The sequence below is a fragment of the Nocardia colli genome (genome assembly GCF_008704205.1).
Classification (GTDB): domain Bacteria; phylum Actinomycetota; class Actinomycetes; order Mycobacteriales; family Mycobacteriaceae; genus Nocardia; species Nocardia colli.
Genome location: NZ_VXLC01000035.1, coordinates 1 through 57,671 on the forward strand (window position 1 = coordinate 1; position 57,671 = coordinate 57,671).

The 57,671-nt window shown below is 65.4% G+C and carries 51 protein-coding genes and 1 tRNA gene (1 of these 52 running past the window's edge); 13 read left to right on the top strand and 39 right to left on the bottom strand.

Annotated features, from left to right (window positions below):
* Positions 1-156 precede the first annotated feature (156 nt).
* Complete coding sequence (locus F3087_RS41575; RefSeq protein ID WP_150407688.1) at positions 157-885, top strand: hypothetical protein; 729 nt, start codon at positions 157-159, stop codon at positions 883-885.
* A gap of 91 nt (positions 886-976) precedes the next feature.
* Here the strand turns inward: F3087_RS41575 and F3087_RS41580 are convergent, their stop codons facing one another.
* Together F3087_RS41580 and F3087_RS41585 are read right to left on the bottom strand one after the other, a co-directional pair.
* A complete protein-coding gene (locus F3087_RS41580) occupies positions 977-1,198 on the bottom strand; it encodes a hypothetical protein (protein ID WP_150407689.1) in 222 nt (73 codons plus the stop codon).
* Positions 1,199-2,096: 898 nt separating this feature from the next.
* Positions 2,097-2,672, bottom strand: coding sequence for a hypothetical protein (locus tag F3087_RS41585; protein ID WP_223885757.1), 576 nt, complete (start codon positions 2,670-2,672; stop codon positions 2,097-2,099).
* Positions 2,673-2,785: 113 nt separating this feature from the next.
* On the opposite strand from F3087_RS41585, the gene F3087_RS46330 reads away from it, so the two are divergent.
* On the top strand, positions 2,786-3,022 hold the full coding sequence (locus F3087_RS46330) for a hypothetical protein (RefSeq protein ID WP_191094408.1): 237 nt from the start codon (positions 2,786-2,788) through the stop codon (positions 3,020-3,022).
* A gap of 85 nt (positions 3,023-3,107) precedes the next feature.
* On the opposite strand, the gene mobF is transcribed toward F3087_RS46330, so the two are convergent.
* The 15 genes from mobF to F3087_RS41660 form a co-directional block, all read right to left on the bottom strand.
* Entirely contained in the window at positions 3,108-6,977 is a 3,870-nt protein-coding gene (gene mobF, locus F3087_RS41590; RefSeq protein WP_191094409.1) for a MobF family relaxase, read from the bottom strand.
* A gap of 631 nt (positions 6,978-7,608) precedes the next feature.
* Complete coding sequence (locus tag F3087_RS41595; RefSeq protein ID WP_150407692.1) at positions 7,609-7,935, bottom strand: hypothetical protein; 327 nt, start codon at positions 7,933-7,935, stop codon at positions 7,609-7,611.
* Positions 7,936-8,017: 82 nt separating this feature from the next.
* The gene (locus F3087_RS41600) at positions 8,018-8,380 is read right to left on the bottom strand and encodes a hypothetical protein (protein WP_150407693.1); all 363 of its coding nucleotides are present in this window, start codon (positions 8,378-8,380) and stop codon (positions 8,018-8,020) included.
* A 113-nt stretch (positions 8,381-8,493) separates the two neighbouring features.
* On the bottom strand, positions 8,494-8,985 hold the full coding sequence (gene ssb / locus F3087_RS41605) for a single-stranded DNA-binding protein (protein WP_150407694.1): 492 nt from the start codon (positions 8,983-8,985) through the stop codon (positions 8,494-8,496).
* 288 nt (positions 8,986-9,273) lie between these two features.
* Positions 9,274-9,630, bottom strand: a complete 357-nt coding sequence (locus F3087_RS41610; RefSeq protein WP_150407695.1) for a YraN family protein — start codon at positions 9,628-9,630, stop codon at positions 9,274-9,276.
* 65 nt (positions 9,631-9,695) lie between these two features.
* Positions 9,696-10,580 (bottom strand): bifunctional DNA primase/polymerase, encoded by an 885-nt coding sequence (locus F3087_RS41615; protein ID WP_191094410.1) that lies wholly within the window; start codon positions 10,578-10,580, stop codon positions 9,696-9,698.
* Positions 10,581-10,667: 87 nt separating this feature from the next.
* A complete protein-coding gene (locus F3087_RS41620; RefSeq protein ID WP_150407697.1) occupies positions 10,668-12,398 on the bottom strand; it encodes a ParB/RepB/Spo0J family partition protein in 1,731 nt (576 codons plus the stop codon).
* Between the two features lie 74 nt (positions 12,399-12,472).
* A complete protein-coding gene (locus F3087_RS41625; protein ID WP_150407698.1) occupies positions 12,473-13,018 on the bottom strand; it encodes a DUF4254 domain-containing protein in 546 nt (181 codons plus the stop codon).
* Positions 13,015-13,230, bottom strand: coding sequence for a hypothetical protein (locus F3087_RS41630; protein ID WP_150407699.1), 216 nt, complete (start codon positions 13,228-13,230; stop codon positions 13,015-13,017). The genes F3087_RS41625 and F3087_RS41630 overlap by 4 nt, the downstream gene beginning before the upstream one ends.
* A gap of 55 nt (positions 13,231-13,285) precedes the next feature.
* Complete coding sequence (locus F3087_RS41635; RefSeq protein WP_150407700.1) at positions 13,286-14,521, bottom strand: hypothetical protein; 1,236 nt, start codon at positions 14,519-14,521, stop codon at positions 13,286-13,288.
* Between the two features lie 137 nt (positions 14,522-14,658).
* Positions 14,659-15,243 (bottom strand): hypothetical protein, encoded by a 585-nt coding sequence (locus tag F3087_RS41640; RefSeq protein WP_150407701.1) that lies wholly within the window; start codon positions 15,241-15,243, stop codon positions 14,659-14,661.
* Positions 15,244-15,629: 386 nt separating this feature from the next.
* The gene (locus tag F3087_RS41645; RefSeq protein ID WP_191094411.1) at positions 15,630-16,169 is read right to left on the bottom strand and encodes a magnesium chelatase domain-containing protein; all 540 of its coding nucleotides are present in this window, start codon (positions 16,167-16,169) and stop codon (positions 15,630-15,632) included.
* Positions 16,166-17,332: a DNA-processing protein DprA gene (gene dprA, locus F3087_RS41650; RefSeq protein ID WP_191094412.1), complete on the bottom strand. Its 1,167-nt coding sequence runs from the start codon at positions 17,330-17,332 to the stop codon at positions 16,166-16,168. The genes F3087_RS41645 and dprA overlap by 4 nt, the downstream gene beginning before the upstream one ends.
* A 342-nt stretch (positions 17,333-17,674) precedes the next feature.
* Entirely contained in the window at positions 17,675-17,983 is a 309-nt protein-coding gene (locus F3087_RS41655) for a hypothetical protein (RefSeq protein ID WP_150407704.1), read from the bottom strand.
* On the bottom strand, positions 17,980-19,074 hold the full coding sequence (locus F3087_RS41660; RefSeq protein WP_150407705.1) for a DUF4192 domain-containing protein: 1,095 nt from the start codon (positions 19,072-19,074) through the stop codon (positions 17,980-17,982). Before F3087_RS41660 ends, F3087_RS41655 begins: the two co-directional genes overlap by 4 nt.
* 332 nt (positions 19,075-19,406) lie before the next feature.
* On the opposite strand from F3087_RS41660, the gene F3087_RS41665 reads away from it, so the two are divergent.
* Positions 19,407-19,598, top strand: coding sequence for a YegP family protein (locus tag F3087_RS41665; RefSeq protein ID WP_150407706.1), 192 nt, complete (start codon positions 19,407-19,409; stop codon positions 19,596-19,598).
* Between the two features lie 622 nt (positions 19,599-20,220).
* On the opposite strand, the gene F3087_RS41670 is transcribed toward F3087_RS41665, so the two are convergent.
* Positions 20,221-21,303 carry a hypothetical protein gene (locus F3087_RS41670; protein WP_150407707.1) on the bottom strand — a complete coding sequence of 361 codons (1,083 nt, stop codon included), beginning with the start codon at positions 21,301-21,303 and terminating at the stop codon, positions 20,221-20,223.
* The gene (locus F3087_RS41675; RefSeq protein WP_150407708.1) at positions 21,300-26,513 is read right to left on the bottom strand and encodes an ATP-binding protein; all 5,214 of its coding nucleotides are present in this window, start codon (positions 26,511-26,513) and stop codon (positions 21,300-21,302) included. Before F3087_RS41675 ends, F3087_RS41670 begins: the two co-directional genes overlap by 4 nt.
* A 261-nt stretch (positions 26,514-26,774) precedes the next feature.
* Here F3087_RS41675 and F3087_RS41680 point away from each other — a divergent pair, with 261 nt between their 5' ends.
* Positions 26,775-27,017: a hypothetical protein gene (locus F3087_RS41680; RefSeq protein ID WP_150407709.1), complete on the top strand. Its 243-nt coding sequence runs from the start codon at positions 26,775-26,777 to the stop codon at positions 27,015-27,017.
* Between the two features lie 168 nt (positions 27,018-27,185).
* Positions 27,186-27,314: a hypothetical protein gene (locus F3087_RS47255; protein WP_263407281.1), complete on the top strand. Its 129-nt coding sequence runs from the start codon at positions 27,186-27,188 to the stop codon at positions 27,312-27,314.
* 353 nt (positions 27,315-27,667) lie between these two features.
* Here the strand turns inward: F3087_RS47255 and F3087_RS41685 are convergent, their stop codons facing one another.
* From F3087_RS41685 to F3087_RS41715, 6 genes are all read right to left on the bottom strand, one after another.
* Positions 27,668-28,993 (bottom strand): caspase, EACC1-associated type, encoded by a 1,326-nt coding sequence (locus F3087_RS41685; protein WP_150407710.1) that lies wholly within the window; start codon positions 28,991-28,993, stop codon positions 27,668-27,670.
* Positions 28,990-29,355, bottom strand: a complete 366-nt coding sequence (locus F3087_RS41690; RefSeq protein ID WP_150407711.1) for an effector-associated constant component EACC1 — start codon at positions 29,353-29,355, stop codon at positions 28,990-28,992. The genes F3087_RS41685 and F3087_RS41690 overlap by 4 nt, the downstream gene beginning before the upstream one ends.
* A gap of 22 nt (positions 29,356-29,377) precedes the next feature.
* A complete protein-coding gene (locus F3087_RS41695) occupies positions 29,378-30,775 on the bottom strand; it encodes a DUF4041 domain-containing protein (protein ID WP_150407712.1) in 1,398 nt (465 codons plus the stop codon).
* Between the two features lie 902 nt (positions 30,776-31,677).
* A complete protein-coding gene (locus F3087_RS41705; RefSeq protein ID WP_150407714.1) occupies positions 31,678-32,976 on the bottom strand; it encodes a tyrosine-type recombinase/integrase in 1,299 nt (432 codons plus the stop codon).
* 54 nt (positions 32,977-33,030) lie between these two features.
* On the bottom strand, positions 33,031-33,258 hold the full coding sequence (locus F3087_RS41710) for a helix-turn-helix transcriptional regulator (RefSeq protein WP_191094414.1): 228 nt from the start codon (positions 33,256-33,258) through the stop codon (positions 33,031-33,033).
* Between the two features lie 492 nt (positions 33,259-33,750).
* Positions 33,751-33,827: transfer RNA gene (locus tag F3087_RS41715), tRNA-Pro, on the bottom strand.
* 237 nt (positions 33,828-34,064) lie between these two features.
* On the opposite strand from F3087_RS41715, the gene F3087_RS41720 reads away from it, so the two are divergent.
* Positions 34,065-34,799, top strand: coding sequence for a GAF and ANTAR domain-containing protein (locus F3087_RS41720; protein WP_150407715.1), 735 nt, complete (start codon positions 34,065-34,067; stop codon positions 34,797-34,799).
* A gap of 2 nt (positions 34,800-34,801) precedes the next feature.
* Here F3087_RS41720 and F3087_RS41725 read toward each other — a convergent pair whose 3' ends face one another.
* The 5 genes from F3087_RS41725 to F3087_RS41745 all read right to left on the bottom strand — a co-directional run bounded on the left by F3087_RS41725 (position 34,802) and on the right by F3087_RS41745 (position 38,827).
* The gene (locus tag F3087_RS41725) at positions 34,802-35,533 is read right to left on the bottom strand and encodes a PAS and ANTAR domain-containing protein (protein WP_150407716.1); all 732 of its coding nucleotides are present in this window, start codon (positions 35,531-35,533) and stop codon (positions 34,802-34,804) included.
* 167 nt (positions 35,534-35,700) lie between these two features.
* The gene (locus F3087_RS41730) at positions 35,701-35,982 is read right to left on the bottom strand and encodes a hypothetical protein (RefSeq protein ID WP_150407717.1); all 282 of its coding nucleotides are present in this window, start codon (positions 35,980-35,982) and stop codon (positions 35,701-35,703) included.
* Between the two features lie 13 nt (positions 35,983-35,995).
* The gene (locus F3087_RS41735; RefSeq protein ID WP_223885758.1) at positions 35,996-36,646 is read right to left on the bottom strand and encodes a class I SAM-dependent methyltransferase; all 651 of its coding nucleotides are present in this window, start codon (positions 36,644-36,646) and stop codon (positions 35,996-35,998) included.
* Between the two features lie 51 nt (positions 36,647-36,697).
* The gene (locus F3087_RS41740) at positions 36,698-38,152 is read right to left on the bottom strand and encodes an MFS transporter (protein WP_223885759.1); all 1,455 of its coding nucleotides are present in this window, start codon (positions 38,150-38,152) and stop codon (positions 36,698-36,700) included.
* Between the two features lie 54 nt (positions 38,153-38,206).
* The gene (locus F3087_RS41745) at positions 38,207-38,827 is read right to left on the bottom strand and encodes a VOC family protein (RefSeq protein WP_150407719.1); all 621 of its coding nucleotides are present in this window, start codon (positions 38,825-38,827) and stop codon (positions 38,207-38,209) included.
* Between the two features lie 120 nt (positions 38,828-38,947).
* On the opposite strand from F3087_RS41745, the gene F3087_RS41750 reads away from it, so the two are divergent.
* On the top strand, positions 38,948-39,610 hold the full coding sequence (locus F3087_RS41750; protein WP_150407720.1) for an EthD domain-containing protein: 663 nt from the start codon (positions 38,948-38,950) through the stop codon (positions 39,608-39,610).
* Between the two features lie 134 nt (positions 39,611-39,744).
* Here F3087_RS41750 and F3087_RS41755 read toward each other — a convergent pair whose 3' ends face one another.
* Positions 39,745-40,641, bottom strand: coding sequence for a LysR family transcriptional regulator (locus F3087_RS41755; protein ID WP_150407721.1), 897 nt, complete (start codon positions 40,639-40,641; stop codon positions 39,745-39,747).
* A gap of 71 nt (positions 40,642-40,712) precedes the next feature.
* Here F3087_RS41755 and dapA point away from each other — a divergent pair, with 71 nt between their 5' ends.
* Together dapA and F3087_RS41765 are read left to right on the top strand one after the other, a co-directional pair.
* Positions 40,713-41,618 (top strand): 4-hydroxy-tetrahydrodipicolinate synthase, encoded by a 906-nt coding sequence (dapA, locus tag F3087_RS41760; protein ID WP_150407722.1) that lies wholly within the window; start codon positions 40,713-40,715, stop codon positions 41,616-41,618.
* Between the two features lie 27 nt (positions 41,619-41,645).
* Complete coding sequence (locus tag F3087_RS41765) at positions 41,646-43,181, top strand: DHA2 family efflux MFS transporter permease subunit (protein WP_150407723.1); 1,536 nt, start codon at positions 41,646-41,648, stop codon at positions 43,179-43,181.
* 51 nt (positions 43,182-43,232) lie between these two features.
* On the opposite strand, the gene rpoB is transcribed toward F3087_RS41765, so the two are convergent.
* From rpoB to F3087_RS41780, 3 genes are all read right to left on the bottom strand, one after another.
* The gene (rpoB, locus tag F3087_RS41770) at positions 43,233-46,709 is read right to left on the bottom strand and encodes a DNA-directed RNA polymerase subunit beta (protein ID WP_150407724.1); all 3,477 of its coding nucleotides are present in this window, start codon (positions 46,707-46,709) and stop codon (positions 43,233-43,235) included.
* A 300-nt stretch (positions 46,710-47,009) separates the two neighbouring features.
* The gene (locus F3087_RS41775; protein WP_150407725.1) at positions 47,010-47,795 is read right to left on the bottom strand and encodes an alpha/beta fold hydrolase; all 786 of its coding nucleotides are present in this window, start codon (positions 47,793-47,795) and stop codon (positions 47,010-47,012) included.
* A gap of 10 nt (positions 47,796-47,805) precedes the next feature.
* Complete coding sequence (locus F3087_RS41780) at positions 47,806-48,372, bottom strand: TetR/AcrR family transcriptional regulator (RefSeq protein ID WP_150407726.1); 567 nt, start codon at positions 48,370-48,372, stop codon at positions 47,806-47,808.
* Between the two features lie 89 nt (positions 48,373-48,461).
* Between F3087_RS41780 and F3087_RS41785 the strand changes: the two genes are divergently transcribed.
* On the top strand, positions 48,462-49,178 hold the full coding sequence (locus F3087_RS41785) for an SDR family NAD(P)-dependent oxidoreductase (RefSeq protein ID WP_150407727.1): 717 nt from the start codon (positions 48,462-48,464) through the stop codon (positions 49,176-49,178).
* Between the two features lie 12 nt (positions 49,179-49,190).
* Here F3087_RS41785 and F3087_RS41790 read toward each other — a convergent pair whose 3' ends face one another.
* Positions 49,191-49,673 carry a cation:proton antiporter regulatory subunit gene (locus F3087_RS41790; RefSeq protein WP_150407728.1) on the bottom strand — a complete coding sequence of 161 codons (483 nt, stop codon included), beginning with the start codon at positions 49,671-49,673 and terminating at the stop codon, positions 49,191-49,193.
* 149 nt (positions 49,674-49,822) lie between these two features.
* Between F3087_RS41790 and F3087_RS41795 the strand changes: the two genes are divergently transcribed.
* On the top strand, positions 49,823-51,070 hold the full coding sequence (locus F3087_RS41795) for a phthiocerol/phthiodiolone dimycocerosyl transferase family protein (RefSeq protein ID WP_150407729.1): 1,248 nt from the start codon (positions 49,823-49,825) through the stop codon (positions 51,068-51,070).
* On the opposite strand, the gene F3087_RS41800 is transcribed toward F3087_RS41795, so the two are convergent.
* Positions 51,046-52,539, bottom strand: coding sequence for a putative glycoside hydrolase (locus tag F3087_RS41800; RefSeq protein WP_223885760.1), 1,494 nt, complete (start codon positions 52,537-52,539; stop codon positions 51,046-51,048). The genes F3087_RS41795 and F3087_RS41800 overlap by 25 nt on opposite strands.
* A gap of 219 nt (positions 52,540-52,758) precedes the next feature.
* Between F3087_RS41800 and F3087_RS41805 the strand changes: the two genes are divergently transcribed.
* The gene (locus F3087_RS41805) at positions 52,759-53,763 is read left to right on the top strand and encodes a polysaccharide deacetylase family protein (RefSeq protein WP_223885761.1); all 1,005 of its coding nucleotides are present in this window, start codon (positions 52,759-52,761) and stop codon (positions 53,761-53,763) included.
* Between the two features lie 62 nt (positions 53,764-53,825).
* Here F3087_RS41805 and F3087_RS41810 read toward each other — a convergent pair whose 3' ends face one another.
* The 3 genes from F3087_RS41810 to F3087_RS41820 all read right to left on the bottom strand — a co-directional run bounded on the left by F3087_RS41810 (position 53,826) and on the right by F3087_RS41820 (position 57,512).
* Positions 53,826-55,763, bottom strand: a complete 1,938-nt coding sequence (locus tag F3087_RS41810; protein WP_150407730.1) for a family 2A encapsulin nanocompartment cargo protein cysteine desulfurase — start codon at positions 55,761-55,763, stop codon at positions 53,826-53,828.
* On the bottom strand, positions 55,735-56,667 hold the full coding sequence (locus F3087_RS41815; protein WP_150407731.1) for a family 2A encapsulin nanocompartment shell protein: 933 nt from the start codon (positions 56,665-56,667) through the stop codon (positions 55,735-55,737). The genes F3087_RS41810 and F3087_RS41815 overlap by 29 nt, the downstream gene beginning before the upstream one ends.
* A 125-nt stretch (positions 56,668-56,792) precedes the next feature.
* The gene (locus tag F3087_RS41820) at positions 56,793-57,512 is read right to left on the bottom strand and encodes an SDR family NAD(P)-dependent oxidoreductase (RefSeq protein WP_150407732.1); all 720 of its coding nucleotides are present in this window, start codon (positions 57,510-57,512) and stop codon (positions 56,793-56,795) included.
* 86 nt (positions 57,513-57,598) lie between these two features.
* Between F3087_RS41820 and F3087_RS41825 the strand changes: the two genes are divergently transcribed.
* On the top strand, positions 57,599-57,671 hold the start of the coding sequence (locus tag F3087_RS41825; protein ID WP_150407733.1) for a MarR family winged helix-turn-helix transcriptional regulator. 467 nt of this gene lie beyond the right edge of the window; only the first 73 of its 540 coding nucleotides appear in the window; the start codon lies at positions 57,599-57,601; its stop codon lies beyond the right edge, outside the window.

Below are 57,671 nucleotides of genomic sequence, written 5' to 3' on the forward strand. Positions count from 1 at the left end.
TGGCGTGGATTGTTCCGAACGGCAGCAGGTGCTGGCCCACCTGCCGGACCATGAGCTTCGGCAGAAGCATTCCGCGTGGGCGGCAGGGCGCTGCCCTGCGGATACTCCGGCAGGTACACCACAGTTCATTCTATTTCATTCCATGAGGGGGCATTTGTGATGAACACATTCCTTACACGGGTATCGATGGCGTCCATCGTGCTGATGGTCGCGGGATCTCTGTGCGGCGTGGGACAGGCGGGCGCCGATGTCCATGACCGCCAGGCCAGACCAACTGTGCAGTTGCGGAATGGCCCTTCTGACAAATCCTCGAATCGGATAAGGATATTCACACCTCAGCCGGGAGACCGGCCCGCGTATTCCGAGGACGGAGTCGACTGGTATCCCGCTCAATGTAGGGACCGATGGTATGGCGAGCACAAGTCCGGCTGGATCGATTGGTGTTATCAGTGGGGGGAAGCCAAATATCCTGGGCAAACTGCACACTATTTCGTTGTCAAACACTACGCAACCTGCGGTAACAGCGGCACCGATTGGGCCGTGTCTGAGTGTGGACTGTCCATCGGGAATGTCAGACCGACTGCCAAGTGGCAGGACTGGTCACCACGAGGCGACGTCGTCGCCTCCTCGTGTCCCATGTCTGTTTCGCTCTCTGTTTCTGTCGGCGCTTTCACCGCAGGTGGCTCGTTCAACGCCTGCGATGAACTCAAAATGGAGAAGGCCAATCCTGACGTGAACTATTCACTCACATGGCACGCCGGCTTCGCGAGTTTCATACAAAAAGGTGACCAACGTGAAGTCGCCTACATGGTCTCGTTCAGCCTGGATGCCGCAGGCGGCGGACTCGATTTGAATCAGTCGATGGAGGAAATCCTCAATTCTTGAAGGATTCATGACTTTCCACCTGCTGGCGTCCGGGCGTGGTCCACTCTGAGGAGGCGCTCGGCGCGGATCTGCTGGGCCGGCGGTTGTGGCACTACCTGAGCGCAGAAGTCCAGGCGGTGCAACACGCTGCTCGCGCTGCGAGGTAGGCGATCCAGCTGGCTTGGGCGTAGCGGGCCCACGCGTGGGCGGTGATTTGGGAGATTCCGAACAGGTCGGCGACCACGGTGGCGTTCACGTCGCTGATGGTGGTCATCATCGCGGTGTTGCGTGCGGAGAGGGTGGGCAGGCCGTGGTCGTTGAGCAGGCTGGACAAGGCGTTCAGGTTGCGAGGCCGGCTCGGGGGGACGGCCCGGGAACAGGTAGGCCGGATGGGCGGACTCGGCGAGGCGAAGCATGTTGGCTGGTGCGCCCTTGCGGATGAGCGTTTGCAGGAGTTCGGCCAGCGACGGCGGTAGAACCACGGGGTGTTTGTCGATGATCAGGTAGGCGTGTTCGTCGTCTTGCCGGAATCGGTCGACGGTCAGTGCGACGATGCGGACCAGGGGTAGGGCATACAGTCTGACCAGTGCGCCGGCGGCGCGGGCTTGCAGCGGTATCGATTCCTCGTGCAGGCAGCGGCGAAGCTGGTGCTCGTAGTCGTCGTGTTCGAGGAAGCGTTGTGGGAGGCCGTGTTTGGGGCGGCGGACCTCGATGTCGGTGATCACGTGGCGGCGAGTGAGCCATAGCAGGAACGTGATGGTCGGTTCGGTGTCGCGTCGGTCGGCGACGTCGATGCGGCAAACCAGCTAGCCCACGAGGAGTTGAGCGAGCACCCGTTCCGCTTCGCCTTGGCCGCAATGATGAACTTCCTGACCACCCGCGACTCCATCCCCAGGTTCTCGACGGCGCTCGACAACTTGATGCACGGATCGCTTGTCGAGGGTGGCGTGATCCTGGTCCTCGGCCGGGCGACGGTAACATCCAATTCATCTCATTGGTCCCCGAATTTCGCGCCGAACCGAAATACAGAGGCGGACGCGCTCGAACTAGCCGCTGATCGCACTGACCGAGTCGGCCGGCGCGGCACCTCGGAGGATCAACCGGCAGCATCCATCTGGCGGCGGCGAACGCACTGATCTGCTGTATGTCGTGCCACCGACAGTTTGCGATGCGGGCGTTCTGGTGGGCAGCCGAGTGGGAGCACCGACCGGGCGTATCCGGAATGATCTCGGCTAGTCCTCGGCAGTGACGCCGCCGTGAAGACCCCAACCGTCGAGGCCTGAATAGATCTGCGCGACACGTGCCCTGGGGAAATCGAAGCCCGCGGCCTCGCCGGTGTAGAGCGCCACCAGCGAGTCCGGACCGCGCCACCAGGTATCCGCGAGTCCCATCACCTCGCGCACCGGTTTGTAGTTGTCCCAGTCGATACCGCCGAGTTCATCGCCACTGAGCTTGGTGATCTGGCGCGCCCACATCGACGCGTGATGGGCCAGGGCGAGTGACTCCACCCAGCCCGCTACGGTCGAATGCAGTGGCACCCACCCAGCCTGATCGGCGTGGATTCCGAACTCGCCGGACGGGCCGACCATGAACGTGAAGGGCACCGCGGTCCGTTGCGTGCCGGCGTCGAACCACCATCCCGCAGTATCTGTTTCGGGCGAATCGGGATCGAAATAGCGTGGACCGCCGTCGTACTGCGGCGCGGGCGGCAAATGCAGGCCGCCCCACTTCTTCTGGTAGGCCGTCATGCGGTCGATCAGCCCCGCGGGAATGCCTCGATCGAGCCACCATTGGCGATGGTTTTCCACCGGTTGGACCTCAACCTTGACGCCGTGGGTGCTGACATACGATCGCGCTCGTGCGGTCAGACCACCAGGAACACCTTTGACGGGACCGACGATCACCGCGGCAAGTCTATTCGGTGGAGCAAACCAGTGCGTTCGTGCGCCACGAACGCACGCATCTGCCGCTGGGCGCGCGTTGGCTGGACCCGTCCCGCGGTGCTGTCAGCTTTCGTGAACAACGACTTTCAGTCGATGACGGTGCCGTCAGGATTCGTGAACAACTGCCGTCGCAGATGACGGACAGCGCCAACAGGTCGGAATCTCCGCTGGGTTCCTACGTGCGGCTCCACGAAGATCAGTTTCGGATCTCCTAGACCAGCGACGGGGCGGATGGTTTCGCGGCGATGGTCGGACGACTCTGCTGAGCGTTGATTCGTGGCACGGAGTAGGCCCCGAAAGCTAGAGAGTGCGCCGAGTTCGGTTCGGCGGCAGGGTTGGTCGGCGCCGGTGTCGCCGGCCTTTCCCCGGATTCGGCAGGCGGTCGGAATCGGCAGTGGCGAGAGATGCGCTAGTACTGTCGCCCGGCAACGTAGTCGACTCGGCAGTGAGGATGTGGCGACGTAGTTGTTCTGCGTAATTGGCGAGTTGGATGTCCATTCCTAGGTGAGGGGTGGGTACAGGATGCGGGCCGCTGCTGCGCGGGTCGTCGTGAACTGCGTGGAATGCGTTGTGTGGCAGTGCGAGTACGCAGTTGGTGTTGACAGCGGTGAGGAGCGACGCAGCTGTTTGCGAAGGTAGTCCGACGAGCGTGTCGATGCGTGCTGTGGTGATCGCTGGCGGTGTGACTGGGCGATGGTTGTAGATCCAGACCTCGGCGCGCGAGCGCAGAACCGCGGCGGTGTCGCGTGCGCTGGCGAGGGATTCGCCGAGGTCTTGATAGTTGTTGGTGGCGATCGCGGCGACGAGTTCGCAGGTGTCGAGGCCGTGGGCTTCGGCGTCGGCGATGGTGTCGAGGAGCTGCTGATATTTCGGTGATCGGGCCGCGTCACGGGACAGCGCTACCGGTAGCGCGTGATCGAGAAGATATGTGCCGCGTGCGTCGGCGAGTAGCTGGTAGGCGTGGTGGTAGGCGGTGCGGATTCGGTGGTCGGCGGCGGTTTGTTCGGCGCGGATGACGTCGATGGCGGAAAGGTTGTCGTCGTCGCGGGCTAGGACGCGCGCAAACATGGTGCGGGGTTCGGTGGGGTCGTCGGGTTGCTGGTTGCCGGTCGGGTCGATGAGGGTGTCGGTGGCGAGGTAGATGCGGTTGAGTTCGGATCCGCGGGTGAGCCCGACATAGGCGAGGGCTCGCCCGAGGGTGCCGTTCATGAGCACATAGCCGCGGCGGACGGTGATCCCCTGGGCGCGGTGCACGGTGGTGGCGTAGCCGAGCTCGACGTGGTGTCGGATGTAATGGGTGGGGAGGTGGACGCTGCCGCGATGGTTGGCGCCGACCGCGGTGATGCCGCCGTCGGGGTGGATGGTGTGTATCTGCCAGAGGTCGCCGTTGTCGATATGGGTGCCATGGCGGAGACCGCCGGCGATGCGCAGGAGCGTGGTATTGAAGCGGGTGACGATGGTGTCCCCGACGTAACCGGTGTGGTTGTCCGACAAGCGTATTCGGCCTTTGCCGGTATCGATACGGCCGGTGAGAGCGTATCGGGCCTGGGTAGCGGTGTTTAGCGCGGAGACGTCGTCGAGGGTGGCGGCGATCATGATCGAGGAGATTCCGGCGGCGGTGTCTTCGAGGTGTTCGGCCAGGATGGCGGAGCGGAGTTCGTCGCTCATCCCGGAGGTGACGCGGCCGTGGCTGTTGTAGAACTCCCACGCATCCTCGAGGTTTCCGTTGCGGACGGCGAGGGTGGCGTCGGCTTCGTCGGGGTCGCTAAAGCGGACGACTTGCCGGAGTTGTGGTGCTCGGGTGTCGCGGGCGAGGGTGCGGAAGATTCCGCCAGCCTCGACGGCGGGAAGTTGTTCGGGGTCACCGATTCCGCGCACGACCGCACCGTGGGTGCGGGCGAGTGCCCGAATGGCGTCGAAGTCCGCGGTGGCGGCCATCGATGCTTCGTCAATGAGGAGCATCGTGCCGCGGGAGATGTTGGTGGGTCGGTCGTAGGCGGCTCGAGTGAGGAGCCGGTCAATGGTGTGCGCCGGAATGGCGAGCGTGGTGGAGAGCTCGCGTGCCGCCGAGGCGGAGGGGGCGAGAGCGATAACGTTGCGCCCCGAGGCGTGCCAGGCGTCCGCGACGGCTTTCATCGCGGTGGTTTTGCCGGTGCCGGCGGGCCCGACCGCGACGGCGAGTTCAGTGGCACAGCAGCATAAGTAGCAGGCGATGTCGCGTTGTCCTTCGTTGAGGATGAGCTTGGTGTGTTTCTTGATTCGTGCGATCGCGGTGTCGACGAGTCTGGGAGAGATTGCCTCGGGGCTGGGGGTGTGTGCGGAGTGGAGGAGTCGGGTTTCGGCGTCGAGGACCGCGTGGGAGGGGTAGCGGGTGGCGCCGGTGAGGGTGAACACGCTGTCGCCGTCGCGGCGAGCGAGCACGGCAGGAGTGTGGTCCGGGTCGACGGTGAGCTGGATGCTGTGCTGGTTGCGGACCGTGCCGGTGATGTGTTCGACGGCGGCGCGGTGGTCGGTGTCGGTGGGGAATTCGATGCCGGCGAGGCGGTCTTCGACCGCGGAGCGGATGTTGGCTTCGGTCCAGGTCGCTCGGCGTCGTGCGACGGTATCGGCGACGTCTCGAGCGATACGATCCGGTGCCCAGATGGCGCGCAAGCGCGCGACGTGGGCGGCTGAAATGCGATCTAAGAGAACGAGATCCGGGCGCGGGGAGAGCAGCTTTCGAACATCGCGAATGGTTTGCGCCCGGACGGCCGGCGTGGCGAAAGCGGTCAGGTCGAGGTGGTGGTGGATGCATTCGTGCAGTTGCTGGGCGGTGCTGTTGATGAGCGCGCGGGGGCCGCCGAGGTGGACTCCGACCGCGATGGCGATCTGTTCTGGATCGGCGGAGGTGTGGGTTGCGGGATGGGTGTGGGCGTGCAGGAGGTCGTAGGTGAACCGTGCTGCGCTGCGGCCGTCGCCGAGGAAGCTGCGGGTTCGGGTATCCCATTCGGTGACCATGTCCCGCAGCGTTTTCGGCAGTGATTTGGCGTCGCGGGTTTGCAGAGTTGCTTGCTGGGCGAGACGGTACTGGGTTTTGGTGCTGGGGTTGCGGCTGTGGCGGGCGCGGTAGTCGGCGACTAGTTGTTCGGTGCGGGCGATGATGTCGGGAGTGCGGGAGAATTCGACGATCATCTCGTCGCTGATGCCGATGATTTCGAGCACGGGTTGTTTGCCGCGGCCGCGGCTGCGTTCCTCGCTGCGGTACCCGACCTGGCGGCGGACCTTGCCGATGATGGTGGCGTTGTAGCGCGAAGAGAACGACACCGCCGACGCGTACAGCGGCCGCGCATCCAGCGCTGACCATTTGCCGTCGGAACCGAGAACCTTGCCGGACACGACAGCATGCGTGTGCAGGTTCGGGTCACCAGAGCGATTGTCGAAGTGATCGAACGCGGCGATCACGAAACCTTCAGCGTCGATCTGTCGGATACCGTTGTGGCCGCGACGGGTCACCGCGCATTGGGATTCGGCCCACGCCAAGACTTCTCGCACGGCTTCGGTGTGACAGCGCCAGATCGCCTGGCGGAGCTCGTCGTCGCCCAGTCCCCACAGGATCGAGATCGACTTCGGCGGGGTGAAGACCAGATCGAACCCCGCCACCGCCTTACGGCTGCCGGCCTTCTCCTGGGCCAGAACGGCTTCGATCTCGGCGCGGGCGGGCGCGCGACCGAGAGCGGCAGTGAGGTGTTCGCGTGCCGCGTCGGTGCGTAGGGCGGTGCGTTCGTCCCAGGTCGGGCAACGCCGATTGGCTTGGGTGAAGGTGTCGAGGTTGCGGGCGAGGAGGTCGGTGATCGGGGAGGATTTGTTGGTGAATTCGTAGAAGCTGGCGCCGAGTCCAGCGGCGTGGACGGCCTGGGTTGCGGTCTTACCGGCAGCGATTCCAGCGGCGATGATTGCGTTCGCTTGCGGATGTAACCCTTCACCGAATAACGCTTGCATTTGTGCCTCGGTGACATTTCCCGAAACGCCCAATCGGGCGGCACCGGTACCGAGCCATATGCCGGGTGGGGTGCCGCTCTCGAGGTAGTAGTCGGTGAGGTCACGTGTGCGATCCCGCAGGCGATCGCCGCTGGCCACCTGACTCGTGAGGTACTGGTAGCCATCGCCTGCATGGAGTCGATGGATCGTCATCACAAAATCGAAGATAGGCGCGCAATCGCGCGTCTGATATGTCATTACCGGCCGGTAGCATCACGATGCAAGAGGTGTGTCAGTTAGAAGGAAGAGAACCCATATGGGAGATGAAAGGGAATGGTGGCGGGGATTGTGTTCATAACAATTGGGTGAGAATGTGGGAATGGTTCAAAGAGTGGTTGGTGGGAAATCCCGTGCGTCGCCGCGCGCAGCGCGGCGGACGTGCGGGGGACGGAGGTGCGGGATGGGTGCTCAGGAGGTGTCAGCGCGCAAGTGGGCGCGCCAGGCGATGGCCGCGATGTTGGAGGAGCAGATGCGGGCGGCGAGGGCTGCTGAGGCAGACCTGGTCGAGTTTCACAAACACACTGGCCGATTGCGACGGGCAGCGCAGCGCCGGGACGCGGTGATCGAGAGCGCGGTTACCCGGTACGAGACGGTCGCGGCCGAAGCGGTCGCTGCGCAGGCCGCGGTGGTGAACAGGCTAGAGCAGCGTGGCATGGACGAGTCGCAGCTACGAGAGATCACCGGACTCGAGACGACGGAACTGAAGCGGCTGCGCAGTGCCGGTGCATCCACTGTGACCCCGAGACGGAACCGTGGACCGATACCTCGGAGAGGGCGACGCGCGCTATCGCGTCCGGAGCGCGGGGTCGTCGATCAGCGCCGAGCGGGGAACGAGGTGCCGCAGGTCGGGGAGGCGGAACAACGCGCGAGCGAGTCGGGATCCCCAGGCGCCGTGCTTGACGGCCCACGCCCAGTTCCCGGCCAGCCACAGCAGGAACCCGCCGGCGAGCCAGGGAAGGCGAGCGGGCAAGGCGTAGTCGGGAAACAGCACGATTCCCAGTAGGGCGTCGAGGACGATGAGGAACCCGAGGATGCGGGCAAGCATGGGGAACAGCCACCAGATCACCAGCAGAACGAGAGCGATGAGTGCGGCGAGCCAGATCACGGACATTGCGGGACCTCCGATCATGCCGATCGTGGAGCAAGGGAGTCATTTCATTGCAGCGCGAAACCGGTCGGTACGGAAGTGCTGGTCAGGAGTTCCGCGAGCAATGGGACTGCCCGACAGTGCCGGGGCGGTGGGTGGACGAGAGGGGTGGACCGAGGCGTTCGTGCTGTGAGCACAGTGCGTGGGCGGATTCGCGATCGAGGGAATCGTCGAGCGCGACGGTGAGCTTGTGGACGTGATCGCGCAGTAGGCGGAGCTCGCAAGTCAGAGTGCGGATGCGTGATTCGAGTATGCCGATAAGCGTGAACTGGGCGATTGTCGCTGTTGCAGGCTCGCCGACCGGCGAGATATAGGTGGGCGACTCGTCGAGAGGCGCCGGTGGCACGAGGTCGTGGAATCCGTCGCGCTCACGCGGAAGTGGGAACGAGACGGTTTCTTGGGTGGACATAGTCGATCACCTCCAGCACGAGAGGCGTAGTACGAACCGGCGGTAGGGGTGCCGTCGGTCGTGACGAAGCGGTGGCAGGGCGGGGCACCGCGGTGCCCCGCCTGACCGTTAGATCAGAACGGCGGTTCCTCCTGGCCGCCGACGCCGACGAGTTCCCGGTCCTCGGCAGGCGCGTCATCGGTGCCGGACTGGGGAGACGAGGGCGGCACGGAGCCGCTGTCGCTGGGGTCGACTGCACGGCGGTCGAGTTTGGCCACCTTGGCGACGGCGTAGCGCAGGTCGGGGCCGATGCTGTCGACGAGCAGCTCGTTGACCCAGCGCTTCTCGCCTTCCGGGGTGTCGTAGGTGCGCTGCTTCAGCTTGCCGTAAGCGATCACCCGCATCCCGCGGTGAAGGGTCTCGACCGCGTTTTCGGCCATGGCCTCCCAGATCACGCAGCGCATGAAAACGACGTCACCGTCCTTCCATCCGCCGGTCTGGCGGTCGAAGATCCGGGTGTTCTGTGCGATCGAGATGGTGGTCACCGACTTGCCGCCGGGAGTAAAGCGCATTTCGGGGTCTTCGGTGACGTTGCCGATGACAGTGATGAAAAGGTCTCCAGCCATGACAGGTTCTCCTAACTGGTGGATTGCTTGGAAAAGGAATGGACCGACAACCCCTCAGATGTGGTCGGTGATCGGAGGGGCTGTCGATCTGCGGCCGTGGCCATCAGAGGTGGGGTCGGGCCCGCAGGGCCGGCGGAGGTTCTGCGCCGTGCGGGTGGAGGATCGCCGGAGGCGACCTGAGCGCAGCGAAGGCTTGTCCTTCACCGGTCGCGGCGCAGGTTCATCGCCGGTGCACCCGACCCGGCTCTGATCCCCTTGGGGCTGATCGACAGCACCTCCGGAAACCGATCAAAAGGCCGCTCGGAAATGCTGGACTTGGGGTTCGTGCCCAGGTGCGAAAATCACTGCGGCGACGTCGAATCGGATCTGAAACCAGGGACCGTCTTGTTCGGCCAACCAGAGCAGCGACAGACGGCGCAGGCGTTGCTGCTGGGCGAAGCTGACGGCCTCGGCCGCGACTAGGAACGGCTGTCCGGCTCGCGTGGACAAGTGAACGAACACGGTGGCGCCTGCGTCCTCGGCGATGAGACTGATCTGGCCGTAACTGCAGCGCCAGTGACGAGCGAGGATCTGCGTACCGGCGTCGGTGAGATATTGGGCGACTAGATCTTCGGGTGAAGACTGTGGTGCGGGATCGGGATTCATCGTGGCGGGTCCTTTCGGAAGGCGGAGATTGGCCTGGTTTGCTGACGGCGTGGCACGTCGATGACTCAGGGGTCAGCGATGAGATGGCGGGGCCGTTGTGCGCCGTAGGCGAGCCCGTTGGTGATTGCGCGGTCGAGTTCGGTGTGGGTGAAGCCGTCGACTCCGATGTGATCGAGGGCGGCGGCGGTGAGTTCGGTGCGGACCTGTTGTTCGGTCAGTTCGCCGCCGGCCACGAGCCGGCCCAGGGTGATTGCCGCGTGAAACACGGTGTTGTTGCGGGTATTCGGTGCTGGGTTTGCGACGCGGTGGGTTTCGCCAGCCACGATCGCCGCGAGATAGGGGTTCGTATACGCCGGTGACGGATTCGAATCGGGTTGATTGGAAGCAGGTTGGGGAGTTAGCGGAACCAGCAACTCGGCAAGCGCTGCAGGCAGTTCGGCCACTGGGCGCGCATCGATGACTCGATAGATTCCTGCTCGGGTGCGTGAACCGGCAGCGACGACATAGCCACCGCGGCCGCGTGAGTCGATCGAGGGCCCGATCCGTCCCACCGAGCATCCGAGTTCGGGGGTGGCCGGTGCGCGGTAATAGAAATGCGCCCCACCTGACGGAGTTCGTACAGCGAAGGTGCGTAAGCCGGCCGAATCGCCAGTGAAAGCCGCCAAACGAGCGCGCAGTATCTGTGCTGTCGGCGGGATAGCGGGTTGGGTGGGATCGCGATCTTCGATGTCGATATCGACGACCAGCAGGGCGCTGGGACCGGTGGCGATCGCGATGTTGCGACGAGGGTTGTCGTTCCACCAGTCCCGGATCCGGTCGGCGTCGGTGGTGGCATGGCCGGACCAGTCGCCTGCGAGGGCGGGCGTTTTGGCGTTGGCGCGCAGCGGAAAGACATACCAGCCGCGTGTGGCAGCGCGAAGCGCAGCGTCGCGCAGCGGATTGGCGGACACGAATCCTCCTAGGGGAGTCAGGTAGAGATGACAAGCGGCGCACACCGTGGTGGGTGTGCGCCGCTGCATCCGCGCGCGGGGTGAATGTCAGATGTCGATGGTGTCGGCGTCGCGTTCGCCGAGGGCGACTTGTTCGATCGGAGTGAGGGTGTGCCCGATCTCGCCGAGGAAACGCAAGTAGCGCTGGACTCTCGGGTCGTTGTAGCGCCAGGCCTTCTTGCCGGTTCGCTGCTCATGTGCGGCGAGGACGAGAGCGAGGAGCACGACGCGGCATCGCGGGGGTCGAGCGTTGTCGATGCTGGCCAGCAGTTCCGAGCGCCATCCGTTCACACCGAGGAGTTCCATGGCCAGTACGGTGGCGTCGTGGCTGTCGAGCTGGCCGGGCTCGATGATGAGGGACTTGACGACGAATGCCGACGCCTGTTGCGGAGGATCGTTGTTGCGCGAGAGCAGCTTCTGCAAGAACTCCCGGCGCGCTTCCATCGCCGCTTTGCCGAGCTTGTCGAGCTCAGTCGCACGCTGTTCGGCAAGCTCGCGTTGGCGGCGCTCTTCCTCGGCCCGAGCGCGTGCTTCGGCGCGCTCCCGCGCCGCCGCCGCTGCACGCTCGGCGGCATCGGGATCCAGCTCGGCGGGTGGGGTGTCACCGGCGTCGAACCCGGTCCGCTCATCCACGTCCGTGGGCGTGTCCTCGGGTTCGGCGGCATCGACGAGTACGTGCAGTCCGGCGGCATCGACCTGGTCGATAGGCAGGTAGTAGAGGGCGTCCCACAGGTCGTGTCGTTCGACCTCGTTGGCGTGACGCAAACCCTCGGCTGGTGTGGCGTCGGGGTAGCGTTCGGTAGCCCAATCGACTGTATCGGGATCGACCGGCTCGCCGGTTTCACGGTCGACGATTGCGACGTCGTCAAGGAGGTCGCAATAGACCGCCCACCGCTGGGGCGCGGCCTGAATCTGGGCTAATCCGACCGGCTGATCCTCCGCAGTCACCAGCTGTGCCGCCGGGATGAACGCCGCGTCCTCGCTATCGGTATCGGGGTCTTCGCTGAGGATGGCGAAACCGGCTGCGGCATAGGGGAGCGCCGCGCGAAGCAATGCGCGGCGTTCCTCGCGTTGGTTCGCGAGGCGCCGGGCTTCGTAGGCGAACATGCTGCGTGGAGTATTGAGCAGGTGCTGTACCGCTGCGGTGTCGCCGACGACGTCGTAGTCGGCGATGATGGCGGCCTCCTCGAAGCCGAGCTGGTGTTCGTCCACCGTTTGTCGCGCGGTTTCGGACTGACCGACTTTGCCGGCGAGTTTGACCTGCTCTCGGTCGATTTGCAGCTCGCGGGTCACGCGCGTAATCGACGCACCGAAGTCGAGCATTTCCGCGATGCCGGCGGCGCGGTCACCGTCGGTCAGCGGGATACGGCGGTCGTTGACGGTGATCTGTTCGCTGCGCCGAGTGATCTCGTACTCGGCGGTGCCAGGGTCGACCGCGGTGGTGATCCAGACCGGAACCCGGGTCAGCCCGACCTCCAGGGCGATCAGAGTACGCAGTTGGCCGTCGCGAACTTCGATGCTGCCATCGGGCATCCGTTCTGCCTTGATCGGAGTCAGGACGCCGTGTTCGCTGATGGACGCGGCGTAGTCGGGGTAGTCGGCGAGGTCGAAGGTGCGCCGCACGTTATCGGCGATCACGAGGTCGTTTGGTTTCAGAAAGGCTGCCTCGACTTCGCGCTGAGGCACTGTCGAATCTGCGGCGTCCGCCTGTGCAGGTGCAGGTTCTTGCGGACGGTCGCCGGGGCCGGTGCTCTTCGGTGTGTCGATGGTGGTGGTCATTGTCGGGTACTCCTATCGTGAGAGAGGTAGGCACCGGGCAGTTAGGAGCTGTCCGGTGCCTACCTGGGGGGTGTTCAGATGGCGCGACTGATCGCGAATCGTGGTTGGCGTCGCCGTCCGGTGGTGAGGTCGGCGACGAGTTGGTCGTAGGCCAAGGCCAGATCCGCGAGGGCGGTGTCGAGTTCGCGGACGCCACCACGGCGATCACCAGCGACCGCGAGGACGCTGTGAGTGATGGCGAGGGAGACGAGCCGGTCGACGACCATCGCCAAGGGTTCGGTGTGGACCTTCACCCTGCGCCGTCGGCGATGCGGAACCCGGTGGCGGATATGACGATCGAGGCCGACGAGCAACGTGTCGTGCGAGAGCTCCGATTCGGTCGCAACGACCTCCAGATCCGGGCCTGCACCTGGATAGTCGAAGTAGTGGCTGTGCCAGCCGATCGCCGCCAAATCTCGTACTAGACGCAATATTTCGGGATCACCAGAACGTGCGGTGATTTCGAGGGCGTGCGAGCTGACCGCGATCACCTGGGCCGCGCTAGGTAGCCGCGCCCCGCCGGAGGGATGCCGTGCACGTCGGCGACGTTCGCCGGCGAGTAGGCGCGAACCGCGGTTCATCGCCGAGCCTTGCGGGCGGCGACATTCACCGGGTGCACTCGCAGCACCTGTTCGTCGCCGTCGACGGGCGCGTAGGACCAGTATTTGCCCTTCCAGTCCGGATGCTGCTGGCGCCACCGGGTCAGGTCCGCATCGTCGAGGGCCGATGCGGGGCCGGCGTCACCGAAGTGGGCGCGACGATCGAATTCCTCTCTGCTGATGGTGTCGGACATGAGTACTACCTCCTGTGTTGGGTGATGGTGGAAAACTGAAGAGTGGCAGCGGGTTTCACGCCAGACTCATGGCGGTGAGGGCAAGGTCGTCCAGGGCGTCGGCCCGGTCGGGGTCAGCGACGGTCTGGCTGTAGCTGGTGACTGCGTTGGCGATCCCGGCCGCGGTGAGCTGGCCGCCGGCGATGAAATGGGACAAGACGCCGGTGCGTTCGAGCTCGGTGAACCCCAACTTCTTGCCCAAGACCTCGATCGTCTTGTCCGGCGCAGTAACCGGGGCGCCGGCTTGCTGTTCGAGTTCGTCGACGCGGGCGTTGAGGAAATCGATCGAGAGCCATTCGCTGACCTTGTCGCGGGTCTTGGCGGTGATGACAGCGAGTTCCTTGCGGTAGGTGTCCTGAGACCAGGAGATGGCGCCGGTGGCGAGCTTTTCGCCGATGTGGTGCTTGCGGTAGGTGAACAGTGGTAGCGACAGGCCGTTGCCGCAGATCTGGACAACCAGCTCCGGTTTCAAAGTGATGGCGTGGTGGCCGGTTTCGGAGTTGGAGAACCGGAAGCCCGCGGTGACGACCGGCTCATCGCCAGGTGCGTAACCCATACCTTCGCGGGCGGCGATCGGTCGCCACCGCTCCAACTCGCCTGCGACCCGGCGGCGGTCGGCTTCGAGTTCGGGATTGGCGAAGGGGTTGCGGTAGTTGGCCAGGAAGTGCGGCGCCAACGCGGAGACCTGCGGGGAGTAGACCTTGCACCGCATCGAGGAATCGCTCAGATCACACGAACGGATATCGACGTCGACATCGACCTGGCGGATACCGTCCATGACCGCGGTCAGGAGGTCGAGGTTGTCGACGATGCCGTACCGATTCGACAAACAGGCGCGCAGCACGCCGGGTCGATTCGGGTGTCCGGAAGTGAAGAGCCGCAACAGAAATAGCCGATCATCCGGATCGGGCGTGGCGTCTGGGCCGAGTCGACCGTGGAGCAGGCCGTTGACGTTGGTGTCGTAGAGGTCGAGCCTGTCTTCCTCTCGGAGCCAGCGCAGGTAGCCTGCGGGGATCTTGAGCTTGGTGCCGATCTGAGAATCGGCCGCGAGTGTGGGCAGGTAGAGGCCGGCGACGTCGGTGACGCCGTTGTCATCGATGACCGGTGGGACGTCGAGGAGTTCGAGCATGCCGTCGCGGGCGCGCATGGAAGCGGCCGGGGCAACGACGTCGACCTTGCTCGCCTGCTGCTGTTGCAGCAGGGCGACCATGTCACCGAAATCGGCATGGCGAACAAACTGTGGGCTCGACATGGGGGGTCCTTTCAGGGAATAAGTGCGAGAGCTGTTGCACTAAGCGCGGTTCGGGCGCGCTTCATCGAAAGCGGATTCTGGACAGGTGTATTGAGCCGTCCAGAACTGGACAGCGAGCGAGGTGATGAAAGCTGTTGCTATCGGGATGGTTTGGGTTGGCTGACTGCGTTGAGGAGGGCGAAGGCCGCGTCGCATATCGTGCGTGCCTCGAGGAAGGCCTGGTGAGTCAACTGCTCGTTTATCTGGGCCTGCTCGTGGGCGAGTGCGGCGTTGTTGCGGTACTGTTCGGCAGCGTCGTAGCGGTGTTTGGCGACTCGCAGATCGGTCAGGAAGTCGCGCGTGATCGCGATCATCAGGTCGCAGAGTTGCGCGGTGACCACAGGCGGAAAGACGTTGACCCGTGGGCCGAGCCGGACGTTGAGATGGCCCTGCTCGCCGAGGATGACCAAGCCCACGTGCGTGGTAGGGCCGGCCCAGTCGGGAATGAACTCCACCGTGCACGAAGGGTTGCCGACGTCATGATCGGCGACGGTGAGGCCGAAGAACCGGAACACGACCGCCGGGCGAGGTTCGAGGCGCGAGTCGACGTAGAGGAGATGATCAGTGACATCGACGAACACGTGACCATGGATCGGCGCTTCTTCTGTCGGTGAGATGTCATAGGCTGCACCATGATTGGTGGCATTCGCCTGAGGGCGTGGGACTAGCTTGAAGGTTGGCATCGGTGGTAATTCCTCTCTGGGGAGACGTCACGGCGGAGGATCTCATCGGCCGTCGAGGTGCTATTTAGATGAGGTCGCAGCTTTCGCGGTGAGCATGAAAAGCGTTCCTAAGCAGCAGGAACGGCTCCCTCGACGGCTGTGAGTCTGGTAGCTGATTGCTGCCGCCGCGGGCCGGTGGGGCGGTGGGCGCACTGCAGCGACACCGGCGGCGCTCCAGTGGTGTCGAGCGAAGCTCGACGCCACGGCCGCCGGTGTACAGTGCGCCCGTCCACCGACCCACCGGCTTGCGTCGGGGATACAGGCGTCGGCGATATCTGAGAATTGATTGGCCGCAACGAGTTTTGGCCATCGTCCGCAGGCGTCGTTGCCGTGCGTACGGTAGCGGCTCAGAGATCCCAGCGATGAGTTCCGGCACAGGGGAGTTCGTGGGTGCCGTGCAGCCAGTACAACACCTCAGTCAGTGTCGGTGCGCCGACAGCGGTGAGCGCGGTCGCCGGCCCGAACTCGGGCAACACCGATTGCGGTACGACAGCGTGGGTGAAACCCAGCAATGGGGCGGCATCGAAAGCGGCCCAGGTCCCTTCTACCTGCCGCAGCGAGCCGTCCAGGCCGAGCTCGGCGACGAACAGAACCTTGGGCAACAGGATCGACCGGCACTGGCCAGACGCCGCCAAGACCGCGACCGCCACCGCCAGATCAGCGATCGCGCTGGGCTGCGGTGCCCCATTCATCGATAGCTGCACCGCAGTGTGCGGCCACGGCCGGCCGCTGTTGAGCAGTGCCGCCCGCACCCGGTCTCGGCATTCCGGCGTTTCTTGCGCGTGGCCGGTATCGACAGGCGCTGCGGAGCCGAGTACCGCTGTCACCGAGAACGGCTCTGCGACCTGACCGCGCAATGCCACCGACCAGGCCACCGCGCGGGTCATCGCAGGACCCCCGGCGCGCTGTGAGGTCCGGCGCCAGCGGCATCCGGATTCACGATCGGTGGCGAGGCCGGCAACGCGCTGAGGACCTCCGCGGCGCAGGTCACCAACCGGGCATGCCCGTCCGCGATCATGCGATTGCATCCCGTCGACGCCACGGACGTGACAGGACCTGGGATGGCGAACGTCGGACGCTGCAGCCGATTTGCCCATCGGATCGAGTTTGTGGTGCCGCTACGCATACTCGCCTCTACCGCGACCACCGCGCCCGACAATCCGGCTGTGATCCGGTTCCGGGCGAGGAACTGCGACTTCGACACCGGCGTCCCCGGCGGCAGTTCGCTGACGATCAGACCCGACTCGGCGATTTCGGCCAGCAGAGACACATGCTGGGACGGGTAGGGCAGATCCGCTCCGCACGCCATGACCGCGACCGTGGCGCCACCGACGGCCAAGGTTGCCCGGTGCGCCATCGCATCGATACCGAAGGCGGCGCCGGAGACGATGGTCAAGCCTCGGACGGCAAGTGCGCCGGCGAGATCTGTGGCGACGCGGTTGCCATACTCGGTACTGCATCGTGCCCCGATGACTGCGATAGCGTTCTCGGTCGCTACCCGTAAAGACAGTGGGCCACGGACCCACAGTGCCAGCGGCGCAGCGAAGTCCGGACAGCTGTCGGTGTTGTCGAAGTCCGCCAGCGGTCCACACGGCCACTCGTCGTCATCGGGTGTCACCAATCGGCCACCGGCACGAGACATACGGTCCAGGTCGCCCTGTGCGGCATCGGGATTGGCGCGTTCAAGCACATGAGGATTGACGGCCACCGGCACGTCGCCCGCCGTGACCGCGCGGGCCGCATCTTCGACACCGACCTGCGCGATCAACGTATGCAACGCGGGGCACGGACCCGATGCAGCCCGCGACAGCAGCGCCCACGCGCGGCGGCGCGTATCGGTGCTCACCGCGCTACCTTCCCGAACACCGAGAGCGCCGCCCGGAAATGCTGCCCCACGCGGAACCTGATACCGAGACGGTCCCTGGCCCGCCGTGGTCGGCCGCCGTGGCGGGTAGCGGAATGTGTGAAACTGATCCTGGATGTCACCGAAAAATAAACAAACAAAAGGTTTTTCATGGCGGAACTCCTTCTCTGGGGTGGGAGGTGGCATTCGGAGTGGGTAGGTGGAGTGGGAGCTGAGCGTTGTCCAAACACTGCGGTAAGCGCGCGAACGGAAATGCTGCATATTGGGGTGAGCGTGCACTCCGGCACGCGAGCCCGGCAGCGCTGCGTGCGAAACCACCTGGTGCGGAAAAACATTGACCATTTCGCTGGCGTAACGAGATGATTCGTGAACGCTGTGCGGTCGGGTCGTGGGCGGTGGGCGCACTGCACAAGACACCGGCGGCCGTCACTGAGCAGGGCGAGCCGAGTTCGAGCGTGCGGCCGCCGGGGTAGAGTGCGCCCGCCCACCGCCCCACGGACCGGGAGTGGCGACGGGGAATGTCATCAATTAGGTTCCAGCCGAACCAGTTTCGGAACGACGGTGAGGACGGCGTGATGTTGTTTCGTCTCCGCCGGGAATGGTGGCGAGGTCGAGGTCGGCTTGCCAGTTGCGCCAGGCGCCCGCGATCGAGGGGCGGGAGGTGTCGGCGGCGACCAGGACCGCGTAGGCGCGTCCGAAGTCGATCGCATCTGCGGAGCCGATGCCGGCGGCGTCGCAGTAGCCGCGGGCGTAGCCGATGGCCTCGAAACACATCAGGTGCGCCAAGCGGTTCTCGATCGCCGCCAGCCACTGTTCGTTACTCGGTACCCGGCTCATGAGGATCCCTCCGGCGGATCAATCTGGATGCCGAGGTCCCGCACGATCTCGGTGCCGTGGCGGGCGAGTTGACGCATGTTGAACGGGTCCAGGCCGATTTCGAGCGCACCCGCGAGCATGATCGCGAAATCGTGGTACGGGTCAGCATCCAGTGCGGTCTGGAGCGCGATCCCGGCCAGGACGCCGTCGCCGCGGACGTAGGCGCTGTAGGCGAGCAAGACCGCGGCCTCTGCCCGCTGCGGGCCGGGCAGCGTCCGGGTCAGATGCGTCCACAACGATTCCGCCGACCGGCGGTAGTTGCTCAAACCCGTGGACAGCAACCCGTCGCGGACCCGGTGATCGGCGAGAACAGCCGCGATCTCGGCAGATTCACGATCAGTCGGGACGTGACCGGTTTCGCAGGCGGCAATGACCCCGAGCACGCGCCGATACCCCCAACGACTACCGCCGTCGGGATCTCCGTCGTGGCGCCTAACGGCATAACGACGCCGGACCGCAGCCCGTGCGGCAGGGAGCAAGCGGCCGATCCGCTCCACCGCCTCGTGATCGGGTTGGACTGCGGCAACACGGCCGGAACGCGAGGCATACAGCGGTTGACCCTTCGCGACCACCATCGCAGTGACCACCGAAGATTTGGGGTCGGGGATAACGCCCTGTGCGGGCCGCCCGAGCAGACTCCACCATCGCGAACCCGGCTCGATCGCTGCCGTCGCCCAGCTACCTAAGAGGCCGATCTCACGGTCGGCGAGGATGAGGGCAAGATCAGTGATCAGCGCTGTATGAGAATCGCTTTCGGAGACAGTCGCGCGATCGTCGATCACGACGGCCAGGACCTCGGTCGCACCATCGGAAATACACAACCTGGTGACCGCCGCGGCAACGAGTTCAGCCCGTTCGTTACCGATTTCGGCCGGCAGGTCGAGGTCGAAACGCATCACCGCGAATACGTGTGTCGAATCGAGCGGGGGATCACACGCGGAATCTTTCAACACCACCACGAGCAGAGAACGTTCAGGAACGAAGCCGAGCATGGCCGGAATCGCAGCGATGATCTCGCCGGGATCCTCGAGATAGGCGCGCGAGGAGGACACGGTAACTCCTTTGCTGAGAACAGGATTGGCGCGAACAAACCGAAATCAGCCGGTTTCCTCGCCGCTCGCCGACGGCAAGCGATTCAACCCACCCCGTCTCGCAACGAGTCGTTGGGCGGTGGGCGCACTCCAACTACGCCGATGGCGTCAGACGGGCGTCAAGGCGCACGCTCTTCGCGCCTTGACCCCGTCGCCACCGGCGTAGAGTGCGCCCGCCCGCCGACCAACGACTCCGCACGACACCGCCGTGTTCGTGCAGGTCGTACGGTCTATGTCCGCTTAAACTGGGCGACGTCAGATGCACGTTTCTCGAAATGTGGAACGAGGTAGTCATGGCAGCCAAGTTCGAATTGTTCGCCGACGCAGCGGGCAAGATCCGGTGGCGACTCAAGGCGGGCAACGGCGAGGTGATCGCCCAGAGCCAGGCCTACGGGAATCGAGACGCAGCCAAGAAGGGCATTGCGTCGGTGCAGAGCAATGCCGCCGGTGCCGAGGTTGTCGACCTCGTCGACGCGGCAAAGTAGCTCTTCTGACTCAGCCTTCGATCGGGGCGTTCGATCGGAGGCTCAGTCTTTCGGGTCGCACTCGCCGGCCGAGCCCGCGCGGCCGGTTCCGAACGCGTGGGTCGCGGCATCATCGCGCGTTTCACGCGCCTCTGTTCGGTGCTGCTGTCAAATTGGTGGGTGGGCATCGGACGACCCGGTAGGTACCTGCTGAGTAATGGGACAGACGATCGTGTGACGTTGTTCCACGACGGCAGGGTGAAAGTGTGGTCCCGCTTCCACTTGTGGGAGATCGCCGAATCTGGTCGACACAACGCGTTGGGCGAGTTCGTGCGGATCAGTGCGGACGGGCACTCGAGGTGCAGGGGCCATCGGGCCTCCGCGAAAAACCAATCTTCATTACATCGACAGAGTGAAATCGCACGTAGGGGCCGATTTCTCGCTTCCGCTGAGTCGGGCCGAGTCGGGTACGAGTCGTGGAAGGAGACACCGATGGGCGAGCAGGCGAGATCACGCACGGCACGATCTCGACCGCCGCCTGACCTCGGCTGGTTGAGCGGTCGGGGCGAGCCCCACGCGGCATCGAGACACCGCGGTGATCTCGTCGCTCATCATGGGCAGTATCGACGTGCAATTGGAATGTCTAGCTCTCGGAGTGGGTGATGGTGACGCCGAGGGCGAGTCGGTCTTTGCCGACGGTGTGTTCGAGGGCGGTGTACAGGTCGGGACGGAGGAGCAGATCGGCGCCCTCGACAGCGGGTTCGAGGGGGTGGTAGCTGCCGTCGTGGATGAGGAAGCCGCGCCAGTGCCGGCCGACGAGCGCTGGGCCGTTGTCGTCGATGAGAAGGTGCCGGAGTGCTGGTGTTTCGGGCCGGAGGCCGAGAAGGGCGATGACTTCGATTCGGGGAACGAGTGTGGGCCAATGTAATCCTATGCCGCGTTCGCGGTCGGGAGCTCCTGGTTGACCTTCGTAGTCGGTGAGGGCGGCGAGAGGTCCTTGGGTGTTGCTGAGAATTGTTCGGGCGTAGGCGGTGTCGATGTGTGGCGCGAGTTGATTGCGGGCCGCTGCCCAGGAGTTTGGTGGGCTGCTGGACAGCGGTGTACTGCCGGATGGTGGTGGCCCATCGCATATTTCGAGTCCGGTGATGATCAATATGCGCCGAGCGGGGGTGCGAGGATGGGACAAGGCGAGCGTTCTCTGGTGTTCGATCATCCCGAGTTGGACCCACCCCGGGTATGGTGCCTCAACGACGAGTGGTGGTTGCCCGTCGGTTCCGGTGAGTTGCCGGACATCGTCGAGCATGGTTGCACCGGCTGGTGGCCATTCGGTGTCGTCGTCGAGCCACGGGATGGGTGTCAGTGACCAGCTGAGCACGCTGGGTCGTGTCGGGGGGCGTGGAACGCGGGAGGCTTCGCACCGCAGTGGCCATTGCGCATTCGATGAGAGGTGTGTTTGGGCGCGCGGAAGGCCTGCGGCCGCTTCTTGGAGGTCGTTCTCGATGGTTTCTTCGTCTACGAGATACGCGTCGGGTATGCGTCTACTGGATGGCGACCGCAGGCTGTCGATCTGCGCAGGGCCGCGTTTCTCTAAATAGTCCACGCGGCGAGTGATCCGGTCGATGACTGCTTCGCGCAGCCCTGCGGGGTTGCCTGCGTTATCGAGGCGTTCCCCGATGAACATGTCGACTAGGCCTTCCACGCGCTGTTGGGGTGTCTCAAATGTCACTGATGCTCCCTGGGCAGTTGATGGAATGCGGTACCGATCTGCGGTGCGGCTTCGGTTACCTGCCGGGCCGGATACGCGCGGCCGTACATATCGAGGATCCGGGCTGCGAGCGCATGTACCGAGAGCCAGTCGGTGGAGACGAGCCGGGTCAATTCGGTCGCCAGTTCATCGCTGAGTTCGTTTTGAGGACAGGTTCGAAGGACGTCCAGAAGCCATGTTGTTCGGCCTGCGTCGAGAGCCAGGGCGAGTACGTGAGCGAGTGCCGCTTGTCCGATGGTTGGACGGCAGGTGAGTAGCAGAGCGGTCGCGAGCAGTGTCCGCCGCAGGTCGGCCCGCATCGGTTGTGAGATCGTCGCGAGTGCGAGTGTGGCCATCGCGTGGTCCAGATTTTCTTGTGTGTCGGGGTTGGCTGTCGGCCGGTAGGTGTGGTCGGATCTGCTCGCTGTTCCCGGAAGTCGGTGTTTAATTATGGAAAATGCAGCGTTCCAGCACGCGGCTGCGGTTCCTTCCTGGGTGTCGGTCGGCCTTGCGGCGAATGCCGCGACTATTGCCTGGGTGATGCCGTAGGCGCGTTGCGCGTCGGCGTCGACTGTCGCAGCCACCGCAGCGGCCAGAGTTCGTTCTGCGATCGCCGGCTCGAGGTCGTGGGCGGCGGTCCACAGTCGCGTTCGTTCCCTGCCGGCGAACGTCCGCCAGCCTCCTCCGCCGCGGATGCGGATGTAGGCGAGCGTCAGGCAGTAGCTGGCGACCGTGGTCAATGCGTCGGATGTGCCGTCACAGCGGAGGGCGAGGCCCTCACCGAGGGTGGCGAAGATTTCGTTGTCGGAGTGGCGGGATATTTCGCGGGCGACGTCATCGATGAGGTCGATTCCGGCTTCGGCTCCGCTGTCGACGGTCACTTCGAGGATGCGCCAGCCGATGGCATTCGCCAATGCATCGATATCCCACCGCGGTGCTGTGGGGTCGTCGCGGTACTGCTTGTGCTTGTAGTCACGCGCCGCGAGCACCGCACCGGCGCGGCCTGCGGGGATGATGGGACGTTGACTGTTGACCAGGTGCCGTTGCGTCTCGATCGAGTCAGGCCTGTGGCCGGAACCCCAGGGCAGACTGTTTCGGACGTCCTGCTCGGCCCGCGGCGTCCGGATACCGAACTGAGAGCCGCCGAGCCGGACGATCGCGTCAACCAGCTCGGGTGTGACGATCGTTTTTGGCTGGTCGCTGGAGTACATCATCGCTTGGTCGTCGTAGGATGCCGCGATGTTGTTCGCGAAGATGGCGAGCATCGAGTCGATCCGCGGACCGACTCCGGTCTCACAGTGAAGGCGTCTCAGCAGCCGCAGATCAGTGTCCGGTCGGCGCCAGCCCGTCCCGACAGTCAGTCGAAGCGCAGCAAGAACCACAGGGTCGGCGGTCTCGACCCGGTTCTCCAGGAGGTGCGTGTGTGCGGAATGTACGCGGCTGTCTTCGAATCCGAGATGCCCCATAAGGATGTCAGCGCCGTCGATCGCTGCGGCGGTCGGGTCGATGCTCGCGGCTTTTTCCCACCACGAGTTCACGAAGTGTGAGGTGTCGCGTCCGTCGGTGTGTTGCCAAACCAGATACGTGAGATCGATGAGTTTTGCGAGATCCGCACGAGCGGTGTCGATGTCGACCTCGGCAATGTCTTCGATGCTGTCAATGATTTCAGAGATGGTCGGATCTTTATGTCCGCCGTAGCTGGCAAGCAACAGGCATGCACGCTTCCAGCAGTTGCCTGCTTCGTCTGTGACTCCGGCGGCGCAGCAGATGCGGGCCGCCGCGAGTTCGAAGCCAGCGGTCACTCGATACGGGGTGGTGGTGTCCTTGCGGCGTTCGCGGATCACAGTCATCAGAGCATGGATGGCGTCTACTCCGATGCGGCCGGAGACTCGGGAGAGGATTTCGAGGAGGTCGTTGGTTGTGAGGGGACCGTTCTCGGGCAGTCCCAGATTGGAGGAGGTGGTAGTGCCGTCGCCAATAGCGATGAGGCGGTCCAGAACGGCATCCAAGTCGCAATGTTGCACGACGACAAGGGATTTCTCGATAGTTTCGTGGACCAGCGGGTGTACGAAGTACAGATCGCAGGCTCGGGGCTTACCGGTGAACGGCTTCGCTTCTGCCGCCAGATCTGTGAGTGCCACATCCACTGCGGTGGACGCAGCTTCCGGTGAGGTGGTGCCCGCGGCGACGTCGTCGGCGATACCGATGGTGGCGACGGTGTACCGCATCCACGCGCGGTAGAAACCGGGGCCGCTGAGCGTGGGGTTGAGTGCCAGCGGGATGCTGCGGTTGATCGCGTGCGCGAGTGCGAGATAGCCGAGCCATTGCCGGACGGCACTGTGATCGGCGGCAGGGGCGGCCACGACCGCCCGGGTGATCTTCTGGAGTTCTGCTTCAAGATCAGTGGTCCCGAGGTTGGCGAGGATTTCATAAGCGGGGATACCGTGGCGGAGGTATCTGCTGATGTCGAGCGCTGGAGCGCGAGTGCATGCTTCTTGAGCGAGAGCGGCCGGATCCGGCAGTCCGGGGGTCCCAATGGCTGCGAGGTCGGCGAGCGTCAGGTATACTTGTGCTGCCTTGTCCCGGTTCGTCATCGCCGCGGCAACGGCGGGCATGACTGCCGGTGGGAGACCGGCAGTGAACACGACGGTGAGATCGTTTAGCGACGCATCATGGTCCAATTCAAGGTGCTCGGCCACTCGATCGGCGAGGTCATTGCCGATGTCGTCACGTTGAGTGCGCAGACGCAGCGCCCCGAGCTGCAGGGCGAGCTGCAGAGCGCCGTCGCGGTTCGAACCGTTATCGCCGCCGCCTCGTTCTACTTCCCGGTCATGGGCTTCGATGTAAGCCTTCCACGGCGCGGCGACACCGGCTTGGTCGATCGCCCGGCAAAGGCGCAGCCCCCACTGCGACGGGAAGGTCGGGCGCCCTTCGTAGACAAGACGTTCGGCGACGGTGTCAGCGCCGAGAACCGAGACTACGACGTCCGCGTATTCCACGATCGAGTCCGACAACGACTCGGTTTCGTAGGTGTCGATCGACTTGCGGGACTCCACACATGCGATGAGGGTCGGCCAGTCGAGCCGGGCTCGGCTTTCGCGGACAACGACACTGACGACCTGCACGAGCGCCTCGGGCGGCTGGAGCGCGCGAACGGCCTCAGCCACGAACCCTGGCCGGATCAGTTCTTTGAGTTCGTTATATCGGTCGAGTTGGGCGAGCAGTTCGGGAAGATGCCTGAACGCTCTGGCGTCGGTAAAAAATCCGCGAGCGGACAGCCACTTAGCGATGCTCTCGCGGATCGACGTGACCCATTGCTCGTCGTTGTCGCGAAGGACGTGTCGGCTGAAGCTCTCGTGATGGATGCGCAAACCACCGAGGCCGGGATGTGACGTCAGAACCGGTGCCAGCGTCTGGAGTGCCGACATCAGAAGTGGTCTTGTCTGAGGGAACATTTCACCGAGTTCGTCCGCGCTCAGGGCGAATCCGCACATTGCCAGCGTCCCGATCGCGAACCGCTGGTCATTGGTCATCGCGTCGAGCAGATATGCGTAATAGGAGTCGATATCCGTGGCTGTGTCGGGGACGAGGGTCAATCGGTGAACGATCTCGCCAGCCGTGACCGGTACTGAGCCGTCAGTGTCGAGCGGCGAGACGCGCGTCGCATACCTGCACAGGTAGGTGGCAAACAGGGCATTGCCGCCTGAGCGGTCATAAACGAGATCGACAATTCGCCGCTCGTCGCCGACCTCGAGCGGATCGCCTCCGATGGGTACATCGAGGAGTCCGTGCTTCCGCGCGAGTGCGCGGACTTCGTCCCGCGACATCCGGGGCAGCTGTATCGGACCATCCGTCGCAGGGGCGGCATTTTCCAGGTGCTCGCCGGGTTGGCTGGCGATGAGCATGCCAACGCCGCTGGGCAGGTCGATGGCCGCAAGCTGGTCGACAAGCAGGCGAGAGGGACCCGTTTGTCGATTGGTGCGCCGACCCACTACTCGGTCGACGTGGTCGAGACCGTCCACGATGAGGAGCACGTTCCGATGAGGATGCGTGGAGCGGCACGTCTGGATCGCTGCCGTGAGTGCCTCCGGTGTAGCGGCGAATCTCGGTCGAAGCTCGACTGTCACCTCGGGCACGACTCGTTCGAGCTGACGCAGGAGGCTGCCGATCACAACATCGGTCAGAACGCGCTCGTCGTGGTCGACATCGCTCCCACCTAGCCAGCAATGGTGCCGGGCAACGATCCAGTCGGCGTCCCGGCAGGTATCCGCGAGTTGTTCACAGAGCCACGATTTCCCGACACCGGGTTCGCCGATGACCACAACCCGCCCGCCCGCCGGTGCGACAGCATCAACGTGTCTACGCAGTTCGATTGCAGCATCAATACGCGGTACGGCGACCGCCGCTTCGACAGGGTGCCCTTCTGTGACCGCACCGAAATCGGTGATGAGCCCAACTTGAGGGAAGAGCCTTTTCCGCTCCACGTTCCCGTCGAGGGCCCGCGCACCTGTGGCAGCGTACGCGAGGGCGAGTGCCGCGCGTTCGGGTGTGATATCAGCGTTGGGTGCGCGGCCAGCTCCGAGTTCTTCGGTAACACGGTGAAGAAGCACACGCTCTGCAGGGCCGGGAGCAGAGAAATCCAACGTCGATGCCGGAGCGCCTGTGTCGACCGTCAGATGGTCACATGCTGCCTGAACCTGGTCATCTGTCAGGTGCGCGATTAGCTTTTTCCACGGATTGCTGCTGCGGAGCGACTCAGGGGCGAACCTGAACCTGTGTGTAATGACGCCGGGCAACGGGTCCCCCGGATCATCAACGGGGTCAACAGCTTTCAGAACTTCGGCGAGATCCCTGTCGGGGCTGTTATCGCGGACGACGACGCGGTACGTAGTTCCAGGTTCCTGCGCGAGGTCGTGCAGTAATGAGTCGAAGAGCTTGTCGAGTTTCAAGCTTCGGCGGTCGGCAGAGAACGTATCTTTGCTGAGTTCGCGATCTTGGGCTGTGTGCTTGATCTGGATACGGACACGTCGACCTGCCCGGTAAACAACATTCAAGTCGTCGAACCGGTCACCGTCAAATCCTTTGGTATCCACCGTGACAGCGACGGACGTGCCGAGCATCAGGTCGACAAGAGCGATGCCGGTGATGAGATCTTGGTACGCATACCCCTGATGGGTGACTCTCAGATTCATTCACATCCTCAACTCGTCCGGTTCTGTCAGTTCGAGACCCAAGGCCGATGATCGCATGGAGGTCCGACGTGTTCGCCTTCATTTCAAGGGATGTCAATACATTCAGCACAGTGGCCACTTGTGCGCTACGCCGAGACCGACGGGTCGACTCGATACTCGTGCTGACTGTCCCCGCACACCACATCGAGACACCAGGCGCCGGTCCTACTCGGGGTGCACCACAACTGAAATGCAAAATCGAATAGTGAAAGGAAGGACAGCATGTCCTTTACCAATTTCCCGGCCGCGATCCTCGCCGCGCTGCACGGATTCACCGCCCAGGCCGCCGCCGGCGGTTACCGCACGGCGGTCATGAGCCTCGACGATGACTTCGGATCGGCGAAGTTTCTGACCTCCCCGCCCGCCGGGCCCGGCGGGCACTGGCACGCTCAGAAGTGCGGGTACGCCACCGCCTGGGTCCTGGCCGCTCGCCCATGGAAGCGCGCGAGCGCCGCCGCACATTGATCTGTACGACCCAGTACACACATCACCTGCCCGCTCGTCTTCGCTCACCAACCTGTATCAACATGCCGATTCAATAGGGAACGGGCCCAAGCCGAGTACCGGGTCTGGCGCGTCCACGACGGCGACGCCGGTCACGTGAGGCTGGAACTCCGAGGCACGAGGATCGACGTGCGGTACTCCACTGTCCGCAGCACCATCACCCGAGCCGCTCGCACCGTGGCGGGCGGCAGCATGGAGAGTGTTGTGGCGGTGGGCCAATTCGGCACGGTTCTGCGATGGCTCGCCGCGGACGACTGACCAGACGCGCCGCATCGGCTTGATCTGCACGGATCGCCCGTCGCGGTGGGATACTCTTCCGCGCGGAGTGTCAGACCTCCGATTCCGCTACTCTGAGCGCCCGCCGAGGCGAATGTCGTGAAGCGCTGGCTCGCCGTTGCCGACGCCGGAATCATGGCCAACACCCTCGTGTGTGGTGCGCGCGATCGCGCACCGCCACGTCAACCACCCGTTGGCCCAACCCCCGCCGCCGACGACGCAATCGCCTTGCTGATGGCCGGAGTGCGTGACACCGCGGCGTCCGAGCCACGCAGAGCCCGAGTGTGCGTCTCATTTTCACGCCGGGGCCAGGCGGTGGTGAAACTTCATCGGTCTCAGCGTGATTGCTTGTGAAGGGTCAGACCGCGGAGCTTCTCGGTGGTCCGTTGCGGGCGTTTGTGGCCCGCGCGCTGCCACCACGTGGTGGCTTCGGCGATTTGGCCGCGGTAGCGCAGGCGGATAGCCAGGTTGTGCATTGCATCGGGGTGTCCGGTTTCGGCGGCACGGCGGTACCAGGTGAGGGCTTCGTCGTAGCGGCGGGATTTGTCGAGCATGAGGGCGAGGTTGTGCATTGCGTCGGTGTCGTCGGCCTCGGCCGCGCGCTGGCTCCAGTACTCGGCCTCGGCGTCTTCGTGGACTCGGTGCAGTAGTACCGCGAGGTTACTCATGGCGGTGGTGTTGCCGCGGTGGGCGGCTTCGAGGTAGAGGGAGTGCGCTGCACGGAGTTTCTGCTGGCTGTACAGCAGGTGGGCGAGGTTGTTCATCGCGCCGGGGTGCCCCTGTAGTGCGGCAGTGCGCCAGGCTTTTTCGGCTTCGATGAGGTCGTCGTGTTGGGCGGCTCGCTGACCGTCGGCGAAGATCTGCTCGGTGGCGCTGTCCGGGATAGCGAGGGGGTCGATGACCAGCGGCGTCACGGCGTTGTGAGAAGTGGGCTGGTGGCTGGGTGGGGTGAACAGGCGCAGGTTGCCGGTGATGTTGACGCTGCGTCGCACGGGGCGGGGATGACCGTTGCGGTGCAGGATGTGGTCGACGTTGGCGTAGAGCTGGTCGAGGGTGAGCCCGGTGCTGCTGGTGGCGGCGGTGAGCAGGGCGCCGGTGAACGCGGTGTGGCGGTGCCCCTCGGGTGCGAGCGAAGTTTCGTTGCGGGGAGAGGATGCGATGATGTAGGTGCCGTTGATGTCGAGTTGGCCGTCGACGACGGCCGCGGGGCTGCTCATGGCTTCGAAGGCGCGTCCGGAGAAGCAACAGTCCAGGATTAGGACGCGGGCACGGGCGCGAGCGTCGGCAAGTTCGTTGCGGACCGTGGCGAATGGTATCGAACTCCATGCGAGGTGGTCGGGGTCGGTGCTGGTCAAGGTCAGGTGCAATTGTGTGCGGCGCCGGTCTGGCTGGCCGTGTCCGGCGTAGTACACCAGCAGCACGTCGTCGGCTTCGGTGGCGGCATCGGCGAGGAGTGACCCGACCTGGGCAGGGGTTTCGGGATCGACCAGGGTGGTGCAGTGCTCGCTGGAGAGTGCGGCACCGGTGGGTGCGGTAAGCAGTCGATGGAGGTCGTGGATGTTGTTGGCGGCGGCGGGGATATCGGTGAGACCTGGATGGGTGTATCGGCTCACCCCAATCAGGACGGCACGCCAGCCGCTGCGCTTCGGGGCGAGGGTCACCGGGGTTTGTTCGCCTGGTCGAGAAGTGCTTGGAGGGCTTGGGTGATTTCAGGGGTTTTGACGCGTTTGGCGTCGAGGGTGAGTTCGGTGTGGTCGAGGGTGAGAGTGACCGCGATGTCGGAGCGCCGGTGGGTGAACCATGTGCTCAGCGATTGGAACAACGTGGACGCGATGCCTTGTGCGCCGAGGGCGACGACGAGGACCTCGGCCAGGCCGCCCATCTGGCCGGATTGAATCGGCGTCGTGGGCATGCTGATCCGTCCGCGCAGCTCGTCGTCGTCGTTAAACCACTCGAGTAACGCGGACAGCTCGTCGGCGCTTCCGTCGGTGCGAATTATCAACTGGCCCTGGTGGTCTGGCATGCGCTGCATCCTGTCTCGTGGCTTACTGCTTGTTCGCCTGCCGCGCTTCCGCGAGGCTGCGGCGGTAGTCCTCGGCCTCGGGGAAATCGGTGAACACCAGCAGATCTCCTACGAGTTCCTGCATGTGTTCGCGCACTTCGGCAGGGGTGGCGCGGAAGAATTCGCGACGGGAGTTGACGCGGTTGACACGCCTGTCGGCCAGGCGGCGATGTAGCTCTGCTTCGATGCCGGCGGCATCGCGGTCGAAATGCATGGTGTGCACATCGTATTTGAACGGCACGGACGAGTTGTTCAGATCGCTGATGCGGTCGTCGGGGTCGAGGCGGCGGGTCATGCCGATCTGGACCATGTCCTTACCGAACGCGCCGAGATTGGACACGACGTAGACGTGGCCGATACGCAGATCGCCCGCCCGGTTCGCGAGTGCGGTCCTTTTCTGTTCCACGTCCGCGAGTTTGTCCTGCAGATCACGTCCCTTGGTGGAGTCGGTGGTGCCAGCGGCTTCGAGCGCGGCGAGGGCGGACGCGAACTGCTGATGCTGTTTCTTGAGTTTCTGTTGCTCGCGTTCGATCTCCTGCTGCGCCTTGCGCTCCTCGCGGAGGCGGTCGCGTTCGTCGCGTTCGGCCTCCTTCTGGCGAGCGAGCTTCTCCAGACAGTCGGAGGTCAATTCCAGCTCACGGCGCCGGAGCTGGTGATACCACGGCGTGACGCGTAACTGCACGGTCGAGCCGAGTCGTGCGATCGTAGCGGCCAACCGGTCGAGGCGCTCCAGCGCGCTGTCCAGCTTGGACGGTCTAAGACTCCGGACGAGGTTGTCGGCCTCGGCGTTGTAGGCGCGCAGCATCAGCTTCGACAACTCGCCCGTCATCTTGCGGCCTTGGGCAGCCGAACCTTCGACAGCCCAGCTCTTCGATGCTTCGATCGCGCCGCCGTCCCGCAACGCGGCGTACTTGATCTCACCCCGCAACTGATCGAGCGCGGCGCGATAGCCGACCACATCCGCTAGCGGATGACGGTATTGGTAGATACCGATCTCCTCCAACAACTGTTCCTCTTGGGTGCCGACCACCTGCGTGCGCACACTGTCCAGCCGTGCCTGCTCCGCGGCGACCTGCGCGCCGAGTTGCTCGCGGTAGCGCTGAAGTTGGGCAATCTCGAGGCCACCGAAGCTGGCCAGCTCATCGCGAAGCCGTTGAATCTCAGCCAAAGCGTCGGCCAAATCCTGAGATTGGCGTTTCGCATAGGCCCGAGCGCCGAACTTCGGCACCCTCGCAACCGGAGACACACTCGATGGGGGCTGTGCGGCGACCCCGGCCGCTGGGGCGGGGACCGAGTCAGCGGTCCAATCCACGCCGTTCCAGTATCTGAGAAAGCCTGGGTGCTGCGGGTCGGGATACCAGTTCGCGGGCGTGGTGCTCATGATCTCCCCCTTGCTGCAGTTGCGCTTTCGAGCATGCCATCACCTACCCGAACCGCACGGCCAAACCCATCATTGCAGGCGTTGTCAGCACCGTCGGCCTACATGTTGCGGCGTTCGACACCCACGGCGCGCCAGCGAGCGACATGGATCGTTCCAGGGCCTCATGCCGCCGACTTCGAACCCCTCGCCGCGCAGCGCGCCACTGCAAGAGAGGGTATTGCTGGGCTGGGTTGGTTGTCGAGACCTGCTCCTGCTCTTCCGGAGAAGGCCGGATCGGCGGTATCCGCCGACCACACTTCGCCCGTCCGGCAGGGTGTGGACCCCTAGGCGGTGCGCACGATCCGGAATCGGTATGGCACCTGATCAGCAAGACGGTCCTTGCGGAGTGGTCTGGAACCCAACCCAGCGTCATCGACGTCCGCACCGAGGTATGGCTGCCGAGCCGCAAGCGGCGATCTGATGTGCAGGTCGTGTTCGCCGACGTCCACCGGGCCGCCCTCGAAGCATAACGCTCGCCCGTGACCGATCCCGAGTGACATCGCCGCCACCGCGACTATGTGCACAACGGCGTCGTCGATGCCTGGATCTGGCACCCGGACAGCCCCACCCCGTGGGTCGTCCTCGACGACTCCGATCACCCGCAGCAGATGTGGTTGTTCGATACCTGGGAACCGGCCCTCGCACTGCTGGTCGGCGCACCACACGACCCGGTGCGCGTGTCAGTCGAGACCGCCACGGCTCACCGTGTCGAGCACGTGCCCCCGTGCACCGGGGGAGGCCCTTCGGCCCTAATCGTTTTCCGCTGCGCGAGGTCGCCATTAACTGCAGCCGGCGTGGAAGTACCGATCAGCCTCCCGACATGACCACTACGCCCACGATCTTCGATTGATAGCGGAGAAGGCCTAGTTCGCTGAACGGCGGCGGAAGGGTAGGACATTGGCCGGGAGAGCTGATTCGGCTACCGGAATGTCTTGTGGGACAACGGGAACAGTATTCGTCGGCTCCGTCAGGCCGACATCGCCATTGCAGAGGTGTTTGCTCAGCAGGTGTCCGTCTTCGGTGAGGTTTGTGTGGTCGGGTCGGATGTAGCGTTCGGTGACTCGTGAGTCGGCGTGGCCGGCGATCTGTTGGAGGCGGTGTAGTGGCACTCCGGCGTCGGCGTACCAGGTGAGTCCGGTGTGGCGCAGGGTGTGGCGCACGAGGTGTTCGTAGCCCAGCCTTGCGACGACCTGGTCCCAGTGGGTGCCGTCGCGTAGTCCGGCGGTGGTGATTCGTCCGCCGCGGGGCCCGGTGAACAGTCGTGCGTCGGGGTTGTTCGGGTGGCGGGCAATGAGTTCGGCGACCAGTGGTCGGATCTGTTCGATGATGGGGACGTAGCGGGCGCGGTTGCCTTTGGTGCCTTTGTCGGTGAGGCCGCCGGGGCCTGGGGTGGTTTGGCGGCGGACGGTCCAGATCCAGGTGGTGGTGTCGATGTCGCGGACGCGGCAGCCGGAGATTTCGCCGATGCGTGCGGCGGTGCAGGCGGCGAACATGACGACGTTGCCCCAGCCGCGGTAGTTCTCGTGGGAGGCGGCCACGAGGGCGTCGCACAGCTCGATGAGGGCTTGCCAGTTGGGGAGGGCGAGTGCTCGTGGGTCGTGGAGTTCGTCTTCGATCTGTTTGTAGAGGGCTTGCCAGCCGTGGACCCGGGCTGGGTTGAGGGTGATGAGGCCGTCGCGTCGGGCTTGTTCCATGAGGCGGACCAGGACGGCGATGGTGTTCTTGATGGTGGACTTGCTGCAGCCGTCCTCCTCGATCCATTGAACGACGGCCCGGTCGACGATCCCATTGGTGATAGTCGGCACGAGCAGGTGGCCGAGGGTCGGTTTCACCCGCTTGCGCCAGCCACACAGGTACGGGTCGGTGGTCTTCGGCTCCAGCCCGGACAGGGCCAAGGACATGTTGGCTTCGCCGTAGTCGAGCAATGTGACGTTCGCGCGGTTCGGGTCCAGGCCGCGGCGAGCGAACTCCTGCGTCCGGTCGATCCACGCCTGTGCGAGGTCTTCGGTTTCGAACACCTCGGATTTGGATTCGCGTTGTTTGGTCAGTGGATTGGTCCAGCGCAGCCGGGCGCGGAACGGTTTGCCGGAGCGGCGGCGTTCGAGCTTCTCGATGTCGACGCTCAGCTTGATCCCGAGAGGGACCTGCACGGCATCAGCCATGGTGGCCTACCTCCACCCTGAACCGTGAAGATCGCGGAGCAGCGTGGGGAGCCCTCACGCGGCGGGCGTGATGTGCCGTGCTTCCAAATAGGCTTCGAGATCGCGCTCCGGGTACTTCGCGACGCGTTCGGATATCCGGACGAATCCCGGCCCCTGGGCCGGACATCCGCGGCGCCACCGCCGCAATGTCGAGATGTCCACGCCGAGGATCTCGGCGACTTCTGCGGTTGTGTACATGCGCTGGTTCAACAAGCCCAACCGGGCGTGGTCCGAATGCTGCATGGCGGACCCCCTTGTCCTCGGACCCGACACCGCACCGACACCGAACGGCAACAACACATTCGGGGAGAGCGTGCGGTCGAGCGTCATCGGATGCCAGCCGTGCTCGGCGATTTCGAAGCGGACCTCGGGGTGCCGGGCTCACCGTCACTGACGCGGTAGACCTGCGGGTGATCTGAGATCTGCCGACTGGCACGTCGTCCGGCTCCGCTGCGGCGGGTACCGGGAAACCCCGACAAATGGGGTGCTGTAGAAGGGTAAGCCCCGGACTCGGCTGCGGGCAACCGTCCAGCAGCTTCGGTGCGACCAGCCGCTGATCACACGCTCCGGGATTGTCATCCCTGCGTAGAACACACCTACAGGACCGCTCGGCCTGCCAGGAGAACCCGTTGACTATCTCTGTGCCTGCCAGACCCGTTGCGCCCGGGGTTTGCCCCCTGGTCCACAATTGGTCCACAAAACAACTCAGGTCAGAGGCGGAAACCGCCTCTGACCTGGTCGGGCTGACAGGATTTGAACCTGCGACCACCTGACCCCCAGTCAGGTGCGCTACCAAGCTGCGCCACAGCCCGTTCCACGCCCATCGCTGGGCGCTCGAAGAGATTACCTCAGGTAAGGCCGGGGGAGCGAATCGCCTGGTTAACGGCGTGGCGGTGGGGGTGGGGCGGGTGCTGAATCCTGGTCGGGCGCAGGGAGTGTGACGGGTGTCCGAGTGGGTGGGCCGATTGGCGGCGAGTAGTGGGGGCATTCCGTCGGTACGAAACGGCCGGGCCTCGCGGGGCCTGGTGGAATGGAAGGAGACGGCGGGTATGAGTCGGGAGCGGCGACTGGTCGAGGCGTTTGTGCAGTTGGCGGACTCGCTGGTGGAGGACTACGACCTGGTGGACGTGGTGCAGGAGCTGCTGGATCGCGCTGTCGAACTGCTACCCGTCGATACCGCCGCGGTGTTGCTGGCCGGCGAGGACGGCGAGATGAAGGTGCTGGCGTCGACCAGTGAGGCGACGCGCTGGCTGGAGTTACTACAGATCCAGGTACAGGACGGGCCGTGTGTGCAGTCGTACCGCAGTAGCCAGCGGGTGATCGTGGAGGATCTGGAGGAGGCGCGGGATCAGTGGCCGGCGTTCGCGAAACAGGCTCTGCTGGACGGGTTTCAGTCGGTCTACGCGCTACCGATGCGGTTGCGCACGGACCGGGTCGGTGCGCTGAACCTGTTCAGTACCGGCGAGGAGCATCTGACCGAGGACGATTTGCTGGTCGGGCAGGCGCTGGCCGATATCGCGAGTATCGCGATCTTGCAGGCGCGGTTGCTGGCCGATCACAAGTCGGTCAACGGGCAGTTGCACCTGGCGTTGCAGAGCCGGATCGTGATCGAGCAGGCGAAGGGCATGCTGGCGGCGCACGGCGATCTCGATCCGGAGGCCGCGTTCGACGCGCTGCGCGGCTATGCGCGGCAGACCCGCGGGCGGCTGCCGGAGCTTGCCCGGGCCGTGGTCGACCGGGCCGTCGACCCGGGCAAGATCCTGGAAAAGTACCGCCCGCGCTGAGCTCACATGCGCTCGTGCACGGTGAGCAGCAGGTGGTCGAACCGGGTGCGCAGCTCGACCATGGACCCCTCCATCGTGGTGGCCTCGGAGACGAGCTGGGTGGCGAGCGCGCGCAGCTTCGTCCCGGTCTCCTGGGAACGCCAGGTGAGCACCCGGAGCGCCTGGTCGGCGGTGATCCCGTAGATGAGCATCAGCGCGCCCTTGGCCTGCTCGATGGCGGCGCGCGCGGAGTACAGCTCGGGGAGCGCGCCGTCGAGGGTCTGCCTGCGGTCTTCTTCGAGCGCGTTGGTGATGTCGACGTAGTAGCCGGAGGTGCCGATCACCTCGCCGTCGCCGTCGAGCATGTCGTCGCCGACGACGAGGACGTGGTGCATGACCCCTTTGGTGTCGATGATCCGGTGCCGACTGCAGAACGGCTCGCCGGTCTCGACCGTTCGGGCGATGATGCTCGCGACCTGCTCGCGGTCGTCGGGATGCTTGTGCGACAGCAGCAATTCGGTGGACGGCTGGACCGTGCCCGGCTCGTAGCCGTGGATGATCGCGACCTCGTCGGACCATTCCCACCGCTGGTCGGCCAGCCAGAAGCGAAAGGTTCCCGCGCTCTGTGACCTGCCCGCGCCCAGCACTTCCTCGGCGGGACGAACCGTGTCGGGTCCGACGGACCCCGCGGGCACCTGTGCCGTGCCCGGAACCTCGCCGCGCGTGACCTCCGGAATATCGACAGACTGATCCAACGACCTGCCCCTCTCCACCTAAGACCGATGTCAGTATCAATTTCGGTCGGCTGGCGGGGTCTGGGGCAGCGCGGTCCGGTCGACTAGATTACCTGGGGGTGCCGACAGTTCGCCGGCGAGGCTTATCGACTCCGGCAAAGGGGTTGTGACCTGGTGAAACGGTCGGATCAGACGTACCAGTGGGCGGTGCGCGCGGCGTCGTAGACCCGGTCGAAAATTCGGCCGTGCCGGACCCTTGCGGCGGCGAGCAGTTGCTCCCCGACGCCGATCCGGCGCAGACCCGGCCACGCGACGGTGTCGCGGAAGCGGTAGTGCCGCTGCTGGATTCGTCCGATGATGTGCTCGATTCCGGTGTGCATGCGGAGCCGAGCTGCCCAGGCGGCGGGCAGCGGTGCGGGCAGCCGGTCGATCCGCGCGGTCAGGTTCGGGGTCGAGATCGGTTGTGGCACGGTGGTTCTCCGATCAGGCGCGGCGGGCGACGGTGAGGACGTCGGGCACGAACGGGGCGGGGAGCGGCCTGCGGACGGCGCGCTGTTCGGTGACCCGGAATCCCGCCTCCTCGACCAGCAGCCGCATCGCATCGGGCGACGGGAAGTACGCGACGTTCTGAATCGGCGTCGGCTGCAGCAGCTGCGCGAACCGGTGGCGCGGATTGATCAGGACGATCGCGAGCAGCCCACCGGGAGAAAGGATTCGGTGGAACTCGGCCAGCGCCGCCGGGTGATCGAAGAAATGGAAGGCATGCGTCGAGACGACGGCATCGACCGCCCCGTCGGGCAGGCCCAGGTCCTCGGCGCGTCGATTGAGCCAATTCACCTCGCCGGAGCGCGTTTTCGCCTGCCGGAGCATGCCGACGGAGGCGTCGCAGCCGTAGATCACCTCGGGCTGCAGATCCTGCTGAATGCGGGACGCGAGAATCCCTGTGCCGCAACCGACGTCGGCGATCCGCCGGATATCCCCTTGTCGCAGTTGGCCGATGATCTCGTCCTGCGGCGGCCGGTAGGCGACCCGCTGCACCAGCGGGACGTTGTAGACCCGGGCGAGCCGATTCCATCCGTGGGTGACGAGGCTGTTGAAGGCGCGGGTCGGGGCGTGCGGCATGGCGGCTGACATCGGTGTCCCTTCGGCGTTACTCGACCCTCAGCCTAAACTGTCTGAGACAATTTAGGAAGCCTCTGCCGCGTGACTGTTCGTGGCGCTGAGTGGTTTCGCGATGTCCTCCAGTGAACGGCCCTCCGCCTTGACGCCGTACGCCACCTCGACGAGCCCGGCGGCGAACATCGCGGCGGCGCCGATGGCGAAGGCCAGCGCTATCTTGCCCGCATCGCCGTCGGCGGCCAGCTTCGAGAACACCAGCGGACCGGCCACGCCGCCCGCCACGGTCCCGATCGCGTAGAAGAACGCGATGGCCATGGCGCGCGTCTCCATCGGAAAGATCTCGCTCACTGTCAGATACGCCGCGCTGGCCCCGCAGGAGGCGACGAACAGCACCGCGGTCCAGCACGCGGTCAAGGTCACCGCCGACAGCACTCCCGCCGCGAAAAGCCATGCCGTGCCGAACAATAGGATCGCCGAGCCGATGTAGCAGCCGGCGATCATCGGCTTGCGGCCGACGGTGTCGAAGAGCTTGCCGAGCAGCAGCGGTCCGAGGAAGTTGCCGAAGCAGATCACGGCGAAGTAGTAGCCGACCCGATCGTCGGCCACGTGGAACGACTTCGACAGGATGAGCGCGTAATTGAAGGTGATGGCGTTGTAGAGGAACGCCTGCCCGATGAACAGCGAGAGGCCGAGCACGCTGCGCTTCGGATAGTGCTTGGCCATCACCTCGGCGATCTCGCGGAAGCTGATGGTGCGCCGCTGGTGGATCTCGATCCGTTGATCGGACACGTCTTCCAGCTCGCGGCCGGTGTCGGCGCGGACCTGCGCTTCGATGTCGGCGACGGTCCGCTCGGCGCCGTCCTCGCGCTCGTGGATGAACATCCAGCGCGGGCTTTCCGGCACATGCCTGCGCACCACCAGGATGATCAGCCCGAACACGGCGCCGAGCGCAAAGGTCAAGCGCCAGCCGATGTTCGGCGCGAACAGGTCGGTGTTCAACGCGACGATCGACAGCAGCGAACCGCCGACCGCGCCGAGCCAGAACGTCCCGTTGATCACGATGTCGATGCGCCCGCGATACTTTCGCGGGATCAGCTCGTCGATGGCGGAGTTGATCGCCGCGTACTCGCCGCCGATGCCGAAGCCGGTGAGGAAGCGGAAGATGATGAACCACCACATCGAAAACGACAGGGCGGTCATGGCTGTCGCGAACAGGTACACCGCGAGCGTGATCAGGAACAGCTTCTTGCGGCCGAATCTGTCGGTGAGCCAACCGAAGAACAGCGCGCCGCAACCCGCACCGGCGACGTACATCGCCGCCGCGAGCCCGGAAACCTGTGCGGCAGTGATGCTTATGCCGCTGCCGGGTTCGGAGAGCCGGCTCGCCACGCTGCCGACGACGGTGACCTCCAGGCCGTCCAGGATCCACACGGACCCGAGCCCGATCACCACCATCCAGTGCCACCGCGACCACGGCAAACGATCCAGTCGCGCCGGAATGTCGGTCGATATCGTCTTCACAGCCCACCCGCCTTCGGTCAGTGCGGACCGATTACCCGAGGGGCCGGCAAGTATTCAGAGCAGGGTGAGGGCGCCGGCGGGACCGTCGAGGGTAGCGATCAGTGCCGGTCGCAGGCCTGGTTGGACTGCGATATCGATCGACAGGGCACGCAGGCGGGCGGAAATCGTTGTCGGGTCCGGATGGGTGACCTCGAGCGAACGCAGCGTCACCTGCGGCAGGTTCACGGAGGGATGGGTCGTCGAGCCCCAGTCGATGAGGAACGGAATCACGCCGGTGTGGCTGCCGTCGTTCGACAAGGTCAGTCGCCAATTCAGTACCTGTCCGTCCGGGGTGGCGCGGGACATCTCGGCGGGGTCGCCCGGGTCGTAGTCGGCCGTGCGGGCCGCGGCGACGGCTCCGTCGATGTCGGTCACCTGCGCCGCCCAGGTCACCAGCCGCGGTTCGGTGAGCCCATCGAGCCCGAACGGCCGGGGAAGCGCGGGCACCGGCTGGTCGTCGTCCGGACCGATGAGCTCGAGATAGCCGCCGTCTCCGAGACCGAGCAGAAAGTTGCGCGTCCCTCGACCCACATGCCGTCCACCCGGAACCGGCGCGACGCCGAGCAGTCGCGTCACCGTCGCCACGGCATCCGGTAGATCCGGTGTGGCAAGCACTAAATGATCCAACCCACTCACCCCGCAAACCCTAGCTATGCGCCGCGGGTGGGCCCCCGATTTCGCGCACCGCGATTTGTGCGCGGCGAGAGTGGGCTACGCTGCGTCGAAGTAGAACCTGTTACAGAAAGCGGTCGCGCGATGAAGGTGATCTTCGCACTCTGGGATACCGGTGACCTCCTCGCCGAGGATCTGACCGCCCGGCTGACCGCCGCCGGAGCCCTTGCGGTGCAAGCGAACATCTCCGACGCGGTGGTCGAGAACGCGATGCTGCGACTGACCACGTTCGACGAACCGGTGGCCGCGGTGGTCAGCGTGTGGCTCTCGGATCGTCACGAAACAGCCGCTGTCGCTGACCTTCTCGCGTCGGTCGCGAAGCGGGTCGCCGGTTGGCACGTCGAAGAGGCGAGACCGATCGAGCCGCCCGCGGTGCCACTTCGCGAGCGCGCACCGGGCCTGGCCAACATCGCATTTCTCCGCCGCCCCGACACCCTGTCGCACCCCGACTGGCTACACCGCTGGCGCAACGAGCACACCGAGGTCGCCATAGCCACCCAGGCAACCTTCGGCTACATCCAGAACCTCGTCCTCGAACCCGTCACCGAAGCCGCCCCCGACATCGCAGCCATCGTCGAAGAACTGTTCCCGATCGAAGCCCTCACCGACCCGCACGCGTTCTACGGCAGCGCCGGCGACAACGCCGAACTCACCCGGCGCATCTCGCGATTGATGAAGAGCGTCAACACCTTCGGCGCCGACCGAGACCTCGACGTAGTGCCGACCAGTCGGTATCTTCTCGCCTGACCAACCGTGCGGCGTCGATATGCAGCGCCGAGCGAGCCACCTTGCTGACCGAAAGCTATCAGTCGTGCTGCGACAACTCGGCGACCGTGGTGCGCAGTGCCGAAGCTGTTACCCGCCGCGACGGCCGCTGGTTGTCAGCCGCGCTGCGATAACCCGGCCGTGTCGATCGCCGCCGCCGAGGTCCGCAATGCCGAGCGGGCAGCGCTCACCGCGGGATGGTCGCCGGTCCCGCGTCGATACGCCAGCAGTGTCCGCCGTTGCGTCGGCAGCGGCGTCAGCGTGACCTCGGGCGGGCAGGACAGCGCGCCGAGTTCGGGTACGAGCGCCACTCCTTGCCCCGCCGCGACGAGTGCCAGCACCGTGCCGAAGTCATCGGCATGATGACGAATCCGCGGCGTGAATCCCGCTGCCTGGCAGGCGCGCACGGTCATCGTGTGGCACAACGTATCGGGAGTGCCTGCGATCCAAGAGGTGTCGCGCCAGCTGGCCAGCGACTCGTCGGAAAGCGCGGCGAGATAAATGGTTTCCTCGAGCAGCGGCTCGGTGTCCAGCGCCGAATCCGGCTCGACGGGCACGTAGTCGTACTCCTGAACCAGCGCGACATCCAGCGTCTCCGCCCGCAACGCGGCCGGCGCGGTCGCCGGATCCAGTTCGGTGACCATCAATTCGAGCGCGGGATGATCGCGACTCAACGCGACCAGGGCGGGGGAGAGGATCGTCCGAACGGCAGTCGGGAACGCGCCGATGCGTAGCGTCCCGTTCAGGTCGGCCCGCGTGGTGGCCAGCTCGGCGGCCGCTTGTTCGAGCACCGCGAGGATCGTCTCCGCGTACTCGACCAGCGTGCGCGCGGCCGGGGTCAACGTGACCCGTCGCCCGGTCCGCTCCAGCAACGGCACACCGGCCTCCCGCTCGAGCGCGCTGAGCTGCTGGGATACCGCCGAGGGCGTATAGGCGAGCGCCTCGGCAACCGCCGCGATGGTCTCGCGGTGCGCCAGCTCGCGCAGCAGCCGCAACTTCCGAATATCGAGCATCAGTCAATCTTATGCTCGACTGTAGAAACGTGAACTGGACCTAACCGTTCACCGGCGTCAAGCTCGTATTCATGACGCTCGCAGGCTTATATGTCCCTCTGGTCACGCCGTTCACCGCCGACGGCGCGCTAGCCGCCGACGCGTTGGAAGGTCTGGCCCGCTCCGCCCTCACCGAGGGCGCGACCGGGCTGGTCGCGCTTGGCACCACCGCGGAGGCCGCTACCCTGACCGCCGTAGAACGCGCACTCGTCGTCGAGATCTGCGCGCGCGTGTGCCGAGAACTGAACGGCCAGTTGATCGTCGGCGCCGGCTCGAACTCCACGGCGGCCTCGATCGAAGCGGTCGCCGCGCTCAGCCCGCAGATCACCGCGGCGCTCACGGTCGTCCCGTACTACACCCGCCCGTCCGAGGCCGGCGTGCTCGCGCACTTCCAGGCCCTCGCCGCCACCAGCCCGGTGCCCCTCGTCATCTACAACATTCCGTACCGCACCGGCCGCATCCTCGGCGCCGAGACCCTGCGTCAGCTCGCCGAGCACCCGAACATCGTCGGCGTGAAGCACGCCGTCGGCAGCATCGACGACGCCACCATCGAGCTGATGGCCACGCGCCCAGCCGATTTCGCCGTCCTCGCGGGCGACGACCTCTACCTCTCGCCGCTGCTCGCCCTCGGCGCGGCAGGCGGCATCCTCGCCTCCTCGACCCTCGTCACCGGGTCGTTCGCGGCGCTGATCGACGCCTGGCACCACGGCCGGATCGATGAGGCTCGCGCCCTCGGTCACCGCCTGGCCGGCCTGTCCGCCGCGCTCTTCGCTGAGCCGAACCCCACCGTCATCAAGGCGGTCCTGGCGGCCCAGGGACGCATCCCCAGCCCGGCCGTCCGACTGCCGCTGCTGCCCGCGAGCGAGGCCACCACGATCGCCGCGCTGTCGGCTTTGGCAAATTCTTCTGCCGAATTGTCGGAGAAATTGCTGGTGTAGGAGGCGAAGAGGTGCAACGCTTAAGCGGTGACTCATCCTCCGGATAATCAGGCGACGGGGCCTGACCCTACCGCCGACAAACTGGACCCGGCGGTCTTGAAAGTAGCAGGCGTGGTCGTGCTCGGCGCGATCATGTCGATCCTCGACATCACCGTCGTCAATATCGCGCTCCCTACCTTCCAAGCCGAATTCGAGACGAGCTACGCCATCGCGGCGTGGACGATCACCGGCTACACGCTCGCGCTGGCCACCGTCATCCCGCTCACCGGGTGGGCGGCGGACCGGTTCGGCACCAAACGCCTGTACATGGCGGCACTGACCTTCTTCGTCCTCGGCTCGGTGCTGTGCGCCACCGCGTGGAACATCGAGTCGCTGATCGCGTTCCGCGTGATCCAGGGCATCGGCGGCGGCATGCTGATGCCGCTCGGCATGACGATCATGACGCACGCGGCCGGCCCGCAGCGCGTCGGCCGGGTGATGGCGGTGCTCGGCGTGCCGATGCTGCTCGGCCCGATCTGCGGCCCGATCCTGGGCGGCTGGCTGATCGAATTCCACTGGCAGTGGATCTTCTTGATCAACGTCCCGATCGGCGTCATCGCGCTGATCCTGGCCTACGTCGTGTTCCCCGCGGACAAGCCGGAACCGTCGGAGTCGTTCGACTTCCTCGGCATGCTGCTCGCCTCGCCGGGACTCGCGCTGTTCCTGTTCGGCGTCTCGTCCATTCCGGGTGAGGGCACGGTGCTCGCGACAAAGGTGTTGCTGCCGGCCATCATCGGCGCTCTGCTCATGGTGGCGTTCGTGTTCCACGCTCTGCGCACCGAGCATCCGCTGATCGACCTGCACCTGTTCCGCAACCGGTCGCTGACCTTCGCGGTGCTCACCATGGTGCTGTTCGCCATCGCGTTCTTCGGCGGGGCGCTGCTGCTGCCGACCTACCTGCAACAGGTCCGCGGCGAATCGGCGTTGCAGGCCGGATTGCTGCTCATCCCACAGGGTTTGGGCGCGATGGTCACCATGCCGGTGGCGGGCAAGCTGGTGGACAAGATCGGGCCGGGGAAGATCGTGCTGGTCGGCATCACGCTGATCGCGGTCAGCACGGTGTTCTTCACCCAGCTCACCGTGGACACCTCGTACCCGCTGATGCTGGGCGCGCTGTTCGTGATGGGCCTGGGCATGGGCTGCACGATGATGCCGATCATGACCGCGGCCATCCAGACGCTGAGCCATCAGCAGGTCGCCCGTGGTTCGACGTTGATGAACATCGTGAACCAGACGGCGGGTTCGATCGGCACCGCGACCATCTCGGTGGTGCTGACCAACTTCCTGAACAACAAGGAATTCGCCAAGCCGGCGATCGTGGCGAACGCCAATCCGGAGTTCGCCAGCAAGCTGCCGCCCGGCGTGCTGGAGACCGGATTGAGCCAGGCGTCAACGGCATTCAGCCACACCTACATCGTGGCACTGGTGCTGATCATCCTGACCCTGATCCCGGCGTTCTTCCTGCCGCGGACGAGGCCGAAGAATCCGGAGTTGACCGACGCGGTTGCGGCGGTACACGTTTGACCCCCGTGCGCCGAGATCGACTGCCCAGCAGCCGATCTCGGCGCACGACTATTATCCGGGCAGATCCTCGATCGTCGCCGCCTCGTTCCTGGACAGGTTGATGCCCAGGTTCGCCGCGGCCCGGTCGAGATCGTCGTCGTCGCCGTCGCGCATCTCGATCGCGGCGCCGTCGGAAGACAGCACCTCGACGTTGAGGCACAGCGACTGGAGTTCTTTGAGGAGCACCTTGAACGACTCCGGAATGCCCGGCTCCGGAATGTTCTCGCCCTTGACGATCGCCTCGTAAACCTTGACCCGGCCCACGATGTCGTCGGACTTGATCGTCAGCAGCTCCTGCAGCGTGTACGCCGCGCCGTAGGCCTGCATGGCCCAGCACTCCATTTCACCGAAGCGCTGGCCACCGAACTGGGCCTTACCGCCGAGCGGCTGCTGGGTGATCATCGAGTACGGACCGGTCGAACGGGCGTGGATCTTGTCGTCGACCAAGTGGTGCAGCTTCAGGATGTACATGTAGCCGACCGCGACCGGGTACGGGAACGGCTCGCCGGAACGCCCGTCGAACAGGGTGGCCTTGCCGTCCGCGCCGACCATCACGTCGCCGTCGCGATTGGGCAGCGTGGAGCCGAGCAGTCCGGTGAGCTCTTCGTCGCGGGCGCCGTCGAACACCGGTGTCGCGATATTGCTGTTCGGGGGCGCGGACAGCAGTTCCGCCGGCAAGGTCTCGGCCCAGTCGGGCGTGCCCTTGATCTCCCAGCCGGTCTTGCCGATCCACCCGAGGTGGGTCTCCAAGATCTGGCCGATGTTCATCCGGCGCGGCACACCGTGGGTGTTCAGGATGATGTCAACCGGGGTGCCGTCCGGCATGAACGGCATGTCCTCGGTCGGCAGGATCTTGCCGATAACACCCTTGTTGCCGTGGCGACCGGCGAGCTTGTCGCCGTCCTGGATCTTGCGCTTCTGCGCCACATACACACGCACCAGCTCGTTCACACCGGGAGGTAGATCGTCGTCGTCCTCGCGCGAAAACACCCGGATACCAATGACTTTCCCGGATTGGCCGTGCGGCACCTTGAGCGAGGTGTCGCGGACCTCGCGTGCCTTCTCACCGAAAATGGCACGCAGCAAGCGTTCTTCGGGCGTCAGCTCGGTCTCGCCCTTCGGGGTGACCTTGCCGACGAGAATGTCGCCGTCGCGCACCTCGGCGCCGATCCGGATGATGCCGCGGTCGTCGAGGTCGGCGAGCACGTCATCGGAGATGTTCGGGATGTCCCGGGTGATCTCCTCCGCGCCCAATTTCGTGTCCCGGGCGTCGACTTCGTGCTCTTCGATGTGGATCGAGGTGAGCACGTCCTGCTCCACGAGGCGCTGGGACAGGATGATCGCGTCCTCGTAGTTGTGGCCTTCCCACGGCATGATCGCGACGAGCAGGTTCTTGCCCAGCGCCATCTCGCCGTTCTCGGTGCAGGGGCCATCGGCGAGTACCTGTCCCGCTTCGACTCTCGCGCCTTCGTCGACGATCGGCCGCTGATTGACGCAGTTGCCCTGGTTCGACCGGGCGAACTTGCGCAGACGGTAGCTCTTGCGCGTGCCGTCGTCGGCCATCACGGTGAGGAAGTCGGCCGAAACCTCCTCCACCACACCGGCTTTCTCGTTGACCACGACATCGCCGGCATCGATCGCCGCCCGCAGCTCCATGCCGGTGCCCACTACGGGTGCTTCGGAACGGATCAGCGGGACGGCCTGACGCTGCATGTTCGCACCCATCAGCGCACGGTTGGCGTCGTCGTGCTCGAGGAACGGAATCATCGCGGACGCGACCGAAACCATCTGGCGCGGCGACACATCCATGAGATCAACCTCGGTGGGCGGGACGAACTCGACCTCGTCGCCGAAGCGCCGCGCGAGCACCTTGCTGTCCAGCAGGCGACCCTGCGCGTCGACCGGGGAGTTGGCCTGGGCGCGGATGTAGCGTTCCTCTTCATCGGCGGTCATGTAGACGACCTCGTCGGTGACCTGACCGTCGACCACCGTGCGATACGGCGTCTCGATGAACCCGAACGGATTGACCCGGGCGAACACCGAAAGATAGCCGATCAGGCCGATACTCGGCCCTTCCGGCGTCTCGATCGGGCACATGCGGCCGTAGTGGCTGAAGTGGATGTCGCGGACCTCGATGCTGGCGCGTTCCCTGGACAGGCCGCCGGGTCCGAGGGCGGATAGGCGGCGCTTGTGGGTCAGACCGGCGAGCGGGTTGTCCTGCATCATGAACTGCGACAGCTGCGAGGTGCCGAAGAATTCCTTGATCGACGCGCTGACCGGGCGGATGTTGATCAGGGTCTGCGGCGTGATGGCCTCGATGTCCTGGGTCGTCATCCGTTCGCGGACCACGCGTTCCATGCGGGACAGGCCGATCCGGATCTGGTTCTGGATCAGCTCGCCGACCGTGCGGACGCGGCGGTTACCGAAGTGGTCGATGTCGTCGACGCCGATCGGCACCTCGGTGCCGCCCGCGGCGGTCATCGTCTTGTCGCCGCGATGCAGGTGGGCCAGGTATTCGATGACCGCGACCAGGTCGGCCTCGGTCAGCGTCGCCGAATCGATCCGCAGGCCCAGCTTCTTGTTGATCTTGTACCGTCCGACGCGGGCCAGGTCGTAGCGCTTCTCCTTGAAGAACAGATTCTCCAGCAGGGTCTGCGCGGACTCCTTGGTCGGCGGCTCGCCCGGACGCAACTTGCGGTAGATGTCCAGCAGCGCCTCGTCGGGGCCTGCCGTGTGATCCTTTTCCAACGTCGACATCATGATCTCGGAGAAGCCGAACCGTTCGACGATCTGTTCGGTGGTCCAGCCGAAGGCCTTGAGCAGCACGGTGACCGGCTGGCGACGCTTGCGGTCGATGCGGACACCGACGCTGTCGCGCTTGTCGATGTCGAACTCCAGCCAGGCCCCACGCGACGGAATGACGCGCGCGCTGTAGAGGTCCTTTTCGGTGGTCTTGTCGACGGATTGATCGAAGTAGACGCCGGGGGAGCGCACCAGCTGGGCGACGACGACGCGTTCGGTGCCGTTGATGATGAACGCGCCTTTGTCGGTCATCATCGGGAAATCTCCCATGAAGACCGTCTGGCTCTTGATCTCACCGGTGTTGTTGTTGATGAACTCCGCGGTGACGAACAACGGCGCCGCGTAGGTCATGTCCTTGTCTTTGCACTCGTCGATGGAGGCCTTGACCTCTTCGAAGCGCGGATCGGACAGCGACAGCGACATCGTGCCGGCGAAGTCTTCGATCGGGGAGAGTTCGGCGAGCACCTCTTCGAGCCCGCCGGCGGTGTTGTTCTCGCCGCGTGCGGCGGCGCGCGCCCGCCACTGCGGTGCGCCGATCAACCATTCGAACGAGTCGGTCTGTACGTCGAGCAGGCCAGGCACGTCGAGCGGCTCACGAATCCTGGCGAACGACACCCGCTTCGGGGCGCCGGGAATACCGGCAATTTCCTGGGCTGTAGTAGTGACTTTTTGGGACGAGACTGACACGGTGCGTCCTTCCGCGACCTCACACTGCTGATGAATTGCGTGTGGTCACCTACCCGAACGAAACTCGCACACTCACGATGAATGAACAGAGTGGGTTTGTGTGGGTCGGACAGGAGGCAGCCAGCGCAACGTCCCAAGTTACTCGCTGAATCTGCGCAGCACAATAGGCATTCGAGAATTGGGTTCACGTAGTAACCACGTCGAATGTTTTCGTCTATGGGAATAGTAACCCCGGGAAGTTCTCCGCGTCAAGACTTTCGGCGGAAATTCGCCGATTCGGCAGGTGGCGAATGGCGGAGCCTAGGTGTGTGCCTCGTTCAGGAAGTCCAGCACGAGCGGACCCGCGACGGCCCGGAACTCGTCGAAGTAGGCGTGCCGGGCGCCGGGGATCAGGTACATGCGGGCGTGCGGGATGCGCTCGGCGAGCAGCGGGGCGTTCGCGGCGGGATTGAAGCGGTCCTCGGTCCCGTGCACGATCAGGGTGGGAGTCGTGATGTCCGGCAAGGCATCCCAGGCATCGTGCTTGTTGCTGGCCATCAGGTGGCGGCGCTTGGCGTACGCGGGCATGGTGGGGTCGCCGAGGGTGTTGTACGGACCTTGGTTGTGCGCCAGCCACTCCGGGGTGTACATCAATTCCAGCAGGGCTTGCCGCGCCGCGTCCGGGTCGGGATCGATGAGCGACTGCCGGATCTCGGGACCGCGTTCGATGGCGTGTCTGCCGCCGGGGGAGGTGCAGCCGAGGATCAGCGCGGCCACCCGTTCGGGGTGACGGGCGGCCAGCCATTGGGCGACGCGACCGCCCATGGAGGTGCCGTAGGCGGCCGCCCGGTCGATGCCGAGGTCGTCGAGCACCGCGACCACGTCGTCGGCGAAACCCGTTGTGCTGTACGGCTCGTCGGGCTTGTCGCTGGCTCCGGTGCCGCGCCAGTCGAGGGTGATGGTGCGATACCGGGTCTCGAAGTCCGCGCGGATCCCGTCCCACCAGTGATGGTTGTTGGCTTGGCCGGCAAGCAGAATCAGCGGGTTGCCCGCCCCGGCGGTCTGGTACGCGAGGCGAACGCCGTTGGCGGCCTTGGCATATGGCATGGTGGCGTTCCTATCGAGTCGGTCGGTGGGTGGGGCGCAGGCCGTCGAGTACGAGTTCGAGGCTGCGGCGCCACGCGGGTGTTCCGGTGGCCTCGCCGAGCAGCGAGAGCGCCCAGATCAGGTGCACGACGTCGTCGTCGCTCGCGTCTGCGCGTACCGCGCCGGCTTTTCGGGCGCGCTCCAGCAGGGTCGACAGGTGCGACAACCCGCGATGGCAGGCCTCGGTCAGCTGGGCCGCGGCGGGATGGTCGCCGGTGAGCGCCTCCAGCAAGCCGCGGTCGGAGGTCATCTGACCCAGTAGTTCCTCGATGAATCCGCTGAACGCCACCCAAGCATCCGGCTCGCCCGCGGCTCGCACGGCGAAGTCATCGATGGCGGCGAGGCGGGGCGGCAGCAGCGCCTCGATGAGTGCGTCGCGGTGCGGGAAGTGGTTGTACAGCGTGCCGATGCTGACCCCGGCCCGGCGCGCGATCTCCTCCAGTGAGCCGTCGAGCCCCTGTTCGGTGAAGACGTCGGCCGCCTCGCGCAACAGCTTCTCGCGATTGCGGGCCGCGTCGCGGCGCATCGGTTTGGTCATGGGGTCCATCCTACAAAAGTCGAGGGGCTCCTCGATTTCGTGCTACTTTATGAAAGTGAGTACCCCCTCAATCTTTCCGAAGGAGATTCATGTCCACCACATCAACCGCAGTGATCGTCGGCGTCGGACCCGGGCTCGGCATGTCCATGGCCAGGCGTTTCGGCAGCGAGGGATATCGGGTCGCACTGGTGTCGCGCAACGGTGCGCGGCACGAGGGCTATCTGAAAGACCTTGCCGCGCAAGATATCGACGCGACCGCCTACGCCGCCGATGTCACCGATCGCGACCGCCTGAAAGCTGTTCTCGCCGAAATCGCCGGTGACGGCGACATCGAGCTGGCCTACTACGGCACGGGTCCGGCGCTGCAACCCGTGCCGATCACCGAAACGGACGCCGCCACAGCGCAATCCGCGTTCGAATGGGTCTGGCCCGCCATCGACATGGTGCACGAGGTGCTCCCGGCCATGCTGACGCGTGGCTCCGGCGCGCTGCTCTTCGCGGGCGGTCTGTCGAGCATCCGGCCCATGCCGATGCTCGGCCAGCTGGCCCTGCCGTCCGCGGCGATCCGCAATTACGCGATCACCCTCAACGCCGCCCTCGCCGACCGAGGCGTCTACGCGGGCACGCTCACCATCGGCGGTCTCATCGAACGCGGCGACATCCACGCCATGGTCTCCGCCGACCCGGGCCGATTCGGTTCGCCCGAGGGCCGCACGCTGAACCCCGACGATCTCGCCGCCACCGCCTGGGACATGTACCGCAGTCGTGACCGGGCCGAAGCGGTCTTCGACCTGTTCGGCGGCTGACCGACCGCGGGCTCACCCGTCGGTGAGGATTCGGGCGGCGGCGTCCAGGCCCTCGGTGGTGCCGACGATCACCAGCAGGTCGCCGGCGGCGAAGGTGAAATCCGGGCCCGGTGACGGGATCACCGCGCCGCCGCGCATGATCGCGACAATGGAAACCCGTGTCCGGGTGCGCATTTCGGTCTCGCCGAGCGGCCGATCGACGTAGGGGGAGCCGCCGAGGATGGAGAACTGGCGGGTGTTCACGCCGTCGAACTCGCGATGTTCCTCGCGCAGCTGAGCCACCAGCTGCGGGGCGCCCAGTAGATTGGCCAGCGCGGCCGCCTCCGACGCCGATAACGGGATCTGGTCGGTGGCCTCGGGATTGTCGGACTTGCTGACGATCAGGTAGATCGTGCCGTCCTTGTGATCGATGACGCCGATGCGGCGGCGAACGCCCTTGACCGGAAAGTCTTTGCGCACACCGATACCCGGCAGGCGCGTCACCTCAACGTTCACTCCTCCAGCGTAACCGCGTGTGCGGCCCGGGGTGTGACGTCGGTCATGACAACTAACCGATCGATCGTTCGTATTGTAGCTTGACGTTAGCTGACTCGCCGGGAGTCAGCGGGAAAGGTGCAGAACCGAGCGCATTGAGGAGATCGACGGTGACCGCTTCACACACGACGATTCGACCGTTGGCGCCGACCGAAGCGGTATATGTCGGCTTGGGATTGTTCGTCGGATACTCCGTTCAAGTGCGTGGTTCCCTGGGCGTCGCGGCGTTGTCCCAGGCGTTCGCCGCGCTGCGGCGGGCGTATCCGGTTCTCGGGTCCCGACTCGTGATCGACGAGCAGGGCATCGCGATAGTCGCCTCGCCCGCGCCGCCGGCGATCCGGGTATTCGACGACGAGGTCGCGTCCGTCCGCTACGGCACCGAGCTGGACGCGACCCGGACGGTCTGCGAACTCCACGTGGTGCGCGAGGGCGAGCGGGCGAATGTGACGTTGCTGATCCATCACAGCGTCGCCGACGGGCATCATTCGCTCGCGGTGCTGGCGGAATTCTGGTCGCTCTACACCGATTTCGTCGGCGGAATGGCGCGCCCGGCGGTGAAACGGCACGACTACCCGAGGTCGCTGGAGGCGTTGTACGCCGAGCGCGGCATCGATGCCGTCGATGCGCGGACTCCTGCTTTCGCGCCGACCGATGCGCCGGAGCTGGACGGCGGGCATCAACTCGTCGAATTGACCGACGTGCGCTGCCAACTCGACGAGACGCAGACCGCGGCCTTGGTCGACTACGGTCACCGGCAGGGCGCGACGATCAACAGCCTGGTGTCGGCGGCGATCCTGCTCGCCATCGCCGAGGTGCACGCGGTGCCGCTGCCCGAACTGCCCTACGCGTTTCTCGTCGAGCTCCGCTCGCGCCTCTCGCCGCCGGTGGCCTTCACCGCTGGCACGAACATCCTTGGCTATGGGCGGTTCATCACCGAGGGCGACTCGGCCGAGCTCGCGGACATCGCGCGGGCGATCGGCGCCCGGCTCGCCACGGATCTGGCCGCGCAGACGATCCACCACACCGCGGTGCAGGCGGCCGGAACCAAAGTCGCTGTGCTGCAAGAACTCCAGCAGGCTCCGGCCGCGGCACTCGCGACGAACTGGGGCAGGATTCCGGCCCTTCGCCATCCAGCCGCGCTCGAACTGGAGGACTTCTGGCCGCTGTTCCACATGGACGTGCCCACGCCGATCGACATCCCCGAGAATCCGACGCCGTTCTTCGTGATCACCGGCTTCGAGGGCCGGTTGAGCGTCGATCTGCTGGCCCCGGAACCGGGCGACGACGACCGCGCGATCGTCGCGGCACTGCGAGCCCGGCTAGAGGCGGCGGTTCAGTCCGCGGGACCCACGAGGTGATAGCGCACGGTCGGGCTCCACAGGAAGAACCCGTTCACCCCGGCCGCGTCCGCGGCGTCGATCTGCGCCCTGACCTCGTCGGGACCGTAGTCGACGCCGAGGCTGAAGTCCTGCAACCAGGGGACGACCTTGGCGGCGGTGCCCTGCGTCTGGGTGCGGAAGTCTTGGAGTGAGCGGTAGATGATGTCGTACGGCTGCGAATTCGGGTTGGCGACACCGTATTCGCCGGCATTCCAATGCGAGGGATACAGCATCGGTGCGATGTAATCGACGTACTTGGCCATCAACGGAATGTCTTGCGCGATCTCGTCGGGCCGGGTGGACGCTATGCCGAACACGGCGGCGCTCAGATCGGCGCCGGCGTCGTGCACGGGATCGCGGCTCTCATGCAGGAATTCGGCGATCGACACGGTGGGCGTGGTGGTCGAGCCGGGGAAATTCATCTGGGACAGCGCGCCGTCCGGGCGTCTGATGTAGTCGTACATGATCCCGTCGAAACCGAGCTTCGCCGCCTCGACCGCGAGATCGATGTTGTATCTGCGCATTTCGGGATTCGCGAAGTTGGTGAAGGCGATCGGACCGTACCTGCTGGAATACGGCCGGCCGGACGGAGTTTGGACGACCCAGTCCTGATGTCCGGCCTGCCACGCCCATTCGGCCATGGTCTTGTCGCGGAAGGCGACGATCCGGCCGACGACTCGAATGCCCATGTCGTGCAATTGGCGTAGTGCCGCGGGGGCGTCGTAGATCCGGGCGACGGCACCCGACTCCTGCGCCAGCGGCACCTGCGAGTCGTAGCCGACGACGCCGTCCTCGTCCTTGATGTCGAGCTGGACGGTGTTGATCCGCCCGTCGCGGCCCATGTTCAGCACGTCCTCGCGGAGGCCGTCGTCGGACCAGCCGTACGCGGTCACGTGTACCGCCTTGATCCGTGGCTGCTCCACGGCCGCCGTGATCGCCTGCGCGGCCTCGTTGCCCGCCGCGTCCACGGCGACCACCTGGGCGCCCGTGTGCGCGCGGGACATGGCGATCTCGAACGTGCCGTCGCCGGCCGGCGTCACGGCCTGGGTGCCGACCGACACGCGCTCGGCCCCTTCGGCTTTGCCGCGCACGGTGACCGGCTGGCGGTAGGAGGTCACACCCGTCGGCTGGGTCAGCGTCAACGCGGGCGGCTCGTTGTCGACCGTGAACGTCTTCGACACGCCCGGACCGGTGCGCAGGAAACCGAGGAAGTTCGGCGGGATCTCGGCGGTGAACTTGTGCTCGCCGTCGGGCAGCGCTCCCGGCCGGTAGACGACGGTATTGCCGTCGACCGTGCCGGAGACCGGCGCACCGTCGAGCGAGAGCCGCATGGCCGCGGGGTCGTAGGCACCCGCGTCGACTCGCAAAGTCATGGTGGACAACGTCGTTGCGCCGACCAAATTGTTCGGCAGCCCGGTAACGGTCAGGCCCCGGGGTTCGGTGCGCACCCAGCTCAGGGTGACGGAGGCGATGAGAATCAATGAGACGGAGATAACCAGGACCGCCGCCAACCGCCGGTGTCCTGTAACGCCTAGTCTTTCTAGCAACGCGCACACCAACTTTCGTCAGAAGATCGCTCAACTATCGCGGGTTCGGCCCGCGCCCGTCGCTACTTTGCCCGAGTTCCTTACACAACGAAATGGTCTGGCTCGCGTACTGTTCGCACGGTGGCGAAGAACGCGACTATCTGTGTTCGAGTTATGTTGTCGGTGCTGGTGTCGACGGCCGCGGCGTGTGCCGCGAACCCCGGCCCGGCCAATCTCGCGGGCCCGATGGAGAGTTCGCCGCCATCGGTGCGTCCCGCACCAGATCCGGCCGCGGTCGCGGCCAATGAACTGGGTGTGGTGCCCGTGCTCATGTATCACCAACTGGCGGCGGCGCCGGACAGCGAATATGACCAGACGCCAGCGAAATTCCGCGCCGAACTCGAGCGGATATACCGGGAGAACTACCGTCCGGTGACCACGGCCGCCTATGTTTCCGGCGCTATCGATCTGCCCGCCGGCGCGCATCCGGTGGTGCTGACCTTCGACGACTCGACGCTGAGCCAGCTCGCGTTCACCGCCGACGGCAAGGTCGCGCCGGACACCGTGGTCGGCATCCTCGAGCAGTTCCGGACCGAGCATCCCGATTTCGCGCCGACCGCGACGTTCTACGTCAACAATCAGCCGTTCGGTGACGACCCGCGCGCCCTGTCCTGGTTGGCCGCACACGGATACGAGATCGGCGCCCACACCGCGACCCACGCGAACCTCGCCCAGCTCGACCGCACCGGAGTGCAGCGCGAGCTGGCGGACAACGTCCGCGCGATCGGGTCGGCGGCACCGGGCCGGGTGCGGACGATGGCGTTGCCGCTCGGTATCTCCCCGTCCGACCGGAGCCTGGCCACCGCGGGCAGCTGGGACGGGACAAGCTATGCGTTCGAGGCGGTGATGCTGGTCGGGGCCGAGCCCGCCCCGTCGCCATACGGTGATCTGGATGCCACGGCGATTCCCCGGATTCGTTCCGGCAGAACAGCAGTCGACTTCGACTCGACCTACTGGCTCGATCGGCTCGCCGCGAATCCGGAGCAGCGCTATACCTCGGACGGCAATCCACAGCAGATCTCTTTTCCGGCGCGCCTGTCCGGGACGCTGAACCCACGGTGGTCGGTTCAGGCCAGGCAGTACTGATCGGAAAGTGCGCAAGGTCGGCCGCACCGGAGTGCGGCCGACCTAGATGCGGGTTCAGTGCCTCACCGCGGCGAGCTGGCCGCTAGTTGTTCGAGGACGGCGACCATTTGGTCGATCTCCTCGCAGGTGTTGTAGAAGGCGAACGACGGACGCACCGTCGCCTCCAATCCGAGGCGGCGCAGAATCGGCTGAGCGCAATGGTGGCCCGCCCGAACAGCGATGCCCTTCTCGTTCAACGCCTTTCCGACCTCGATCGGCTCGTACCCGGCCATCACGAACGACAGCACGCTCGCCTTCTCGGCGGCGGTACCTACCAGCCGGATACCGCGCACCGCGGCGACCCGCGGGGTCGCGTACTCGAGCAATCCATGCTCGTAGCGGGCAATGGCGTCCATGCCGATGCCCTCGACATATTCGATCGCGGCGCCGAGACCGACTGCGTCCGCGATGTTTCCGGTACCGGCCTCGAATCGACCGGGAGGCGGCCGGAACAGCGAACGTTCCAGCGTGACGTCGCTGATCATGTTGCCGCCGCCCTGCCAGGGCGGAACGTCTTGCAGTATCTCGGATTTTCCGTAGACCACGCCGATTCCGGTGGGGCCGAACAGCTTGTGGCCGGAGAACACGAAGAAATCGGCGCCGATCGAGCGCACGTCGATCCTGGTGTGCGGCACCGATTGCGCCCCGTCGACCAGGGTGACCGCTCCGGCGCGCTGCGCCTCGGCGACGATCTCGCGCACCGGGGTGATGGTGCCGAGCGCGTTCGAAACATGGGCCACCGAAACGAGTTTGGTGCGATCGGAGAGCAGCTTGGTGTACTCGCCGAGCATCAGCTCGCCGTTGTCGTCTACCGGAATGACCTTCAGCACCGCGCCCGTCTCGGCGGCCAGCATCTGCCACGGGACGATGTTCGCGTGGTGCTCCAGGTGCGAGATGATGATCTCGTCGCCTTCGCGAATGTGCTTGCGGCCCCAGGTCTGTGCGATCAGGTTGATGCCCTCGGTCGCGCCGCGGACGAAGATGATCTCCTCCGCCGAGGACGCGCCGATGAACCGGGCCACGATGTCGCGGGCCTGCTCGTAGGCATCGGTGGACCGAGCTGCCAATTCATGGGCGGCCCGGTGGATGTTGGAGTTCTCGTGCTCGTAGAAGTACGAAATGCGCTCGATCACCGCGCGCGGCTTCTGCGTGGTCGCCGCGTTGTCGAACCACACCAGCGGATGGCCGTTCACCTGTTCCCGCAGGATCGGGAAGTCGTTGCGCACCGCGTAGACATCGAACGGCGGATGCGCGTCGGGCAGGTGAGCCGACGCCACCGGTGCGGTCGGCGCCGCGGCCGAGTCCAGGAAATAGAAGCTCGGGGCGGCGGACGGTTGCATACCGGCATCGGGAAAGCGTTGCGGTGACAGCACTTCGCGCAACGACGGCAGAGCGGTGAGGAACGGGTCGTTGTGTATTCCGGCGGTACTCACGGGCGAGTGCGCGGGCCGGCCTGCGGCGTCGGCCATCGGCACGTCACGTCCCCAGCCCGGCACCGACGGTTCCGGCGTACTGCCGCCGGGCGGAGTGGTGCCTGAAAACCCTTGTGCACCAGACGTCGATCCGCCAGTGGGCGCGGTGCCGTTGATACCCGGCACCGAAGGCTCGGGAGTGCGCCCGCCGGGTGGCGCGGCGCTCGAAACACCCTGTGCGCCTGACGATGCCGCCTCCGGTGTATGCCCACCCGGATGCGCGGCACCGGAAAACCCCGGCGCCCCAGCCGCTGTCGCCGTCGGCACCGGCGAAGGCGCCGGCACGTTCGGCGGTGAGGTCGGCATATCCGGCTGCACCATGCTCACGCCCATCGGCGCGGCGGGCGAACCCGCCGCGGCCGACGGCAGCGCCGAGAAGAACGCTCCGGCAAGGCGATTCAGCGTCGCCTCGTCCGGCAGCATCCACTCGGCGCCACCGTCGTCCGCTGGGCGCGAGATGTCAGCTCCGGTAGGTCGGTGCGTAGTCATGGAACTTGCCCACCTCGGCTCCGTCGAGCACTGCCACCGCATCGTCGGTCAGGATCGCCAGCGAGCAGTACAGCGACACCAGATATGACGCGATCGCGCTGCGATCGATACCCATGAACTTCACCGACAGGCCCGGTCCCTGCTCACCGGCCAGCCCGGGCTGATACAGACCGACCACACCCTGCCGGGCCTCGCCGGTGCGGATCAGCACGAACTTGGTCTTCCCGCGCTCCACCGGAACCTTGTCCGACGGAATGATCGGAATCCCGCGCCAGGTCAGGAACTGCGACCCGAACATGCTCACGGTCGGCGGCGGCACACCGCGCCGGGTGCATTCCCGGCCGAACGCGGCGATGCCCTGCGGGTGGGTGAGGAAGAAGCCGGGCTCCTTCCAGACCTTGGTGAGCAGATTGTCCAGGTCGTCCGGCGTGGGCGGCCCGGCGATCGTCGAGAGACGCTGCGTCTTCGTGGCATTCGCGATGAGACCGTAGTCCGGGCTGTTGATCAGCTCGCCCTCTTGGTGCTCCTTGATTGCCTCGATGGTCAGCCGCAACTGTTGAGCAATCTGATCGTGCGGGCTCGAATACAGATCCGAGACACGGGTGTGCACGTCGAGAATCGTGTGCACGGCCTTGAGGCGGTACTCCCGTGGGTCTCGCTCGTAGTCGATAAAGGTCTCCGGCAGCGGAGACTCGTCGAAGTTATCGCACTGAATATCGACGGTTTGTTCGTGCGTGACCCGGTTACGCCGGTAGATACCGGCTTCGACGGGCACCCAGTTCAGCAGATGGACCAACCACCGAGGGGTGATCGACTCCATCTGCGGAACGGACTTTGTTGCATTGGCGAGTGTCCGGGCAGCTTCATCGCCCAGTGCCACCGGCCGGGGAACAGCTTTCGTCATCGAACCACCTTGGGATCGGCAAATCCACCGTTACCAGCTCGCCCATGCTAGCCCCTGTCTCCCGAACTGCCCGGATAGACCCTATTGCCCGCCTTGCGCCGCGTGCCGCGCCTTTGTTGTCGCGCTCAGCGGGTGGTGCGTTCGCCGCCGTTGACCGCCAAGACTTGGCCCGTCACCTGCCGCGCCGCGGGCGAGGCGAGGTAGTGAACCGCGGCGGCGATGTCCTCGGGGACGCCGGCGCGGCGGGTGTGCGCCGCGGCGATGAGCGAGTCGCGCCGCTCGTCGGTCAGCTTGTCGCGGAAGAACTCCGTGGCGGAGATGTAGCCGGGGGCAACGACATTCGCGGTGATGCCGCGCGGTCCCAGCTCGGCGGACAGTTGCGTGTTCCAGGAGGCGAGTCCGGCCTTGGCGGCGCCGTAGGCACCCGCGCCCTTGTCTGCGGCGATCGAGCCGATGTTCACCACGGCGCCGGGAGCGGCCAGCCGGTCGCGCAGGGCCGTGGTCATCAGCACCGCGCTGATCAAGTTGGCGTCCAGGTTGGTTCGCCAGGCGGCGGCCACGCTGCGCAGGTCGGCCGGCGCATCCTGGTCGAAGTCGGTGTTGCCGCCCGCGTTGTTGACCAGCACGTGGATCTCGTGGGGGAGCCGGTCGACCAGCGCTTCGATCTGGGCCGGATCGGTCGCGTCGCAGACCTGTGCCGTGACGCCGAGTTCCGCGGCCGTCGCGTGCAGCGGCTCGGGCCGGCGGCCGGTGATCACCACTGTGTCGCCCGCGGCCGCGAAGATCTGCGCGATGGCCCGCCCGATTCCGGTGGCTCCGCCGGTTACCACGATGTTCCGCCCCATGGCGCACTCCTTGATCGAGGACATGTCGAGTAGATTTAGACCTAAACGTACTCATCGTTTAGACCTAAACGCAACCGAGGAGTGGCATGGACGAGAACGACCCGGTCGACGCGATCGCCCTCGCCTGGCTCCGGGAGCGGCCGGGTACGCCGGTCGACG

Excerpts from the sequence above, each read along its gene's own strand:
- mobF (WP_191094409.1), bottom strand. The coding sequence starts at position 6,977 with ATGACGATCCATCGACTCCATGCAGGCGATGGCTACCAGTACCTCACG.
- F3087_RS41595 (WP_150407692.1), bottom strand. The coding sequence starts at position 7,935 with ATGTCCGTGATCTGGCTCGCCGCACTCATCGCTCTCGTTCTGCTGGTG.
- F3087_RS41600 (WP_150407693.1), bottom strand. The coding sequence starts at position 8,380 with ATGTCCACCCAAGAAACCGTCTCGTTCCCACTTCCGCGTGAGCGCGAC.
- ssb (WP_150407694.1), bottom strand. The coding sequence starts at position 8,985 with ATGGCTGGAGACCTTTTCATCACTGTCATCGGCAACGTCACCGAAGAC.
- F3087_RS41610 (WP_150407695.1), bottom strand. The coding sequence starts at position 9,630 with ATGAATCCCGATCCCGCACCACAGTCTTCACCCGAAGATCTAGTCGCC.
- F3087_RS41620 (WP_150407697.1), bottom strand. The coding sequence starts at position 12,398 with ATGACCACCACCATCGACACACCGAAGAGCACCGGCCCCGGCGACCGT.
- F3087_RS41625 (WP_150407698.1), bottom strand. The coding sequence starts at position 13,018 with ATGAACCGCGGTTCGCGCCTACTCGCCGGCGAACGTCGCCGACGTGCA.
- F3087_RS41630 (WP_150407699.1), bottom strand. The coding sequence starts at position 13,230 with ATGTCCGACACCATCAGCAGAGAGGAATTCGATCGTCGCGCCCACTTC.
- F3087_RS41635 (WP_150407700.1), bottom strand. The coding sequence starts at position 14,521 with ATGTCGAGCCCACAGTTTGTTCGCCATGCCGATTTCGGTGACATGGTC.
- F3087_RS41640 (WP_150407701.1), bottom strand. The coding sequence starts at position 15,243 with ATGCCAACCTTCAAGCTAGTCCCACGCCCTCAGGCGAATGCCACCAAT.
- F3087_RS41645 (WP_191094411.1), bottom strand. The coding sequence starts at position 16,169 with ATGACCCGCGCGGTGGCCTGGTCGGTGGCATTGCGCGGTCAGGTCGCA.
- dprA (WP_191094412.1), bottom strand. The coding sequence starts at position 17,332 with ATGCCACCTCCCACCCCAGAGAAGGAGTTCCGCCATGAAAAACCTTTT.
- F3087_RS41655 (WP_150407704.1), bottom strand. The coding sequence starts at position 17,983 with ATGAGCCGGGTACCGAGTAACGAACAGTGGCTGGCGGCGATCGAGAAC.
- F3087_RS41665 (WP_150407706.1), top strand. The coding sequence starts at position 19,407 with ATGGCAGCCAAGTTCGAATTGTTCGCCGACGCAGCGGGCAAGATCCGG.
- F3087_RS41675 (WP_150407708.1), bottom strand. The coding sequence starts at position 26,513 with ATGAATCTGAGAGTCACCCATCAGGGGTATGCGTACCAAGATCTCATC.
- F3087_RS41680 (WP_150407709.1), top strand. The coding sequence starts at position 26,775 with ATGTCCTTTACCAATTTCCCGGCCGCGATCCTCGCCGCGCTGCACGGA.
- F3087_RS41690 (WP_150407711.1), bottom strand. The coding sequence starts at position 29,355 with ATGCCAGACCACCAGGGCCAGTTGATAATTCGCACCGACGGAAGCGCC.
- F3087_RS41695 (WP_150407712.1), bottom strand. The coding sequence starts at position 30,775 with ATGAGCACCACGCCCGCGAACTGGTATCCCGACCCGCAGCACCCAGGC.
- F3087_RS41705 (WP_150407714.1), bottom strand. The coding sequence starts at position 32,976 with ATGGCTGATGCCGTGCAGGTCCCTCTCGGGATCAAGCTGAGCGTCGAC.
- F3087_RS41710 (WP_191094414.1), bottom strand. The coding sequence starts at position 33,258 with ATGCAGCATTCGGACCACGCCCGGTTGGGCTTGTTGAACCAGCGCATG.
- F3087_RS41720 (WP_150407715.1), top strand. The coding sequence starts at position 34,065 with ATGAGTCGGGAGCGGCGACTGGTCGAGGCGTTTGTGCAGTTGGCGGAC.
- F3087_RS41735 (WP_223885758.1), bottom strand. The coding sequence starts at position 36,646 with ATGTCAGCCGCCATGCCGCACGCCCCGACCCGCGCCTTCAACAGCCTC.
- F3087_RS41750 (WP_150407720.1), top strand. The coding sequence starts at position 38,948 with ATGAAGGTGATCTTCGCACTCTGGGATACCGGTGACCTCCTCGCCGAG.
- F3087_RS41755 (WP_150407721.1), bottom strand. The coding sequence starts at position 40,641 with ATGCTCGATATTCGGAAGTTGCGGCTGCTGCGCGAGCTGGCGCACCGC.
- dapA (WP_150407722.1), top strand. The coding sequence starts at position 40,713 with ATGACGCTCGCAGGCTTATATGTCCCTCTGGTCACGCCGTTCACCGCC.
- F3087_RS41775 (WP_150407725.1), bottom strand. The coding sequence starts at position 47,795 with ATGCCATATGCCAAGGCCGCCAACGGCGTTCGCCTCGCGTACCAGACC.
- F3087_RS41780 (WP_150407726.1), bottom strand. The coding sequence starts at position 48,372 with ATGACCAAACCGATGCGCCGCGACGCGGCCCGCAATCGCGAGAAGCTG.
- F3087_RS41785 (WP_150407727.1), top strand. The coding sequence starts at position 48,462 with ATGTCCACCACATCAACCGCAGTGATCGTCGGCGTCGGACCCGGGCTC.
- F3087_RS41810 (WP_150407730.1), bottom strand. The coding sequence starts at position 55,763 with ATGACTACGCACCGACCTACCGGAGCTGACATCTCGCGCCCAGCGGAC.
- F3087_RS41815 (WP_150407731.1), bottom strand. The coding sequence starts at position 56,667 with ATGACGAAAGCTGTTCCCCGGCCGGTGGCACTGGGCGATGAAGCTGCC.
- F3087_RS41820 (WP_150407732.1), bottom strand. The coding sequence starts at position 57,512 with ATGGGGCGGAACATCGTGGTAACCGGCGGAGCCACCGGAATCGGGCGG.